44 protein-coding genes are annotated in these 48698 nt (G+C 54.5%); 18 read left to right on the forward strand and 26 right to left on the reverse strand.

Annotated features, from left to right (window positions below):
* Window positions 1-755, forward strand: a 755-nt coding sequence (locus tag PHC90_08105) for a hypothetical protein (protein MDD3846309.1), incomplete at its 5' end; no start/stop codon positions are given.
* A 233-nt stretch (window positions 756-988) separates the two neighbouring features.
* Window positions 989-4177, forward strand: coding sequence for a beta-phosphoglucomutase family hydrolase (locus PHC90_08110; GenBank protein MDD3846310.1), 3189 nt, complete (start codon window positions 989-991; stop codon window positions 4175-4177).
* Window positions 4178-4195: 18 nt separating this feature from the next.
* Here PHC90_08110 and glmS read toward each other — a convergent pair whose 3' ends face one another.
* The 4 genes from glmS to tatB are packed head-to-tail and all read right to left on the reverse strand — an operon-like array spanning window position 4196 to window position 8298.
* Window positions 4196-6016 (reverse strand): glutamine--fructose-6-phosphate transaminase (isomerizing), encoded by a 1821-nt coding sequence (glmS, locus tag PHC90_08115; GenBank protein ID MDD3846311.1) that lies wholly within the window; start codon window positions 6014-6016, stop codon window positions 4196-4198.
* A gap of 40 nt (window positions 6017-6056) precedes the next feature.
* Window positions 6057-7097, reverse strand: coding sequence for an NTP transferase domain-containing protein (locus PHC90_08120; GenBank protein MDD3846312.1), 1041 nt, complete (start codon window positions 7095-7097; stop codon window positions 6057-6059).
* Window positions 7084-7836 (reverse strand): twin-arginine translocase subunit TatC, encoded by a 753-nt coding sequence (gene tatC / locus PHC90_08125; protein MDD3846313.1) that lies wholly within the window; start codon window positions 7834-7836, stop codon window positions 7084-7086. The genes PHC90_08120 and tatC overlap by 14 nt, the downstream gene beginning before the upstream one ends.
* A 48-nt stretch (window positions 7837-7884) precedes the next feature.
* Complete coding sequence (gene tatB / locus PHC90_08130) at window positions 7885-8298, reverse strand: Sec-independent protein translocase protein TatB (GenBank protein MDD3846314.1); 414 nt, start codon at window positions 8296-8298, stop codon at window positions 7885-7887.
* 199 nt (window positions 8299-8497) lie between these two features.
* Here tatB and PHC90_08135 point away from each other — a divergent pair, with 199 nt between their 5' ends.
* From PHC90_08135 to PHC90_08170, 8 genes are all read left to right on the forward strand, one after another.
* The gene (locus PHC90_08135; protein ID MDD3846315.1) at window positions 8498-8872 is read left to right on the forward strand and encodes a desulfoferrodoxin; all 375 of its coding nucleotides are present in this window, start codon (window positions 8498-8500) and stop codon (window positions 8870-8872) included.
* A gap of 13 nt (window positions 8873-8885) precedes the next feature.
* Window positions 8886-9461, forward strand: coding sequence for a rubrerythrin family protein (locus PHC90_08140; GenBank protein ID MDD3846316.1), 576 nt, complete (start codon window positions 8886-8888; stop codon window positions 9459-9461).
* Window positions 9462-9717: 256 nt separating this feature from the next.
* A complete protein-coding gene (locus PHC90_08145) occupies window positions 9718-10533 on the forward strand; it encodes a hypothetical protein (GenBank protein MDD3846317.1) in 816 nt (271 codons plus the stop codon).
* Window positions 10534-10665: 132 nt separating this feature from the next.
* Window positions 10666-12324, forward strand: coding sequence for an arginine--tRNA ligase (gene argS / locus PHC90_08150; GenBank protein ID MDD3846318.1), 1659 nt, complete (start codon window positions 10666-10668; stop codon window positions 12322-12324).
* 57 nt (window positions 12325-12381) lie between these two features.
* Window positions 12382-13011 (forward strand): signal peptidase I, encoded by a 630-nt coding sequence (gene lepB, locus PHC90_08155; protein MDD3846319.1) that lies wholly within the window; start codon window positions 12382-12384, stop codon window positions 13009-13011.
* A 40-nt stretch (window positions 13012-13051) separates the two neighbouring features.
* Window positions 13052-14731, forward strand: a complete 1680-nt coding sequence (locus PHC90_08160; GenBank protein MDD3846320.1) for a tetratricopeptide repeat protein — start codon at window positions 13052-13054, stop codon at window positions 14729-14731.
* Complete coding sequence (locus PHC90_08165) at window positions 14731-15282, forward strand: hypothetical protein (GenBank protein MDD3846321.1); 552 nt, start codon at window positions 14731-14733, stop codon at window positions 15280-15282. Before PHC90_08160 ends, PHC90_08165 begins: the two co-directional genes overlap by 1 nt.
* A complete protein-coding gene (locus PHC90_08170) occupies window positions 15263-16318 on the forward strand; it encodes a DUF362 domain-containing protein (protein ID MDD3846322.1) in 1056 nt (351 codons plus the stop codon). Before PHC90_08165 ends, PHC90_08170 begins: the two co-directional genes overlap by 20 nt.
* A 29-nt stretch (window positions 16319-16347) precedes the next feature.
* On the opposite strand, the gene PHC90_08175 is transcribed toward PHC90_08170, so the two are convergent.
* From PHC90_08175 to PHC90_08215, 9 genes are all read right to left on the reverse strand, one after another.
* A complete protein-coding gene (locus PHC90_08175) occupies window positions 16348-16773 on the reverse strand; it encodes an Hsp20/alpha crystallin family protein (GenBank protein MDD3846323.1) in 426 nt (141 codons plus the stop codon).
* Window positions 16764-17210 carry an Hsp20/alpha crystallin family protein gene (locus tag PHC90_08180; GenBank protein ID MDD3846324.1) on the reverse strand — a complete coding sequence of 149 codons (447 nt, stop codon included), beginning with the start codon at window positions 17208-17210 and terminating at the stop codon, window positions 16764-16766. The genes PHC90_08175 and PHC90_08180 overlap by 10 nt, the downstream gene beginning before the upstream one ends.
* 212 nt (window positions 17211-17422) lie before the next feature.
* A complete protein-coding gene (locus PHC90_08185) occupies window positions 17423-17671 on the reverse strand; it encodes a DUF3343 domain-containing protein (protein ID MDD3846325.1) in 249 nt (82 codons plus the stop codon).
* Window positions 17658-18797: an aminotransferase class V-fold PLP-dependent enzyme gene (locus PHC90_08190; GenBank protein MDD3846326.1), complete on the reverse strand. Its 1140-nt coding sequence runs from the start codon at window positions 18795-18797 to the stop codon at window positions 17658-17660. The genes PHC90_08185 and PHC90_08190 overlap by 14 nt, the downstream gene beginning before the upstream one ends.
* Window positions 18798-18826: 29 nt before the next feature.
* Entirely contained in the window at window positions 18827-19402 is a 576-nt protein-coding gene (gene yedF, locus PHC90_08195; protein MDD3846327.1) for a sulfurtransferase-like selenium metabolism protein YedF, read from the reverse strand.
* 149 nt (window positions 19403-19551) lie between these two features.
* Window positions 19552-20538 (reverse strand): electron transfer flavoprotein subunit alpha/FixB family protein, encoded by a 987-nt coding sequence (locus PHC90_08200; GenBank protein MDD3846328.1) that lies wholly within the window; start codon window positions 20536-20538, stop codon window positions 19552-19554.
* A gap of 20 nt (window positions 20539-20558) precedes the next feature.
* On the reverse strand, window positions 20559-21356 hold the full coding sequence (locus PHC90_08205; GenBank protein MDD3846329.1) for an electron transfer flavoprotein subunit beta/FixA family protein: 798 nt from the start codon (window positions 21354-21356) through the stop codon (window positions 20559-20561).
* A 19-nt stretch (window positions 21357-21375) separates the two neighbouring features.
* Window positions 21376-22158 carry an enoyl-CoA hydratase-related protein gene (locus PHC90_08210; GenBank protein ID MDD3846330.1) on the reverse strand — a complete coding sequence of 261 codons (783 nt, stop codon included), beginning with the start codon at window positions 22156-22158 and terminating at the stop codon, window positions 21376-21378.
* Window positions 22158-23444 carry an acetyl-CoA C-acetyltransferase gene (locus PHC90_08215; GenBank protein MDD3846331.1) on the reverse strand — a complete coding sequence of 429 codons (1287 nt, stop codon included), beginning with the start codon at window positions 23442-23444 and terminating at the stop codon, window positions 22158-22160. The genes PHC90_08210 and PHC90_08215 overlap by 1 nt, the downstream gene beginning before the upstream one ends.
* A gap of 282 nt (window positions 23445-23726) precedes the next feature.
* Here PHC90_08215 and PHC90_08220 point away from each other — a divergent pair, with 282 nt between their 5' ends.
* Entirely contained in the window at window positions 23727-24833 is a 1107-nt protein-coding gene (locus PHC90_08220) for a DegT/DnrJ/EryC1/StrS family aminotransferase (GenBank protein MDD3846332.1), read from the forward strand.
* Between the two features lie 67 nt (window positions 24834-24900).
* On the opposite strand, the gene PHC90_08225 is transcribed toward PHC90_08220, so the two are convergent.
* The 8 genes from PHC90_08225 to PHC90_08260 form a co-directional block, all read right to left on the reverse strand.
* The gene (locus tag PHC90_08225; GenBank protein MDD3846333.1) at window positions 24901-27369 is read right to left on the reverse strand and encodes a pitrilysin family protein; all 2469 of its coding nucleotides are present in this window, start codon (window positions 27367-27369) and stop codon (window positions 24901-24903) included.
* Window positions 27370-27483: 114 nt separating this feature from the next.
* Entirely contained in the window at window positions 27484-28077 is a 594-nt protein-coding gene (locus PHC90_08230; protein ID MDD3846334.1) for an indolepyruvate oxidoreductase subunit beta, read from the reverse strand.
* Between the two features lie 10 nt (window positions 28078-28087).
* Window positions 28088-29884 carry an indolepyruvate ferredoxin oxidoreductase subunit alpha gene (gene iorA / locus PHC90_08235; protein MDD3846335.1) on the reverse strand — a complete coding sequence of 599 codons (1797 nt, stop codon included), beginning with the start codon at window positions 29882-29884 and terminating at the stop codon, window positions 28088-28090.
* A 165-nt stretch (window positions 29885-30049) separates the two neighbouring features.
* Complete coding sequence (locus PHC90_08240) at window positions 30050-31363, reverse strand: M20/M25/M40 family metallo-hydrolase (GenBank protein MDD3846336.1); 1314 nt, start codon at window positions 31361-31363, stop codon at window positions 30050-30052.
* Window positions 31350-32711, reverse strand: a complete 1362-nt coding sequence (locus tag PHC90_08245; GenBank protein MDD3846337.1) for a diguanylate cyclase — start codon at window positions 32709-32711, stop codon at window positions 31350-31352. The genes PHC90_08240 and PHC90_08245 overlap by 14 nt, the downstream gene beginning before the upstream one ends.
* A 55-nt stretch (window positions 32712-32766) precedes the next feature.
* Entirely contained in the window at window positions 32767-32985 is a 219-nt protein-coding gene (locus PHC90_08250) for a NifU family protein (protein MDD3846338.1), read from the reverse strand.
* On the reverse strand, window positions 32975-33487 hold the full coding sequence (locus tag PHC90_08255) for an Hsp20/alpha crystallin family protein (GenBank protein MDD3846339.1): 513 nt from the start codon (window positions 33485-33487) through the stop codon (window positions 32975-32977). The genes PHC90_08250 and PHC90_08255 overlap by 11 nt, the downstream gene beginning before the upstream one ends.
* A gap of 15 nt (window positions 33488-33502) precedes the next feature.
* Window positions 33503-33775 (reverse strand): hypothetical protein, encoded by a 273-nt coding sequence (locus tag PHC90_08260; GenBank protein MDD3846340.1) that lies wholly within the window; start codon window positions 33773-33775, stop codon window positions 33503-33505.
* A gap of 69 nt (window positions 33776-33844) precedes the next feature.
* On the opposite strand from PHC90_08260, the gene PHC90_08265 reads away from it, so the two are divergent.
* A complete protein-coding gene (locus tag PHC90_08265) occupies window positions 33845-34786 on the forward strand; it encodes a hypothetical protein (protein ID MDD3846341.1) in 942 nt (313 codons plus the stop codon).
* Here PHC90_08265 and PHC90_08270 read toward each other — a convergent pair.
* A complete protein-coding gene (locus tag PHC90_08270; protein ID MDD3846342.1) occupies window positions 34734-35027 on the reverse strand; it encodes a hypothetical protein in 294 nt (97 codons plus the stop codon). The genes PHC90_08265 and PHC90_08270 overlap by 53 nt on opposite strands.
* A gap of 156 nt (window positions 35028-35183) precedes the next feature.
* Here PHC90_08270 and PHC90_08275 point away from each other — a divergent pair, with 156 nt between their 5' ends.
* The 6 genes from PHC90_08275 to PHC90_08300 all read left to right on the forward strand — a co-directional run bounded on the left by PHC90_08275 (window position 35184) and on the right by PHC90_08300 (window position 44172).
* A complete protein-coding gene (locus PHC90_08275; GenBank protein ID MDD3846343.1) occupies window positions 35184-35627 on the forward strand; it encodes a peptide chain release factor-like protein in 444 nt (147 codons plus the stop codon).
* A gap of 55 nt (window positions 35628-35682) precedes the next feature.
* Window positions 35683-38370: an adenylate/guanylate cyclase domain-containing protein gene (locus tag PHC90_08280; GenBank protein MDD3846344.1), complete on the forward strand. Its 2688-nt coding sequence runs from the start codon at window positions 35683-35685 to the stop codon at window positions 38368-38370.
* A 119-nt stretch (window positions 38371-38489) separates the two neighbouring features.
* Window positions 38490-39113, forward strand: coding sequence for a hypothetical protein (locus PHC90_08285; protein MDD3846345.1), 624 nt, complete (start codon window positions 38490-38492; stop codon window positions 39111-39113).
* A gap of 129 nt (window positions 39114-39242) precedes the next feature.
* Window positions 39243-40631 carry a sigma-54 dependent transcriptional regulator gene (locus PHC90_08290; protein MDD3846346.1) on the forward strand — a complete coding sequence of 463 codons (1389 nt, stop codon included), beginning with the start codon at window positions 39243-39245 and terminating at the stop codon, window positions 40629-40631.
* A gap of 552 nt (window positions 40632-41183) precedes the next feature.
* Window positions 41184-41873 (forward strand): response regulator, encoded by a 690-nt coding sequence (locus tag PHC90_08295; protein ID MDD3846347.1) that lies wholly within the window; start codon window positions 41184-41186, stop codon window positions 41871-41873.
* Window positions 41860-44172, forward strand: coding sequence for a PAS domain S-box protein (locus PHC90_08300; GenBank protein ID MDD3846348.1), 2313 nt, complete (start codon window positions 41860-41862; stop codon window positions 44170-44172). The genes PHC90_08295 and PHC90_08300 overlap by 14 nt, the downstream gene beginning before the upstream one ends.
* Before the next feature lie 108 nt (window positions 44173-44280).
* Here the strand turns inward: PHC90_08300 and PHC90_08305 are convergent, their stop codons facing one another.
* From PHC90_08305 to PHC90_08320, 4 genes are read right to left on the reverse strand one after another with little or no spacing between them, the layout of a single operon-like run.
* On the reverse strand, window positions 44281-45351 hold the full coding sequence (locus PHC90_08305) for a chemotaxis response regulator protein-glutamate methylesterase (protein ID MDD3846349.1): 1071 nt from the start codon (window positions 45349-45351) through the stop codon (window positions 44281-44283).
* A 23-nt stretch (window positions 45352-45374) separates the two neighbouring features.
* Window positions 45375-46289, reverse strand: a complete 915-nt coding sequence (locus PHC90_08310) for a hypothetical protein (protein ID MDD3846350.1) — start codon at window positions 46287-46289, stop codon at window positions 45375-45377.
* An 8-nt stretch (window positions 46290-46297) separates the two neighbouring features.
* On the reverse strand, window positions 46298-46663 hold the full coding sequence (locus PHC90_08315; GenBank protein MDD3846351.1) for a response regulator: 366 nt from the start codon (window positions 46661-46663) through the stop codon (window positions 46298-46300).
* Window positions 46664-46720: 57 nt separating this feature from the next.
* Window positions 46721-48532 (reverse strand): methyl-accepting chemotaxis protein, encoded by a 1812-nt coding sequence (locus PHC90_08320; GenBank protein MDD3846352.1) that lies wholly within the window; start codon window positions 48530-48532, stop codon window positions 46721-46723.
* Between the last annotated feature and the right edge of the window lie 166 nt (window positions 48533-48698).

Below are 48698 nucleotides of genomic sequence, written 5' to 3' on the forward strand. Positions count from 1 at the left end.
ACGAGGCAGCGGACAGGATTGCCCGGGCGGCGGGGTTCAGAAAGATCTTTATCGAAACGAAGGATTTTGTTCTCACCGCATACCTGCGAGCCTCCGAGCCCGGTGGGGATCTCACCGTATACATCGAAGGGGACGGGGCTGCGTGGCTGACCAGAAGGCAGCTCTCAGCCGACCCCACGCCCGGAAAACCTCTCGTGCTGGAGCTTGCGGCAATGGACCCCGCCGCCAACGTGGCTTATCTGGCACGTCCCGGACAATACACAGCAGGCCCCTTTCCCGTCTGCGATCCGATCTACTGGTCGGCCAGGCGCTTCTCAAACGAGGTTGTCAAGGCCATGAACGAGGCGGTGGACCGGCTTCGCGCCGATGCAGGGTCGCGTCGGCTCAATCTCATCGGGTATTCCGGCGGAGCTGCCATCGCCGTGCTGATAGCATCGGGCCGCAGCGATGTCGTCAGCTTGAGAACGGTGGCAGGAAATCTTGATACAGAGGCGGTGAATCGCTATCACGGCGTCAGTCCCCTCGAGGGATCCTTGAACCCAATTCATCGGGCGCGGAAGCTGAAGTACCTGCCGCAGCATCATTTCGCCGGCTCGGCAGACACCGTGGTTCCTCCATTCATCACCGAGTCTTTCGCGAAGCAAACGGGCGATGAAGTACGCGGCAAGATGACGATCATTGAAGGCGCCACCCATGGTGAGGGCTGGAAGGCAAGGTGGAGGTCGCTTCTGGCCGTTCCATTTCAAGAGCCGTGAGCCGGGAGTTGAATAGATACAACGATGCGCACCAGCTTCCCCGACTTATTTTTCGTTGACACAAAATAGCGTTTCCCTTAGACTTTCCACAGAAAAACAAATCTTGTCAGTGCGCACTTCCCGCAGTTAGATCCCTGCAGAGATAGAAGATCTGCGAAACTGCTGTTTCCGAGGTCAGCGCGTATTCCGGGTTTACCTGGCCCAGCCAGCAGCCAGAATCCAATGGAGTCTATATGAGCAGTATGGGGTCTATCGTATCTATCTCACCACGCGATTTTGACGCGGTTTTGTTTGATCTCGATGGCGTGCTGACCAAGACAGCGAGCGTCCATGCCGTGGCCTGGAAGCGGCTATTCGATGCGTTTCTGCAAGAACGCGCCCACAGGACAGGAGAACCCTTTACGCCCTTTGATATCGAAGCGGACTATCGGCGCTATGTCGACGGCAAGCCGCGATACGACGGTGTCGCATCTTTTCTTGAATCCCGCGGGATCACGTTGCCTGCTGGTAACCCCGGGGACGAGGGAGGCACGCAGAGTATACGCGCACTTGGCAAGCTCAAAGACCGGTACTTCATGGAGCATCTGAACAAACACGGCGTCGAGCCCTACGAACCGGCGATCGAGCTGGTAAAGGCCTTGCGCTCCCAGGAGATCAAGACGGCCGTCGTGTCGTCCAGCAACAATTGCGCTGCAGTGCTCGAGGCCGCCGGCATCTCGCATCTCTTCGATGCACGTGTGGACGGGCGTGAGATCGAACGTATGGATCTCAGAGGGAAACCCGCACCTGATGCTTTTCTGGAGGCGGCACAACGCATGAGGGTCGAGACCTCGCGGGCCGTTGTCGTAGAGGATGCAATCGCAGGGGTTGCCGCGGGCCGCGCAGGCCAATTCTACCTTGTCATAGGCGTTGACCGGGTTGGACAGTCCCAGGCCCTGCGTGAGGCAGGCGCCGATGTCGTCGTCACCGACCTCTCATACGTGCAAGTAGCGATTGAGCCGCCTTCCGTCTGGTCCCTCGTCTATGACGATTTCGACCCACAACGCGAGGGTATACGGGAATCCCTGTGTACTCTGGGAAACGGGTACTTCGCCACGCGCGGGGCCGCGCCGTGGGCGAAGGCGGATGGCGTGCACTACCCCGGATCGTATCTGGCAGGCGGGTATAATCGGCTTCGCAGCGATGTCGCAGGCCGATGTGTTGAAAACGAGGACCTCGTCAATTTCCCGAACTGGCTGACCATCGGGTTGCGCTTTGCCGACGACGACTGGTTTGACGAAGGAACGGTGAACATTCTTTCCTACCGGCAAGAGCTTGATCTCCGGCGCGGGATGCTGCACCGGACCATCAGCTTTGAACACGGCCAGGGACGGCGCACCACCTTGACGGAGGAGCGCCTGGTCTCGATGGCGGATATGCACCTGGGAGCGATGGAACTGACCCTCAGGGCCGAGAACTGGTCCGGGTCTGTAACCATCCGCTCGGGCATCGACGGCCGGGTCGTCAACGCAGGAGCGAAGCTCTACGAAAGATTCAACAACCAGCATTTGGAGCCGGTGTCGGGAGAGGTCATCTCCGATGATGGTGTTCATCTCCTTGTGCGTACGTGTCAGTCGAACATCCACCTGGCCCAGGCAGCGCGAACGCGCGCATTTGTACAGGGCGAGTTGCGTTCCGTTTCGCGACGGGTCATCGACGAGCGAGGCTTCATCGGGCAGGAGTTCAGCATCGAACTGACGCAAGGCGAGACACTCTCCCTCGAGAAGATCGCGGCTCACTATACCTCGCGTGACTTCGCCATTTCGGAGTGCAGTCTGGCAGCTCGCGCGGCGATCGGTGGCGCCGGGCGTTTCACCGCGCTTATGAACGCTCACGTCCTGGCGTGGAAACACCTGTGGGACCGATTCGACGTGCATTTGCTGCCAGGCCCGGAGCCGATCAAGCTCAACGCTCCCATGCTGCTGCGTCTGAACATATTCCACTTGCTGCAAGCGGTTTCACTCAATTCGATCGGGCTCGACATCGGCGTGCCCGCGCGCGGCTGGACTGGTGAGGCCTACCAGGGACACATCTTCTGGGATGAGTTGTTCATCTTCCCTACCCTCAATTATCGCACTCCTGAGATCACGCGGTCCCTGCTCATGTACCGGTACCGCCGTCTCGATCAGGCCCGCACTGCGGCCAGAAATGCGGGCTTTGCCGGCGCCATGTTCCCGTGGCAAAGCGGCAGCGACGGACGTGAGGAAACCCAGGAAGTCAATCTGAATCCCCGTTCGAAACGTTGGAAACCGGATAGCTCCTATCTGCAGCGCCATGTGGGCAGTGCGGTCGCGTGGAACGTGTGGCAGTACTTCCAGGTGACGCACGACCACGAGTTCCTGCAGTTCTACGGCGCGGAACTGATCATAGAGATCGCGCGCTTTTGGTCCAGCATGGCGACATTCAACGAAGAGCGGGCACGTTACGAACTGCGGGGAGTCGTCGGGCCCGATGAGTTTCACGAAGGGTATCCGGATTCATCGACACCCGGTCTCAATAATAACGCCTACACGAACATCATGGCTGCCTGGGTGCTGCGCAGGGCGCTCGACGTGCTCGATCTTATCCCCGACATTCGGCGCACTGAACTCGTTGCAAGGCTCGGCGTGACTGCGCAGGATACCGCCCTCTGGGACGATGTCAGCCGCCGCATGTTCGTACCCTTTCACGAGGACGGCATCATCAGTCAGTTCGAGGGCTATGAGTCACTGGCCGAGCTCGACTGGGACGACTATCGCAAGCGCTACGGCAACATACAGCGCCTGGATCTTATCCTTGAAGCGGAGAACGACAGTCCAAACCGATACAAGGTCTCGAAGCAGGCGGATGTCCTCATGCTGTTCTATCTGTTCTCTGCGGATGAGTTGCGGGAGTTATTCGTCCACCTTGGTTATTCCTTCAAGCACGAAACGATCCCGCGCAACATCGAGTACTACGATTCGCACTCATCTCATGGATCGACGCTATCCCGGGTTGTGCACGCATGGGTCCTGGCACGGTCGGATCGCGCGCGCGCGATGATGTATTTTGCCGAGGCGCTGCAAAGCGACGTGAGCGACATCCAGCAGGGTACAACGGCGGAGGGTGTCCACCTTGGCGCCATGGCGGGCACAGTCGACCTTATCCAGCGCGTCCTGACAGGTGCGGAGATCACGGGTGACGTCCTGCGGTTCAGCCCGCAGCTTCCTGAAAAACTTGAACGCCTTGATCTCAGCATGCGGTATCGGGGGCATTCATTGGACCTCAGGCTTACCCGTGAAACGTTCACTGTGCGCGGACGCGAGGCCCCGGGCGTCCAGCCGATCTCGCTTGCCGTGAATGATGTTCAGGTCGAGTTTCCTGCCGGCAGCACGCACGTTTTCCGTCACGATCAAACGAATTAGATATTGAACTTCAGGCCGTCACTCGACGGTTACGCTCTTTGCGAGGTTGCGCGGCTGGTCGACGTCGGTGCCGAGAAAGTTCGCCATGTAGTAGGCCATGAGCTGGAGGGGCACTATGGAAAGGATGGGTTGCAGTTCGTAGATGGTTTCGGGAATGATGAAGACCTCATCGACCCTGTCGGCCATGTCATGCGCCGCGTCGTCGGTGAAAAGAAACACCTTGCCTCTGCGCGTCAGAACCTCTTCCATATTGGAGCACGTTTTCTTGTACGTCTGGTCTCTGGGCGACACGAAGACTATGGGCATGTTTTCGTCGATAAGGGCGATCGGGCCGTGTTTCATCTCCCCGGCTGCGTAAGCCTCGGCGTGGATATAAGAGATCTCTTTCAGTTTCAGGGCCCCTTCGAGGACCGTTGGAAAATTGATACCCCGCCCAAGGTACAGAAAATGCTGGTAATGCATGTTCCTTCGGGCATGTTCCTCAACAGCCGCGTTGGAATCGAGTATCGTCTGGATCTTGTGGGGGAGCTTCTTCAGCTCGCCGACAAGGCGTCTTACGTCATCATTGTCGAAGGTGCCCAGGTGTCTGCCGAGGTAAAGCATGAGCATGAAAAAGACAGAGATCTGGGTGGTGAAGGCCTTCGTTGAAGCCACCCCGATCTCGGGCCCCGCGTGGGTATAAATGACACTCCGACATTCCCTGGAGAGGGTACTGCCCAGAACATTGCATATCGCCAGGGTGTAAAGGCCCCTCCTTCCCACCTCTTTCATTGCCGCTATGGTATCGGCCGTCTCGCCCGATTGCGAAACGAGTATGACGAGATCGTTCTCGTCGAGGATCGGGTCGCGATAACGGAACTCCGAAGCGATGTCGGTCTCCACGGGTATCCTCAGGTTTGCCTCAAAAATATGCTTTCCGATGAGACAGGCATGGTAGGAAGTGCCGCAGGCGACCATCCATATCTTCTTCACCTTCCCGATATCAGGAAGGTTCAGCTCTTCAAAGAAGACCTCGCCCTCCTCTTCCTGTATCCTTCCTATCAAAGTGTCTGATATGGCCCTCGGCTGTTCGAATATCTCCTTGAGCATGAAATGCCGGTACCCGCCTTTCTCGGCCATGGCACCAGACCACTGAACGGTCCGGACCTCCCGCTTCACCTCGGAGCCGTCAAGGTCCGTTATCTTCAGAACACCCTTCTGTATGACCGCGATATCGTCATCCTCGAGAAAGATGAACCTGTTCGTCCTGTTGATTATGGCCGGCGCATCGCTGGCGATGATGAACTCTCCGTCACCGATCCCGATGAGGAGGGGACTCTCTTTCTTTGCGGCGATAAGGGTTTCTTCCCCCTCCCTGATGACACCTACCGCATAGGAGCCCTTGAGCCTCTTCAACGAAAGCCGGACGGCCTCCTCAAAGCCTGTTCCCTTCGCGAGGGCGCCCGCGATGAGATGGGGGATGACCTCGGTATCTGTGTCGGACACAAAGGTATGCCCTTCCCTTTTCAGGGATTCCTTTAACTCGAGATAGTTCTCTATGATGCCGTTGTGCACGACGGTGACATCGCCGGCCTTGTGGGGATGAGCATTGCGCTCGGAGGGGACGCCGTGAGTAGCCCATCTCGTGTGGGCCAATCCCATGGACCCATCGAAATTGCCGTCACGGATGGCATCGGAAAGCTCGCTCACCTTTCCCTGCCTGCGGGCAAGCCTGACGGCGCCATTATCCCATATGGCGATCCCCGCCGAGTCGTAGCCCCTGTACTCCAGTCGCTTCAGAGCATCAATGAGAATATCCCGTGCCCCTTCCCTGCCCTGATACCCTACGATACCGCACATTGCTATTTCCTCCTGTGCTGCTCGACCAGCTTCACGTCTTTCACTTCTGTGAGAGACTATCTGTCGTGACGCCTTCTTCAAGGACCGCATTTTTACTGAGCCTCGAGAACGAACCTATCCTGGCGCCCTCTTTTGCCTCCACGCCGTCCATCACAACGAACCCCTCGATGGTCACACCGTTGTGTATCCTGCAGTTTCTAACGATCGAGGAGGGCCCGATAACGACCCCTTCCCCGATGACCGTGGTTCCCGTGATGTAACAGTGGGGAGCGATCACCGTGTCGCGCCCTATAACAACATCATTCTCGATATAGATGTCGGTGTCAAGAAAGGTAACGCCCTTTGCCATATGCCCGTCGTTGATCCGTTGCCTCATCACGACATTCGCCTCCAAAAGCCCCTTGAGAGTATTGACGCCAAGGACTTCTTGCGGCCGGGGACAAAAGTATCCTTTTGCATGTCCTCCCCTGTCTTTCGCGACCCTGCAGATATCCGTCAGGTAAAGTTCACCTTTCTTGTTGCCGCTGTCAATAAGGTCGACAAGCCCGAGATCACCGAACGGAATGTAGCAGATTCCCGTGTTTATCCTCTTTATTCGTTTCTCTTCCGCAGTCGCATCGGAATCCTCCCGGATATCGGTGATGACATCACCCTCCATCACTACCCGGCCATACCCCGATGGATCGGCAACGTCCGTCGTCAGGAATACGATAGACCTCGAAAGACGGCAGAATTCCAGAAATTCGACAAGGGTGGCTCTCCTCATAAGGGGCACATCACCCAGGAGAACAAGGATGTCGTTTCCCTGGAAGAACTCGCGGGCCGATGCCAGGGCATGGGCGGTCCCCTTCTGCGCCGCTTGAAACGCAGTTGTCACGTTCCTGCCTTCAAGGTAGGCCTCGACAGTCTCACGCCCATAACCGGTGACGACGATGACCCGTGCGGGCCCGAGGCTGTGCGCGGCCTCGACTACATATCCGAGAAGGGGCTTGCCCATAATCTCGTGCATGACCTTGGGTTTTCGCGAGACCATCCGCTCACCCTTGCCCGCGGCAAGTATGACGATATCAAGCTTCTTCATCTGCAGGCTCCTTCTTTCCAAAAAACCGGGCGATGACGACACTCAATTCATAAAGGCCCCACAGGGGCAGGGCGACCAGTATCTGGCTGATAGGATCGGGCGGGGTGATTATGGCGCTCAGAACAAATGCTCCCAGGATCGCGTATCTGCGTTTCTTTGCCAGGAAACGATAGTTGAGTATTCCTACCCTTGCGAGAAAATAGGCGACAAGAGGCAGTTCGAAGATGAACCCGAAGATGACGAGGAGTTTTAGCGTGAGACTGACATACCCTTTGAGGTCGGGCATGGGGATAACGAAGTCCGAGGCGTAGCTCACAAAAAACCTGTACAGATTGGGCATGACGACGGTGTAGCAGAAGGTCACCCCCACGGCAAAAAAGAAGGTGCCCCAGAAAAGGAGGGGATACACGTATTTCCTTTCCTTCTCATAGAGACCCGGGGAGACGAACATCCACATCTGGTGGATGATGACGGGTGATGAAATGGTGACGGCCGTGAGGATCCATATTTTGAAATACGTGAGAAAAGCCTCAGTAACGCCCGTAAAGATGAAACTGCTCCCCGGCGGCATCACCTTCTTGAAGGGCTGAAGGAGAAACACATTGACCCTCTCCCGAAAAAAATAGGTCACGATGAATGCAAAGCAGACGGCCAGAAGACATATCATTAAACGCTGACGCAGTTCTTTGAGGTGGGATACAAAGGGTTGTTTTTCGTCTGTTTGAATTTTCTTGGCCATAGGATGGCTGACATCGTCTTTCGCCGCGGAAGGCGATCAGGTCTGCAGTTACCCCCTCAACTTGCCATGGCCGCCCGCCTGGGCTGCGTTCGATGGGTCCCCTGGATCGTCCTTAAGTCCATCGTCCGCCCCGGATGCCTCCGCGGCCTTATCCTGATCGGGCGTCTCCTCGATGGGGGATTCGACGAGCTCGGGTTCACCCACACCAGCCGATCCGATAAGGTCCAGCCCGCCATTCCCTGCTGCTTCGGCCATTCCCGCCTCTTCCGTATCCCCGGGGTCCCGGGTATCGTCCGCGGCAAAATCCTCTTCGAATGTCTGCTTTACGTCATCGGTCACGCTCTTGACCTGATGAAGGGCTTTTCCAATGGACCTGGCCAGATCGGGCAGTTTTTTCGGTCCTACCACCAGTAACGCCACGATCATTATGAGGATGAGTTCAGGGAGACCAATGCCAAACATTGTGGATAAACTATCATAAAAACCACAGTCTTAAAAGAGAATTATGCCCGTGCAGCCTGAGTGATCGTGGCTTCCATGCGCCCTGACGACCTCTTCATACCATGAGGGAACAGGGCATTGACATCATTACCGGCGTGTATTAACCTCAATCCATCATCGTCGTGATTTGTTGCTGAATTCATTGAGAAAGGAGACGTGCATGACTGAAAGACTTCAGGTATTCAAGTGTGAGATCTGCGGAAACATAGTTGAAGTGCTCCATGGTGGAAAGGGTGCCCTCGTCTGTTGCAATGAACCGATGAAGATCCTTACCGAAAACACCGTTGATGCTTCTCTGGAGAAACATGTGCCGGTGATCGAAGAAAAGGCCAACGGGATTATGATAAAGGTCGGGACCGTCGCACACCCAATGGAAGAGAAGCATTATATAGAATGGATCGAGGCCATTGTCGACGGCGCTGTCTATCGCCGGTTCCTGAAGCCGGCGGAATCGCCAGAGGCATTCTTTCCTATTAAAGGCGATTCCGTCATGGCGCGGGAATTCTGTAACGTCCACGGCCTGTGGAAGAGTTGAAACGGAGGAGGTCATGAAGAGTATAAAGGGAACAGAAACAGAAAAGAACCTCCTGGCGAGTTTTGCCGGTGAGTCGCAGGCGCGAATGAGATACACCTATTTCTCGTCCCAGGCGAAGAAAGAAGGTTTCGAACAGATATCCTTCTTATTTGCCGATACGGCAGACAACGAAAAAGAACATGCGAAGCGCTTCTTCAAGTTCCTTGAGGGCGGCGAGGTCGAGATAACGGCTGCCTACCCCGCCGGCGTTATAGGGAAAACGGCCGAGAACCTCAAGGCCGCCGCCGCCGGGGAAAACCTGGAACACACCCTTCTCTATCCGGAGGCCGCAAGGGTTGCCGAAGAGGAAGGTTTTGACGAGATCGCCGGTATCTTCCGCGAGATAGCGAAGGTGGAGAAGGAGCACGAGAAGCGCTACCTCATGCTGCTCAGAAGAGTGGAGGCGGGAACGGTCTTCAAGAGACCAACCGCCGTCAAGTGGCGCTGCAGGAATTGCGGCTACGTTCACGAAGGAACCGACGCGCCCGAACTCTGCCCGGCCTGTGCTCACCCCCAGGCGTATTACGAGGTCCTGGCGGAGAATTACTGATCGCAAACCTGTGCGTACGGAAAGAAGACCCTGTCTGCCTTTTTCCGTACGCACGCCCTTTTTCCCTTAATTTTCCTTGACATGCAACATTTTCATCTGGTACCTTTCTTTGCATTGAAACAAATCCAAAGAAATCAAGGAGATTTACGGCACAAACCCCGCATTTTGTGATATTATCTTTCTGCCCGGCGCACTGGAGTTATGGCTCGAAATAAGGCTGCCGGAGGAAACGAGGGGATGTCGTCATAGTAGGTGTATGAAGATAGCCGGAATACAATTTGCCTGTACCAAAGACAAGGACAAGAACGTCAACACCGCAGTGAAGCTTCTTAATGTCGCCCTCAACGAAAAGGCCGGGATCATCTGCTTCCAGGAGCTCTTCAATCAGTCCTGGTTCCCGAAGGATCGGGACGAAGGCGCCTTCAGCCTCGCGGAAGATGCCGACGGTGATACGGTCCGGCTCTTCAAGTCACTCGTGAAGGGTACCGATACGGTCGTCATCCTTCCCATCTTCGAAAAAGCAGATGGCTGCTACTACAATTCCGTGGTGGTCATAGAAGGGGACAGGACGCTCGGAATATATCGTAAGCTCAACATCACCGATATCCCTTTGTGGGAGGAGAAATTCTATTTCCAGCAGGGAAACGCCGGGCTCCCCGTCTTCGAGACAGGCCACGGCAAATTCGGTATCCAGTCTTCGTGGGACAATTTCTTCCAGGAAGGAACGCGTATCCTGGCCCTCAAGGGTGCCGATATCGTATTTGCCCCCACGTCATGCGCATTCAAGTCGCAACACATCTGGCAGACCGTTGTCTCCTGCAACGCCATAACCAACGGCGTATATGTCATGCGCGTGAATCGGGCCGGCAGCGAAGAGGCTCAGGATTTCTACGGCATGAGCTTTTGCGTGGATCCCGAGGGAGAGTTGATCGGCGGACCCACGGGGAGGTCCGATACTGTGCTTCTCGCTGACGTCGACCTCGACCGATTGAAGCTCATACGGCGGGAATGGCCCATCCTGAAAGAAATGAAGCCCGGATTGTACGGGGACATTCTCGGAGGGAACCTGTGAGTGACGAGCCCACCCTCTGTGTGGTTTGCGCCTGGCGCGAGGAATGCAAGAAAAAATACCTTCATGGAAAAGATGTGTCCCTGCGATGCCCTGACTTCACGAAGGACCTTCAGGTAAAAAAGGACAGAGCAGATGCTCAAACCGATAGCGGCAAAGATAATAAATAATGGTATAGAGGACGCACAACGATCCGGTTCGATACCCCCCGACGCCAGGCTGAACTTCATTATTGAGACGCCGCGCGAGGAAGGGTTCGGCGACTATTCCACGAACGCGGCCTTCATTTTGGCCCCCCAACTGAGAAAAAAACCCCTCGATATTGCGAATATGCTCGTGGAAGGCATGAAGGGCAGCGATCTTTGCGAATCCATCAGCGTAGCCGGGGCGGGTTTCATCAATTTTTCCCTTAAGAACGTTCTGTGGCAGCAACTCCTCAAGGATACCGCATCGAAGGGGATCGAGAGCCTCTATCCCGATGTGGGGGGAGGAAAGAAAGTTCTCATCGAATTCGTCAGTGCCAATCCCACGGGGCCTCTGCATATCGGTCACGGCAGAGGTGCGGTGGTCGGCGACGTCCTGGCCAACCTTCTTGAGAAGACGGGGCATACCGTCGGCAGGGAGTATTATATCAACGATGCCGGACGGCAGATCAGGACCCTTGGGCGCTCCACATTCCTCAGGCTGAAGGAGCTCAGGGGCGAGACGGTTGAATATCCCCAGGATCTCTATCAGGGCGATTACGTGCGTGAACTGGCGCGCAGGGTCATTGACGAAGAACTCCCCATACCGGCTGGCGACGACCAGGCTGTCGACTTTCTGGCAGGCTATGCGAGTTCCCATATAATGAACGGGATCAAGAACGATCTGAGTGAGTTCGGGGTCAATTTCGACAATTTCTTTCTCGAATCTTCTCTCTACGCCTCGGGTGTTGTTGATGAAACACTGGCCATCCTCAAGGAGCGCGGCATCGCCTATGAGCGGGACGGGGCGCTGTGGTTCAAGACCAGCCTTTATGAGAAGGACGAGGACAGGGTCCTCATCAAGTCCGACGGAGAGAATACCTACTTTACGTCCGACATCGCCTATCATCTGGACAAGTTTAAACGTTCCAACGATGTCCTCGTCGACATATGGGGTTCCGACCATCACGGGTATATCCCCCGGTTGAGGGCATCCGTTCAGGCGTTGGGCAGGAGCAAGGAAGATCTGAAGTTTCTCCTCATCCAGTTCGTTACCCTCATCAAAGAGGGCAAGCCGGTCGGCATGTCGACGCGTTCTGGTGAGTTCACCACGCTCAGAGAGGTCCTCGACGAGGTCGGCCGAGATGCCTGCCGCTTTTTCTTTCTCATGCGCAAAAGCGATGCCCACCTCGAGTTCGATCTCGACCTTGCAAAGAAAACATCCAATGAGAACCCCGTCTATTATGTCCAGTACGCACATGCAAGGATAGAGAGTATCTTTCGCAATGCACGCGATGCGGGCGTTGACACGAACAGCCTGGCCGATGCAGACTGCACCCTTCTCGCTCTCAAGGAAGAACTGGACCTCATACGATGGATAACCCGCTACCACAGCGTTCTCGAGGGCAGCTCCAGAAGTCTCGAGCCCCATCGTGTCACGTTCTACCTCATGGAACTTGTAGGCCGCTTTCACAGCTACTATAACAAGACGAGGGTTCTGGGCAACGACGCTGAGGTGACCCGTGCCCGCCTTCTCTTATTATCCACCCTTCGGGGGGTGATAAGGGACGGCCTTCGTCTCGTCGGCGTGTCCGCTCCCGAGAAAATGTAGGGAGCTCCTCCCGGGGTCTACGCTTTCCAGCCGGCGGATACAGTAAAAGGAGTATTAATGGAGAGAAAGAAGAGCAAGACCAGAGAATATATCGAATCCATCCTCATCGCCGCCCTTATCGCGCTTCTCGTGAGAAGCTTTGTCATTCAGGCGTATAAGATCCCCTCGGGCTCGATGGAACCCACTTTGCTCGTTGGGGACCATCTGCTTGTCAACAGGATGAGCTACGTCGTCAAGGTGCCTTTTGTCGACTCCATTCTTTTCACCACCGGGAAACCCGAGCGGGGAGACATTATCGTCTTCCGTTATCCTGAAGACCCCACGAAGGATTACATCAAACGTGTCATGGCAACCGAAGGCGAGACTGTGGAGATCAGGAACAAGGCCGTATTCATCAATGGAAAGAAAATAAAGGATACCTGGGGACACTTCAGGACGGACTTTGCCGCGCGTGGTTTTCTCCCTTTTATCGACAAGGACAACATCCCTCCCGTGAAGGTGCCGAAAGACAGTTATTTCGTTATGGGCGACAACAGGGACAACAGCCTCGACAGCCGGTACTGGGGTTTCGTGGAAAAACGGCATCTCGTCGGTAAGGCGCTGATCATCTACTTCTCCTGGGATGGCAATGCGATGAGCGCCCCGCAATACGTTCGTTGGTCGCGCATAGGCTGGCTCATAAAATAGCCATCCACACCATCCTATGATTAGATTTGGCAGGGATTCTGTGCTATTATTCAAGGTAATGAAGATATCGGCATTCCTTATTGCGCTCCTGCTTGTCTTTTTCACACAGCTTCATGCGGCACCCTACTCGGATTCCGTCTACTTCTTTCTCCGTGGGTATTTCAGCGAGTCTCGGGGGGCCTACGATGACGCCCAGGATCATTATCGCAGGGCCCTGAAGGATAATCCTCGTTCGTCGGAGATAAGGACATCTCTCGCCTCTCTCCTCGTCAAGAAAGGGGAACTGGCAAAAGCCGAGGAACTCCTCAACGAGGCCGTAGCCCTGAACCCGGAGAACCGGATCGCGCTCATGTTCCTCGCCGGGATCCATGCATCGAAGGGTGTTACATACAAGGCCAAGGCCCTTTATGAAAAATGCATAGAACTCAACCCGGAAGATACCGAGGCATACATGTACCTCGGCTCCATCTATATCGGCGAAAAAAAGTACAATGACGCAATATCCATATACGAGAAGATCCTTGCCTATGACGATCACAACATTATAGCCCTCTATTATATCGGCCGGCTCCACGGCGAGGCGAAGGATTATGAGAAGGCCAGAGCATACCTGACGAAGGCCCTGGAGGTAAAGCCGACTTTTACCCCTGCCCTCCTTGATCTCGCAACGATATATGAGATCGAGGGCAATATCGAGAAGGCCGTCGAGCACTATCAGGGCGTCATCGTCCACGACCCGAACGACAAGAAGGCGCGTTCGAGGCTTGCCACCATATTCATAAGACAGAAGGAGTACGACAAGGCCATAGGCAAGTTCGAGGAGCTCTCGAACCTCGACCGACATGACCTGTCCCTCAGGATCCGCATTGGTCTGCTCCATTATGAGAAGGCTCGATACGATGAGGCCATCAGGGAATTCAACATAGTGCTCGCCAGCAAACCCGACAACTACACCGTAAGGATATATCTGGCGATGTCGTGGCGGGAAAAGGGAGATATCAAGAAAGCCCTTGAAGAGCTCAACAAGATCGACCCGAAGGCGGAGGAGTTCCTCACCGCCTTGAAACAGATGACCTTGATCTACATCAAGTCGGGCACCGTCGACGAAGGGATCAGGACGATAACGAACTATCTGCCCGAAATGGGCAGGAGACCCGAACTCTACATCCTTCTCTCCATGCTCTATGAGGAAAAGAACGATTTCGACGGCGGTATCAAGGCCCTCGAGGAGGCGCGAAGAGTAGACCCGGGGAACCTCGAAGTCCTCTACCAGATCGGCATGCTTTACGAGAGAAAGGGTGACCCCGGGAAGGCCCTTGCAGTCATGGACGAAGTTCTGGCTATCGATCCCGATTATCCCAACGCTCTCAACTTTGTGGGCTATTCCCTGGCGGATAAGGGTATCCGCCTTGACGAAGCGGAAACAATGATCCGGAGGGCCCTGGCAAAGCGCCCCGATGACGGGTACATCATCGATAGTCTCGGCTGGGTCTTTTACAAGAAGGGTGACCTGAAAGCCGCCCTTCAGGAGATACACAAGGCGAGCAACCTCATGCCGGAGGACCCCACCATCCACGAACACCTGGGGGATGTCTACTCGGCACTGAAAGACTACGACAAGGCCCTTGTTCACTACGAAAGATCGATGGCTCTCGAGAAGGACCCTTCAAAAAAGATCTCCGTCGAGAATAAGCTCAAGATGATCAAAGAGAAGAAGTGATGCGAAAGACTGTCGTCCTTCTGATCGTTCTGCCCTTCCTGTTTCTTGCCTGTTCGCACACGGGGAAAAGACCTGTGTCCATATCCTGGCCGGAACATTTCGACTACCTCGAGGCCCTTTGCGAGATAGATGTAATGCTTAAGACCCAGCGGTACTCGGGAGATATGTCCCTCAAGGCGTTGTATCCAAACAGGCTGTTTCTTGAGGTCTACGGGCCGTTCGGCAACACCATCCTGTCCGTTGACCGTTCCGAGGAACACTTCGTCATGAGGACCGACGGTGAGGAACTCACCGATGAGAATCAATTCTACAGGCTTTTTCGCATACGGATCGGGGACATAATCGAAGACATTACCCTCAAAGGACCCCTTGATACCCGTGATGGGGTCCCCTTCAAGCAGCGTTCCGAGTACCAGGTCTATTATCACCTGAACGGCGGGGATGACAGGATCTGTTGGAAGGTGCATGAAGGGGACTTTTGCATAAAGTTCCTTGAGGTCAGTTTCGCCCGGGAGAGATCGCTTGGAAAAAGTGATAGCGGGAGGGATTGACTCCTATGACACAATAAAGTTAAAGAGTCTTCTTGAAAAAGGGTTTCGCGAGATAGGTCTCGACGTCAACAGACGGAAAATACTCGTTAAACCCAACCTCCTGGCGGGCAAGCCTCCCAACAGGGCTGTCACGACCCATCCTCTGTTCCTTCGCGCCCTCATTGAATTGCTGAACGAACGCTCCTGTACGGTCTGTCTCGGAGACAGTCCCGGATACGAACCGCTGGAGCGAGTCCTCAGGAAGGGCGGCTATCTTGACATGCTTCGCGAACTTGGCGTTCATGTAATTCCCTTCACCCGTGAAGTCGCAAAAAAAGGGGGCGGCATATCTCCCTACCGGGATTTCCTTTTCGGTGAAGACCCGGATGCCTACGACCTCGTTATCAACGTCCCAAAGCTTAAAACCCACGGCATGATGGGGATGACTCTGGGGGTCAAGAACACCTTCGGTTTTGTTCGGGGGTTCGCAAAAGGACGCTGGCATCTTCGCGCCGGCAGAGACAGGGACCTCTTTGCCTCCATCATTGTCGACATCCATCGCATTGTGTCCCCGTCGGTGACGATCCTCGACGGAATCCTTGGGATGTGCGGCGACGGGCCGTCGAGCGGTAATGCGGTCACCTGCGGCATAGTCGCCCTTTCACGGAGTGCCTTCGCCCTCGATGCCTTCATCCAGAGCCGCATGTGCCCGGGCGTCTCGCTCCCCCTGAGTGCCTGCGCCGAGAGGCATCGTCTTCTTCCGCAATACACGGTGATCGATCTCGGTCTGCCCCCTCCCCCCTCCTCTTTTGCCATGCCTCGCGCCTGCGACGCAGACTGGAGCCTTCCTCCCCCGCTCAAGATACTCCTGCGCAATGTTTTTTTAAAGAAGCCCAGAGCGGATCTAAAGGCCTGCCGGCTATGCGGCATATGCGCAAAGATCTGTCCCGCCGGAGCCATACGTCTCGGTGAAAAGGCCCCCCTTTTCAGCTATTCGGCATGTATCAGGTGCTATTGCTGTCAGGAGATGTGCCCTCACGAAGCGATAAGAGTGTAGGATCTGCCGCCTGATGGGTTTCACTGCGCTCATCCCGCCGTGACAGCGATCTTCCTCATCTCAGGCGTACTATTCTTGGGCATGATCAATCTCAGAACGCCGTTTTTCACGTTCGCCTGGATCTTTTCCCTGTTGATCTCGCCTGATATGGTAAATATCCTCTGATAATCACCCACTCCGTATTCCGCGTGGGTAAGCTTCATCCTTTCCGGCAGTTTCCAATCGACCCTTCCGTAGATCGTAAGGACGTTGTCATCGAGCGTAACCTCCACGGAACTCTCGTCGACCCCAGGCACATCGGCGATGACCACGATCCTATCCTTGCCCTCGATGATGTCTACATCGGGGTTATATATCTTCGCCGCCCTGGTTCGTTCCACGACATCGGCGTCCCCCACCTCTTTTTTCTGTATTTCCTTCGTCTTGTCAGTCATGTACCACCTCCCTAAACCGATTTGATAGCTATCTTTTTCGGCTTTTCCTCTTCCGACCTGGGCAGTCTGATGGTGAGAATACCGTTTGAGAAACTGGCCGCCACCTTATCCGCGTTGATCGTAAAGGGAAGCTCGATGGCCTTGGTGAACTGCCCATACCAGCGCTCCCGGCGATGATAGGAGTTGCCTTCCTCCAGCTGATCAGGTTCCCTGGAGCCCTTGAGTATAAGGGTCTTGCCGATGACCGAGATGTCTATCGCACCGGCATCGATGCCTGGAATTTCCGTTGTTACCTGGGTCTCCTCGCCATCGGTCCAGATATTGACCGCGGGAAAGTCACCCGTCGACGGCGAGACAAATCTGGATAGGACCCGGTTCATTTCATTCTCGATCCGCTGAAATTCGGACCACGGGTCGAGGCCTTTGCCAAACATGCCAAAACCATCTGTCCACAACATGATCTCAACCTCCTTGATAAGACTTTAATCTTTGTGAAATGAATTTGTTCATTGGGAGATTTTTTGTCAAGAGGGGCGATTAGGTTATAACTGAATGAATCTAATGAGATTGAATCTGCCTGCACATACACACTTGCAAGGGATCACAGGGAAAGAATTCCTCGGCGCAGGTATCCAGGGTGACCCGGGGGCGCCACCGGTCCCCGGTTTCATCACGGTTCCAGTTGCTCATAGGTCTCTCCATCGAAGGAGAATCCCCTCTCGATCTCGATATCACCCAGGCACTGCCGTATATCCGTCGCGCCATCATCGAGCCTGATGCACATCCCGCAGTCGGAACTCAGATTCCTTGGTACCGGAACAAGTTCGTGCCGTCTGCCCCGCTTCTTCAGCATCTTCTCCGCCCGCAAGACGTCGTGGATGGTATTAAACAGCAGGAAGATGGTTCTATCCCTCGGCAATTTCCCTGACCGCCTCGACAAATGTCAGTATGTCATCCTCCCCGGTGAAATATCCCGGCGATGCCCGAAGCGTCCCGTTCGGGAAGGTACCGATGGTTTGATGTGAGACCGGAGAACAGTGGAGGCCTATGCGAACATACATTGACCTCCTGTTCAGTTCGTAACCCACTTCCGAAGGCAGCTTGCCCTGGATATTGAACGCAACGATCGCCAGGTAGGATTGAGGTCCAATGCCCTGGTGGCCATAAACGACCACGCCCTCAACGGAGCGCAACCCCTCGACCAGCAAGCGGCGAAGTGCCTGTTTCCTCTGGACGATCCTCTGAAGGCCCTCCTTCCCGATAAAGGTGAGACCCCCCAGAAGCGATGCGATCCCAGGCGTGTTCGGTGTGCCGCACTCATACCTGTCAGGCAGAAAGACCGGATGCTCGATTGATTCCGACTTGCTGCCTGTTCCTCCGAACTTCAGGGGTGTAAGCTCAATACCTGACCTCACGTAAAAAGCTCCGACTCCCTGAACCGAATAGAGTGATTTGTGACCCGAAAAGCACAGGATATCCGCCTTCATCTCTTCCATGTCGATAGGCACGGACCCCATCGTCTGGCAGGCGTCCACAATGAGAAGCGCCTGGCCGATCGCATCCTTGATACCGTCGAGAGGCTGTACGGTGCCCGTGACATTCGAACCATGGCTGATTATGACAGCCTTCGTATTCCCCCGCAAAGCCCGGCGGATGTCATCGATATCAAGAAACCCCTCGGGAGAACAGGGTACGGCCGTGAACGAGACGCCCCTTTCCCCCCTTAGAAATTGAAGAGGTCTCATGACGGAATTGTGCTCCATCATCGTCGTCACGACATGGTCGCCTTCCCCAAGCAAACCAAGAACGGCCATATTCAGGGATTCTGTCCCGTTCTGCGTAAAGACAAGTCGTTCGGAATTCGTCATCCCGATAAAGGCGGCGAGTTTTTCGCGGGCTTCGAAGATGACCCTGGCGGCTTCCAGAGAGAGCGTGTGGCCGCTTCTGCCAGGATTCCCGCCGACATTCTTTACGAACTCGTTGAGATATTCGATCGTTTCCGGTGGTTTGGGAAATGATGTCGCTGCGTTATCCAAATAGATCATCGATGGGTCCTGTCCGGGGCACACGCCAGCTAAGGCCTGATCACGTTCGTGGCTTCGTTGAATGAGGTCAGGATCTCGAACATGTTGCTTACCCTTCCCACCGCAACCTTATCCTTGAGATGGAAGTAATCGAGGCAGGTGCCGCATGAAATGATCTCGATGCTCAGATCCGCGATGTCCTTCAGAATCCCTATGAATTCTGAATCCGACGTGACGAGCCTGACCCCTGTGTTCAGGAATATGATCCTCCATGGGCGGACCTCCAGTTCTTTAAGGGTGTTCAGGAACGATCTCATCAAGACCTTCCCCAGATCATCGTCGCCTCTTCCCATGGTCTCACCGTCAACAAAGACCAGTGATCTCTTTGCAGTCGTCTGGTCTGTGATGAAACCTTCCTCCAGACAGCCTTCAACCCGGTAGACATCGTCTTCCTGCACCACCGTTGTCGAATAGCCCCTGGATCCAAGGAAGCGCCGCACATTCTCGCTGGCAGTGGGATCATCGACAATAACCTCAATTTCGCTTACCCGCCGGCCCTCGAGAAATTTCTTTGTCTCGATCACAGGCACCGGGCAGGTCTTTCCTTTCAAATCAAGTTTTTCCATAGCGCTATTCTAATAAAAAAGCGCCCTCAGGGCAAATGAATAAAAGGCATGAAAAACCGAAGACTAATAGGAGAAAGGCTTCAAGGCTTGCGTTGTTCTGACCTGAAACTTGAAACAAAAAAGGGAGGGCTTTCGCCCTCCCTTCGGCCTTATCTGCTCAGTTTGCTCTTAAACTTCTCTATAATCTTGGGAACGATCTCTTTGTAGTCGCCTATGATGCCAAACGATGCCGCCTTGAAGATCGGGGCATCGGGGTCTTTATTGATGGCAACAATACAATCGGAGGTTCTCATACCGGCGAGGTGCTGAATGGCGCCGGAGATGCCGCATGCTATGTAGATCTTCGGCTTCACCGTCTTGCCCGTCTGTCCAACCTGATGCTCGTAAGGGATCCATTCGGAGTCGACAGCTGCACGTGATGCACCAACTGCTCCGCCGAGGAGGTCAGCCAGTTCCTGCAGCATGGTAAAACCCGCGTCGTTTCCCAGGCCACGGCCGCCGGAAACGATGATGTCAGCTTCGACGAGGTTGACGGCTGTTGCTGATTGAATGAACTCAACGACCTTGGTTGCAAGATCGGCATCGGCAAGCGCAAAGGATTCTTTTACGACTTCTGCGCTCTTGGATGCATCCTTTTCGCCCATTGCGAAGGCCTTCGGCCTTACCGTGGCGATCTGGGGTGCTGCCTTTTCATTGACAACCGATACTGAATAGTTGCCGCCGAATGCCGCGCGCGTCATCTTGGCCTTCCCGCCGTCCACTGCGAGCCCGATGGTGTCGGTGCACAGACCGAAACCGAGCTGCGCTGCCGCTGCCGCGGCGACGTCGGTACCCATGCTCGTTGCCCTGAAGAGAGCCAGTTCAGGTTTGTACTTGTCGAGGAGGAAAGCCGCCGCCTTCGCATATGCCTCGCCCCTGAAGCCTTTGAAAACATCACCTTCCACGGCGTAGACCTTGGCCGCGCCATAGGCCCCTGCCTCTTTTGCCAGGTCGTCGACCTTGTCGCCGATGACGAAGGCGCAAACACTGGAGCCGAAAGTGTCGGCCAGCTGCTTGCCTATGCCAAGAAGCTCAAAAGACATCGGTGCAACGGCACCGTCTTTATGTTCTATATAAACCCATACATCGTTAGCCATTGTTTTTTCCCTCCTCCAAGTTATTTTATAACTTTCAAGTCAATGAGCTTGTCGGTGATCGTGTTGGCAATCTCTTCGATCTCGCCTTTGAGGATCTCGCCTGCGCCGCGGGGAGGCGGTACAGCAATCTCGACCACTTTTGTGCTGGCGCCTGCGGCACCCACCTTGCCGGCGTCCACGCCGAGGTCGCCCGCGCTCCACTGCGGGATCTCGATCTTGGATGCTTTCCTGATCCCCATAAGGTTGGGAAGCCGGGGCTCATTGATTCCCTTGATGACGGAGACAACAGCCGGAAGCTTTGCTTCGATAACTTCGGTACCGCCCTCGATGGCCCTCTCAACAACGATCTTCTTGCCTGCCGCATCGACCGAACGGACCTTTGAAACGTATGTAAGCGGGCTGAAACCAAGAATTGCGGCCAGTTCTGCCGCGACAACACCGGTATTGCCATCAGTGGACTGTTTGCCTGCGAAGACAACATCCACGTCACCCACTTTCTTGATGGCCGCTGCAAGGACATATGCCGTCGAGTATGTGTCGGAGCCAGCGAAAGCACCATCGGTGCACAGGGCGACCTGATCGACCGTCAATGCAAGGGCGTTCCGCAACACGTCGGTTGCACCCTCGGGGCCCATGGAAATGGCCACGATCTCGCCATCATAGTTTTCCTTCGTAAGCAGTGCTTCTTCAAGCGCGAATTCATCGAAGGGGTTCGTGATGGAATCCATTCCGTCCCTGCTCAGGGTCCCCTTCGGGATATCCCATTTGATCTCTGCTTCGGTATCAGGAACCTGTTTCAAACAAACCGCTATCTTCACAGTGTCCTCCTTATATGTTTTATTCACCCGTAAAGGTGGCTTTTCTTTTTTCCACGAATGCTGTCATACCCTCTTTCTGGTCCTTCGTAGCGAAACAAAGCCCGAAGTCCTTCGCTTCGAGGGTGAGACCTTCTTTGTTGTCGAGGGAAAGGCTCTTGTTGACACATTCCTTGGCCAATCTTACCGCAAATGGGCCGTTTGCACCTATTTTGGCGGCAAGCGCCATGACCTCGGTCATTAGCTGATCATCGGCCACCACTTTATTGAGAAGGCCCATCTCGTAGGCCTCCGCCGCGCCAATGGTTTTGCCCGTAAAGATCAGTTCTTTCGCCTTTGCAAGGCCGACGAGCTTTGCTGTCCGCTGCGTTCCCCCAAATCCAGGGTGTATTCCGAGGGTCGTCTCGGGGAAGCCCACCTTTGCCTTATCCGAAGCATAGATAATATCACAGGCGAGGGCCACCTCAAATCCGCCTCCCAGGGCGAATCCATTAACCGCGGCTATCACCGGCTTGTTCATGTTCTCCAGAGTGGCGAATGCCTCGTGCCCTCTTGCAGAGAACTCCATGCCTTCCAGAGCGGTCAGGTCCTTCATCTCGAGGATGTCGGCCCCTGCCACGAAGGCCTTGCCTTCGCCGGTCACTACGACGACCCTGACCTCGCTGTCCGCGTTCAGGGCCTTGCCTGCCGCCTTCAGTTCCACAAGCGTCTCTGAATTGAGTGCGTTCAGAGCCTTGGGCCTGTTGAACTTCAATATCGCGATACCGTCCTTCTTTTCGACGATAAGGTTTTTAAATTCCATCATCACGCCTCGCATTCGATTACCGCGGCGAGACCCATACCGCCGCCGATGCACATTGATACGAGACCATACTTGAGCCCCAACCGTTTCATCTGGTACAGAGCGGTGGTAACAAGGCGGGCGCCGGTGCAGCCGATGGGATGCCCGAGGGAGATGCCGCCGCCGAACATATTGCATTTATCCATATTGATGCCCAGTTCCCTGATACAGCCGATGGACTGCGAAGCAAACGCTTCGTTGAGCTCGATGCAGTCGATCTGGTCAATCGTCAGGTTGGCCTTCTTGAGGGCCTTCTTGATGGCGGGGATGGGACCCAGGCCCATGTACGCCGGGTCGAGGCCGCCGTTGGCCCAGGAGATCACCCTGCCCATGGGTTTTATGCCGAGTTCCTTCGCCTTATCCCGCGACATCATGACGACGGCGGACGCGGCGTCATTCAAACCGGAGGCGTTGCCTGCGGTCACGGTTCCGCCATTCTTCTTGAAAGCCGGTGCCAGGGACAGCATCTTCTCAAGGGTCGTATCCATCGGTCTTTCGTCGGTGTCGAAAATAATGGGGTTGCCCTTTCTCTGGGGGATGGCCACGGGAACGATCTCATTCTTGAAATAACCCGCCTTTATCGCTGCCCTTGCCCTCTGGTGGCTCAAGAGACCGAACTTGTCCTGCTCTTCCCTGGAGATGCCGTATTTTTCTGCGATATTCTCCGCGGTGAATCCCATGTGGTAGCCATAGAAGATTTCCCACACACCGTCGAGGACCATAAGGTCGACGGCTTTCGTATCGAACATGCGCGCCCCCCACCTCAGTCCGGGAAGCGTGAAGGGAGCCTGGCTCATATTCTCCATGCCGCCTGCCACAACAACTTCGCTGTCTCCGACCATAATCGACTGGTTGGCGTTAATGATCGCCCTTAATCCTGATGAACATACCTTATTAATGGTATAAGCAGCTGTTTCCTTCGGCACGCCGCCGTGAATGCTGGCCTGACGCCCCGAGTTCTGACCGAGTCCCGCCTGAAGAACATTACCCATGATAACTTCGTCGATCACGACCTCTTTGAGACTGCTGTCGTAATCATAGTACTTTGCTTCAAGTTCGGTGTCCGTCTTTCCTTCGAAGATGGCAGGGGCAAATTCCTTGTCCTTGTTCTTCGAAGGCCTGATCCCCGCCCTCTTGATGGCTTCCTTGATCGCTGTTCCACCCAGCGTGACAACGGGCACATCCTTCAGTGACTGTCCGAACTGGCCGATTGCAGTTCTGGCGCACGAAACAATAACAGCTTCTTTCATACAGGTCTCCTTTCATTTCAGTTGAAAAAAATTTCACAACCTTTTTATCGCAATTCCGGATATTTGTCAACGATTTTAATGACTGGGAGGGCGTTAGCGCCCGCCCTTTCCAGGCACTCATGACCGGCCTCTACACTGCGGCTGGACGTAAGGATACGGCAAAGACAGGCGGGCGCGTCCATCACCTCAAAAGCAATGAAATGTTGAGTTGCCGGGAATTAATGTGTTAACATAATCCGAATCTCAGAAAATCAAATCAATCAGCGAAAGGATGCCGTATATATGAACATCCCCCCAATCAACCTGAAGGCCCAGTTCAAGGGTGTCAAGAAAGACATTCTCAGGGGCATACGGGAAACGCTCGACGACCAGAAACTGATCCTCGGTCAGTATTGTCTGAAACTTGAGGAACAGATATCCTCCATGACGGGGGCGGCCCATGCCGTTTCCTGCGCCAACGGCACCGACGCGCTCATCCTTTCTCTCATGGCCCTCGGCATCGGCCACGGGGACGAGGTCGTCACCACGCCCTACACCTTCTTTTCAACGGCAAGTTCCATTGCGCTTGTGGGCGCCCGGCCTGTCTTTGCCGACATACAGGAAAGCGATATGAACATCGACCCGTCCCTGATCGAGCAGGCCATTACTCCGAAAACAAAAGCCATTCTCGTCGTCCATCTCTTTGGAAAGATTTGCGACATGAAAAGAATCCTCTCCATCGCCGGAAAACGGGGGATCCCCGTTATTGAGGACATGGCGCAGGCGCTTGGCGCCCGCCGGGGCGGCCTTGCCGCAGGCACATTCGGCGATATTGCAGCCACCAGTTTCTACCCCACAAAGAATCTCGGAGGCATCGGCGAGGGCGGCATGGTCTTGACCCGGCGTTCCGACCTTGGTGACAAAACACGCAAGCTTCGCGTGCACGGGATGGGGGAGAAACAATACATTCACGAAATGATCGGATTCAACAGCCGTCTCGACGAGATCAAGGCGCTTGCCCTCTCCGTAAAGTTCACGAAACTCGCCTCCTGGAACAAGACGCGGCTGGAGACCGCCGGCTACTACAACATGCATATGAGGAACCTTCCCCTCACCCTTCCCACTATCGATGACGAAACGTCCCACATCTTCCATCACTATGTGGTCCGAACAGACAGGCGCGATGCCCTCCAGCTCCATCTTAGGGAAAGAGGGATAATAACGGGCATCTACTATCCCCTGCCTCTTCATATGCAACCCTGTTTCTCATACCTGGGCGTCAAAGAGGGCGACTTTCCCGTCGCTGAAAGGGCGGCGAAAACAAGTCTTGCCATTCCTGTTTTCCCTGAACTAAAGAAGAAGGAAAAAGATTATATAATCGAAAGCATACGGTCATTCTTTGATAAATAACATTATAGATAATGCGCGAAGAAGCTCTTCGGCATCTTTATGGTCTTGTTCAGGAATTGTGATTTAGCTATTGGTCATTATCTTTTGCGTTTCCTACCACCAGCCTGACCATGGAATCCAGGTTAAGGTATTTCCGAGCTACCCGGTCCACATCCTCCCTAGTCACCTTCTCGATCAATGAAGGCCAGGTCTTGAACATACCCGGATCGAGGCCGTAGAGGGTATCGAAGCACATTGAAGACGTGATGGCGCTGTTCGACTGTGTCCTGATGTAATGGTTACCGATCAGGTAGTTCTTTCCGTCCTGCACCTCTTTCTCTGAGAAGCCCTTCTCACGGATCCTCTCTATCTCTTCGCGCGTTATGCGAATGACATCCTCCACAAAGGCCTCGCTCGTTCCTATATAGATGCCCATCGCGCCCGTCTCATAGGCCATCTGGTTGAAGAAGGTGACCGCATATGCATAGGGGTTCTCCTCCCTGAGCACCCTGTGTATCCTGCCACCCATGCCGCTGAGGACTGCATCGAGGACCTCGGCTGCATAGCGATCCTTGTCCGTCAGCCCCGGACCGGTAAAACCGAATACCATGTGTGTCTGCTGAATACCCTTTTCAACAGTCAGCTCTTTGCTGAAACGTCTGACGTATGCTTTGCGAAGTTCGTTCTTCTTGCCCTTCCAGCCGCGGAAGAGTTCCTCAAAGAACGGGAAGAACTCCTTTTCGTCGATATCGCCTGAGAAGGCAAAAACAGCACCCCGCGGTGTGACGAACTGCCGGTATGCGCCGTCGATGTCCTGAAGCGACAGGGCTTCGACATCCTTCTCGCTGCCCATGGGGTCGCGGCTGTAAGGATGGTCCGCAAACAGGGTCTCGTTGAACCGTAAGAAAGTGAAGGTCACCGGATCGTCATCCCTCTGGCGTATCTCTGACAACACCTCTCTTTTTACCCGCACGAGTTCCCCGTCCGGCATGGAGGTTTCCATGAGGAGCTCTTTGAGGAGTCTGAGGACCTGTTTTACATCCTTGCTCAGGAACCTGCCGGAAAGGCCGAAAAGATTTCGTCCATTGTAGGGTGCCAGCACACCGGCAAGCAGATCGATCTCTCTGGCTATCTCTGAAGCACTCTTCTTCTTCGTCCCTTTCAGGAGCATCCGCGCAAGAACGTTGAACTCACCGTTCTTTCCCGGTTCTTCGGCCTTGACGCCTCCTATGAAACCTATCCTGAATGAGAACGTCGGAGATGACACGTTCTTGTTCACGAGGCATGTCACACCATTTTCCAGGGTCTTTCGGTAGGGGTTTTTAACCATGCTCTTCGGTCCCATGACTACAGTGCGTCTATCCTTCGATTGCAGGTATTTGCCCGCCATCTCCCGAACGTCATCCGCCGTGACGCCGTCGACATCCTTGAGGTACTTCTCTATAAAATGGGGATCACCTGTCATCGTCTTCGAATCCCCTATTTCGCGGGCCCTTCCCTGGGCAGTTTCCGCATCGTACACATAGTACGCCTTGAGCATGTTCTTTGCCTTGGTGAGCTCCCAGTCTTCTATCCGTTCCTTTTGTAATCTTTTTATCTCCCCGTCTATCTCCCGCAGCACCCTGTCCCTGTCGTCACCCGAATAGTTGGCATAAACGACGAAGAGCCCCTCTTCTTTAGGAGTGAACACATATGTGGCAATCCCGTTCACAACACCCTTCCTGTTCTTAAGGACCTCCTGGAGCCTGGAACTCTCGCCGTCCCCCAGGATAACCCCCAGCACATCGAGGGCCGGGACATCAGGACTTGTCCTCCTCGGGATGGTATAGGCAAGGGCAATATACTTTTCGCGCAACTCCCTCTCGAGGACCTTCTGCTTCTCTCCGTTCGAGGCGCCCTTCACGATATGCCGTTCGGGCGGCGGCGCGACTGCCGGATCCCGGGACAGGTATTCGGCCATCAGCTTATGCGCCATGGTCTTGTCAAAGTCCCCTGTTATGACGACAGTGTGATTGGAAGGAACATAGTGAGACCGAAAGTATTCGACGATGTCCTGTCTTGAGATCTTCTCAACGGTATTGGTGAAGCCGATGACCGGTTTGCCGTAGGCTTGGCCGTGATAGCTCAGTGAGAACAGTTCCTTGAAGAGCTTGCGCTGGGGATCGTCCTCTCCCATTTTTATCTCTTCGAGGATGACCTTGCGCTCCTTGGCAATCTCCTCTTCGGGAAAAGCCGGGTTCTTGACGGATTCCATGAGAAGTTCAAAACCCTCACGAAAGGCCCGGGAGGGGACGATGATATGATAGACCGTGTTGTCGAAGGAGGTAAAGGCATTGACGCTCCCTCCCATGGCCTCGATCCTGGAAGCCAATGCATTGCCTTTGAGCTTCTGCGTTCCTTTAAATATGAGGTGTTCGATGAAATGAGTTATGCCCGCAACCCGGTCTTCTTCATCCTTACTGCCCACATTCACCCAGACCTGGACAGCGACGACACCGGTATTCTTGCGCTCCTCGAAAATGTAATTGAGACCGTTCTTAAGAGAGTGGACTTCCATTGCCGCCATCCTTCCTGGAAATAGGAAAATTATCACGAAAAACAACAGGAATAAGAAAGGCCCCCGAGAGGGCCTTTCTTCCTGTCTGAAACGTTTAAACCTAAAGGCCATGTATTACAGGGCCTTTCTTCCTGTCTGGAATGCCTTGACGTTGAGATCGTGGAGCTTCGGTGCGAGGAGCTTCTTGATCGCATCGATGAAGTAGACTTCCTTGATCTTCGGAAAGAAATTGGAGAACGCCCCGACGAGAACAACATTCTGTGCCTGAAGATTGCCGAGTTCCTTCGCAATCCCGAGGCCATCTATTACATGCACGTTTTCCTTGAAATATTTCTTGAATGTTGCCTCAACACCCGTCGGGTATGCCATCTGGCCCAGGCTTACCGACGGGGGAAGGATCTCCTGGGTGTTGATGATGATCTTGCCGTCCGGTTTTACCCAGTTGATGTAGCGAAGGGCCTCGAGCAGCTCGAAGGAAAGGAGATAGTCCACATCGCCGTATTTGATGATCGGCGAATGGACCTTCTTACCAAAACGGAAATGGGTCGTGACGTCACCGCCCCTCTGGGCCATACCGTGAACTTCCGCTTTCTTGACATCATATCCGGCCCTGATAAAAACCTCGCCGAGAATGTTGCTCGCAAGAATGGCACCCTGCCCGCCTACACCGGAAAGAAATATGTTTGTAGTCTTCTCATCTTTTTTCATATCTGCCTCCTCACTTCTTAGCCGGTTCTATGGCGTCGAATTTACATACCTGTACACATACCTCGCATCCAACACACTGATCGGGGTTGATATAGACCGTGCCTTTCCTCTTCTGCCCGTCTTTCGTCTGGCCCGCGCCTTCTCTCCAGCTTATGGCGGGGCAGTTGATCTCGAGACACATCTTGCAGCCGCGGCACTTGTCCATGTTGATGACGTAAAGAGGATTCTTGAACTTGCTCAGAGGTTTCGCCCTGCGAAGAAGCATACAGGGGCTGTCCTTGCAGAGGATGAGAGATGCTTCATCCCTGTTCAGCTCTTCCTTGACTATTTCCATTGTCTCTTTGATATTGTAAGGATCGACGTAGCGGATGTTCTTGATGCCCACGGCCTTGCCTATTTCCGCATAGTCGACCTGGTTCGCCAGTTCGCCGCGGACCGTAAAACCCGTCCCTGCGTGTTCCTGGTGACCGGTCATACCGGTGATCCTGTTGTCAAGAACGATCGTGGTCGAACTCCCCTTATTGTAGCCGGCGTTCATGAGCGGTGCGATCCCGGAATGGAGGAATGTGGAGTCGCCGAGGACGGCGCACATCTTTCCGAGAGCTTCCTTGCCCATTGCCTTCATGGCGCCATGCACCATGCCGCCGCCGGAACCCATACAGATCGTCGTATGGAGGGCGGAGATCGGCGGGGCGACTGCCAGTGTATAGCAGCCGATATCGCCGAATACGAAGGCGCCGAGTTTCTTCAGTGCATAGAACAACGGCCTGTGGGAGCAGCCGGCACAAAGGTTGGGCGGTCTTCTCGGAAGATCCTCCGGTTTTACCCTGACCTTGGGGGCCTTGTAGGCCTTGCCCTTTATCGCCTGCTCGACGATCTCGGGTGAAAGTTCGTACATGTTGGGGATGATGTCCTTGCCGTGGAAGAGTTTATAGCCCATCGCCCTGATCTCTGTTTCAAAGAAGGGGTCGAGTTCTTCGATGACCATGACCTTCTTCACCTGCTTGAAGAAGTCGGCAATCATCTTTTTCGGAAGCGGCCAAACCATGCCGAGCTTCAGAAAAGAATATTCGGGAAAAACTTCCTTTGCGTACATGTAGGCGGCGCCGCTTGCGATGATACCGACGCTCTTGCTGTTGATCTCCATCTTGTTCAGCTTGGTCTTGTCCGCGAAGGCTTCCAGTTTTCTCATACGTTCTTCGATGATCTTCCTTCTCGGGCGAACGTTGGCGGGGACCATAACGTACTTTGTGGCTTCTTTCGGGTCGAGGCCAAGGGGCATCTTCGATTCTACCCTTTTGCCCGTCTGGACCAGTGAATCAGCGTGAGCAATCCTGGTCACCGTTCTCAGGAGCACCGGGGTGTCAAACTTTTCACTGATGTCGAAGGCCGCCTTCGTAAAATCATAACATTCCTGCGCATCGCCTGGTTCGATCATGGGCACTTTTCCAAAACGGGCCCAGTTCCTGCTGTCCTGCTCGTTCTGAGAGCTGTGGACGTTGGGGTCATCGGCAACGACGATCATGAGGCCGCCCTTGATGCCTGTATAGGCAAGGGTCATCAAGGAGTCGGACGCCACGTTCATGCCGACGTGTTTCATGGATGCCATAGCTCTTGTGCCGGCAATCGCTGCACCGCTGGCTACCTGAACCGCCACCATTTCATTGGGTGACCATTCAGCATAGATCTCCGGGTAATTGTCGGCAACGTCTTTGAGGATCTCACTGCTCGGTGTTCCGGGATATGCGGCAGCGACTTTCACACCAGCTTCCCAGGCACCTCTTGCAATTGCTGCGTTTCCTTGCATTATTTCTTTCATACTACCCCCATAATGGCATATCGCCTGGATTTTGAGTGATTAATTGCTTCACCTCCTTCAGAACACAAATTTTTTTTATATTTTTACTAAGGCTTGTTAATGAATTCACGCATTATTTTCAACAGATTAACCATTCTTTGTCAAGAAATATCGTTATGGAATACGCTCGGATGCCAGGAAATCCACGATACGGCGGCAACCCTCCAGCCCTTCCTCTATATTCTTAAGGGATATCCTCTCATCCTTTCCGTGCATTCTCATATGTTCTTCTTTTGTAAGCGTGATCGGGAAGAAACCATAGGAGGGGACGCCGAGGTCCCTGAAGTACCTGAGATCCGTCGCCCCCGTTGTCACGAACGGAAGTACCGGGATACTCCCCTTCAAGGAGACGACGCAGTTCTCAATGCCCTGAAAATAGACCGTGTTGTACCGAGAAGGCCCGGGCTCGCTTATCTTTTCCCCTATGCGCTCTATTTCGACATCTTTCCCGGCAAGCTGCCGCACCTTCCTGAAGAACCTCTCATGGGTCTCCGTGGGGAGAAGCCTGGAGTCGAAGTATACCGAGGACTGGGCCGGTATGACGTTGACCTTTTCGCCACCCTTGAGTATCGTCACCGTCACAGTGTTCCTCAATATCGCGTTATAGATCTCATTACCTTCGAGGAACCTTTTCCATTTCGGTATCCTCAGGGCCTCCTTCAAGGGAGGGAATTTTGCGCCGCCGATCCTCCTGCCTCCCAGCACGCCGTCAAGATATGCAGATGTCACCGGCGTCATCTTGAGAGGCCACTTGTGGGAGAGTATCCTGTGCGCGGCCTCAACGACCTTCTCGTTGGCATTGTCCCCGTGGGGCATCGATCCATGTCCGCCCCTGCCCTGTGCCTTCACGATGAACTGGCTCAGCTTCTTTTCCGTCACCGACACCTGGGCATGCACGAGCCCATCCTCCTCGATGAGGCACCCCCCCTCACTGAGTACGAACGACGCGTCCTTAAGCTCCGGCATCCTGTTGAGCATGAATTCCATCCCATTGGCACCCCCGACCTCTTCGTCACAGGTGGCGAGAAAGATAACGTCTCTTTTGGGGACGACGCCCCTGTGCGCGAGATCTATGAAGGCAAGGAGCTGGCATATCACCTGGGCCTTCATGTCGATCGCTCCCCTGCCGTAAACGTACCCGTCCCTTACCTCGCCGCCGAAGGGATGGGCCGTCCATTCTTCCTCCCTGGCAGGAACCACATCGATGTGGCCGAGGAGAATGACGGGTTTGCCCCTTTTCGCTCCCCTTATCCGGGAGATGATGTTCGCCCGTTTCGGCGCACCCGCATATATCTCGGCACCCAATCCTTCGCGTTTAAGGATGTCCTCGAGGAAGAGGGCCGCAGACTCCTCATTTCCCGGGGGGTTCGTCGTGTCTATTCGCAGAAAATCTCTTATGAGTGAAACAGCATTGTCAAGGGTGTTCATAATGTATCCTGTTCTTTCCCTCCTCTTTTGCGCGATAGAGGTTGTCGTCGGCCTCCTTGATGAGTTCCTTATACTGCCTGCCGGGGGTATAGGACGCCAATCCCCCGCTGACCGTGGCATAGACCTGATGGTTCTCGGCCTCCACGAAGCTGTCGCCGATGGCGCGCCTGAGGCGCTCCGCAACTACCATGGCCTTTTCGGAGCTCGTTTCGGGAAGTATGACAAGAAATTCCTCTCCGCCATACCTTCCGACCTTGTCTATGCTTCTCAGGTTCTCCTTCACGATCCGCGATATGTTCTTCAAAACCTGGTCACCGGCGAGATGCCCGTACCTGTCGTTTACAAGTTTGAAATCGTCCACATCGAGGAGAAGGACAGAAAAAGGGTACTCATACCGCCTTGAGCGCTCGATCTCCGTCGCAAGCTCACCCACTATGCACCCATGGTTGAAAACGCCGGTCAAGCCGTCATGCCGCGAGAGGGTCCTGATCTCTGCAAAGAGGCTGATCTTCTCAAGGGTAAGGGCAATATGTGAACAAAAACGGGTGAATATCGACCTTTCCTCTTCATTGAACGGCTCCGGTCTGTATAGTGCGGCGTATCCGTATAGACGATTGGTGGTCTTGAGCTCCGAAAGCACCGACGCTGTGCCGCCTGAGTCAGTCCGGGATTCATTATTACCCCATCCGGCAAGCACGGAAACCATGAAGCGCTGAAGCTCCGGGGCACGCTCGGACTCGGGCAGGATATGGATGTCCGCCTCCTGCCCGCCCATCAGCATTGTCCCGAAGAACTCAAAGTCGAGAAAGCCTTTAAGCAGCTTATAGGCATTCCTCAAAAGAAAGGCGGGATCCTCGGTCTCACCGATCATGTGGTGAAGGCTCTTGAGGAATTCGAGTTCGAGGATGTTAACCTTTTCCCGCCGAAAGCGCTCCTCGACCTGGGCTGTCAGCTCCTCGGTCCTGAGCACCTCTCTGTAGTGGTCCATACTGTTGTTGACAATGTGAAAAAGTTCCTCGAAGCTCTTGAAGGGCTTGGTCAGCAGGGCATAGGCCCCGTTGCTCAATGATTCCAGCCTCTCCCCTTCGTCGGCATAACCGGTCATCATTATGACCGGTATACGGCGGTCGATCTTCTTGATCTCCTTAAGGATCTCTATTCCCGAGATGCCGGGCAGGACAATGTCGCAAAGAACAGCGTGAGGCTTCTTGTCCCTCAACTCTTTTGGAAGGTCGGGCATCGTCTCGTATGCAAAGACCGTAAGACCGAACTGCTGCAGGAACTCTCGCAGGACAGCCAGCAGAGTAACTTCGTCATCGATGATGAATAAACGCTTTTCAGGAGACATTCTTAGCCGGCACTCTGGCCCGGTCGCCCACCCCTGGTCCGATATTGTCTGTCTCTCAAACGGAGACGACCTCTTTGACCTCGGGAATCTCCTGTTTGAGCTGTTTCTCCACGCCCATCTTCAGGGTCATCATGCTCATGGGGCAGCTCCCGCACGCGCCCTGCAGCTTGACCTTAACAACACCGTCGACGACATCGATAAGCTGAATGTCTCCCCCATCCCTTTGCAGGAGAGGCCTGATCTTCTCGAGCACCTGCTGGACTTTATCCTTCATTTTTTTTCCTCCGTTGTTTTACGGGCCGTGCCGGGACTTCGGCGCGGCGCGGCTCCTGTACGCTGACCTTGATCTCCCACGACACCGGCTTTTGCGATTTGGGGACCGCGATCTTCAGCACCCCTTCTCTGTATGTGGCTGAGGCCTTTTCTCCCACGACACCGGCTGGAAGCTGAATGCACCTCAGAAAGGATCCATGCACCCTCTCGGAACGGCAACAGTTTTCTTCCCTGAACTCTTCATCCCGTTTGCGCTCACCCTCTACGGTCAGCTTGTCCTCGAGGATGGTTATCTTCACTTCTTTCGGGTCGATCGCCGGTATGTCCATAGCCACGACGATGTCCCCCTCTCTCTCGACTACGTCAACCGCGGGAAGCCAGTCCGCCTCGCGCAGGGTCGGGAACCCGGCCTCGCCAAAGAATTCCTCGAAGACCCGGTCCATCTCTTCGCGTAAAGAGGGAAACTTGGTTTCCCACATAGATTTCCACGGCGTCAAAGGCATGTGTGATACCTCCTGTTATGCCCCTTGCGGTGCGGCGACCAGCCTCTTCCAGAAACTTACGATGCCTGACTGGTGGAAGACAAGCTCCACGAGTTCCCACCCGGATGCCCCCATTTCATTGAGCAAGCCGGAAAGATTATCGAGCTGTTCCACTCCGACGTTATGGACTTCGCATTCGCCGCCAGGCCTGCAGGCGTAGACGATACTATTTTCTTCCTCAATATCGACACCGCCTTTCTTCAGCTCATCCATCGAATAGATCTTAACGGTATACTCGAATTTCTTCATCGGTCAACCTCGCCTCCCGGACTCTTTATGGTACAATGATAAACCATTGTATGATATTTTTAAAGTGTCATGTCCGATTTCCCATCCTACATGAGACTGTTTTCCGAAGGCGTGCTCGAGGACAGATTGACGGCCCTTCTTTCCCTCGCCTCCCCCTGCGTGCTCTGCCCCAGGCAATGCATGGCTGACAGGATGGGGGGCGAGAGGGGTTACTGTCAGGCCCCGTATGGTCTCTACATCTCCTCCGCTTCACCTCATTTTGGAGAGGAAACGCCCCTCGTGGGGACCTGGGGTTCCGGAACGATCTTCATGACACACTGCAGTCTCAGGTGTGCTTTCTGCCAGAATCCCCATATCAGCATTCGCGGAGAGGGCATAAGCTGCTCGGCTGCCGCCCTTGCCGACGTCATGGTGGACCTTCAGGGAAAAGGATGTCACAATATAAATTTCGTCACCCCTACCCATTACGTCCACCAGATAGTCAGGGCCCTTCCTCTCGCGATAGAGAAAGGCCTCACTGTTCCTCTCGTTTATAATAGCGGAGGTTACGATTCTCTTGAGGTCCTCAGGCTCCTCGACGGTGTTTTCGATATCTACATGCCGGATATAAAGTTTCTCAACCCTGCCCTGGCATCGCGGTACTGCCAGGCGGAAGACTATCCCGTCGTCGTATGGGCAGCGGTAAGGGAGATGTTCAGGCAGGTGGGGGACCTCGTTACCGACCCTGGCGGCATAGCAAAACGGGGACTCATCATCAGGCATCTGGTCATGCCCGGCGCCGCGGACGATACACGAAAGGTCCTTGACCGCATAGCCTCCGAGCTTTCCGGGAATACATATCTCAACATCATGTCCCAGTATTACCCTTGCCACCGGGCCGACGAATTTCCGGAGATCTCACGGAGGATCACCCTTGAGGAACACGAAAACGCACTCCGGTATGCCCTCTCCATCGGCCTCACTCCTGCTTCCCGTGATCGATCTTCTTGCTCAGAGCATTGTTCGCCCTGATGATCTCCTCCGGGCTTTTGCCCGCGATCTCCCAGGAATAGGCGCCCTTCCCGTCCCTCCTCAGCTTTATCTTGATGTCGCCCCTGAGGTCTTTCCTGATCTCCTCCAGTTCCTTCCCGTAGCGCACATCGGACGAGGCACGCAACTCCTCGCCCTCTTTTACCGGCAATTCCCGGCCGCATCCAGGAATGGCGGTACAGAACAGGATCAAAAGCAGAAGGCCCTTTTCAACTCCCTTCATTGTCTCACTCCTCGTATCAGGATCATGTACGGGTCCGGTGGATCCAGTGGATATTACTTTTTTCGAAAAGAAATTGTCTCCCTTCCCCGGCAAAAGTGCATTTTACCGTTTTGAAAAGGGAACCCGATGTTGTATCCTCTTGACGGAGGTTATCTGATGACCGTGCCTTTCAAATTCTCCGTCAGTCCCGAAAAGGATAGGTCCCTTCGGGAGAGGATGGAGAGACTGGGGATCGATGAGAAGGACATCACGGAACGATTCGTTCGCTCCCGGGGCCATGGGGGTCAAAATGTCAACAAGACCTCCACCTGCGTCTATCTGAAGCACATTCCCACCGGGGTTGAGGTGAAGTGCCAGAGGGAGCGCTCGCAGGCCCTGAACAGGTTCCTCGCAAGGCGGATCCTGGTTGACAAGATCGAGGGGATCGCGCTGGGAAAGGAAAGCAGCCGGCAGCAGGCACGGGAGAAGATAAAACGGCAGAAAAGAAGGCGCTCGAGGAGGGCAAAGGAAAAGGTCCTCCATTTCAAGCATCTCACGGGAGAGAAGAAAAAGGACCGTTCCTTCCGGCCCGGGAACTCGGATTATCCAGACGACAGCTGAGAAGCCGTCCCGCCTAAAGTTTGCTTTCATCCTGCCGATAAATAACCCGTACGCCATGAGCCTCTATGCCGCCTCTAAAGAAAAGCCCGTAGACAACTTCCTGACCTCCCTCATAGAGGCATACCCTGATGCGTCCATGCGGGACATCGCCGTATTGTTCACTGATGTGGTCGGTTCGACAAGTTTTTTCAAGACCCATGGTGACATCCGCGGCAGGGAAATGCTCAGAACCCACCATCATATGGCCACGTCCGTAGTCGAAGAGTACGGCGGCGCACTCATAAAGGAAGTGGGCGACTCCATCCTTGCCTATTTTCCCGATCCCGTGGAAGCGCTCAAGGCCGCGATAAAGATGCAGCACGAATTCCGACTCCACAATAACGAGAACAGCGCCGAGGAAGCAATCCACGTCAGGATCGGTTTGCACCACGGCAGAGTCATAGTCGAGGAAAAGGATATCTACGGAGACGTGGTGAACGTTGCCGCCAAGCTGACAAACCTTGCCGGCGGAGATCAGATTTTCATTTCCCACGAGGTTTATGAAACGACAAAGGACGCTCCCCTGATCCAATTCGAACGCATCGACTTCTGGAACATGAAGAATGTTCCAGACGGCCTGAGCATATACAGGGTCATATGGGAGAACGCCGATGCCCGCGCGCCGTCGAGGAAGATCCTCATGGTTCTCGTGCCCGATCCCCTTCATCCTGAGATCCGGAGCATTGTGGACGCCGCCGACCTGTCCCGAGGCCAGGAGGACGACCCCCCCGGCGACGAGTGCCTTTCCGTAACCAGATCGCAGGACGACAAACCGGTCTTCGTCTACGCCACAACACCTGCCGCGATCCAGGCATCGAGAAGAATACTCTCGAGGCTCGCAGAAAAAGGAACGCCGCCGGGCACCGTCCTGCCCGTGAAGATCTATATAACCGGCGCCTCTGCCCGGGACGAAGAAGCTCTCCTGACCAATGGCCCGGGAACCGATCTCGATGACCTTCCATACGGCGGTATCTACGTATCCCTCGACGTGTGCCAGCAAATGCGAAGCCACCAACGCGTCGCCGGCGAGACCCCCCTTCTTTTCGAACCCGCGGGCCCTCTCTTCAAGATATCAGGGCAGCAAGGGAGGAAGGCAACACCCGAGAGCCCTCTTCCCGAAACGATAGCCCCGGCGGCACAGGGTGCCTATTCCCCCTGTTTCTATTGCGGAAGCACGAGACACAAGATGTCCAATTGCCCATCCAGGACGCTTACCGAAACGGGCAAGTCCATCCATCATCTCGGATATTTCCCCATGCAGGCGATCGAAGACCTGGCCTTGTCCATCGAAAGATCGCCTGTTGACATAGAACTCGGGGGAAATCTTTCTTCGACAGGAACGGCTCCCACCGGAAAGGAGCTTATCGCCCACGCCTTTTACGACATCAGATCCGTCTTTCAGCTTCGTTTTTCTCAGATACTCTGGAACAGCAAGGCGGATTCCTGGGACTCGCTCAGCCTTGCCCTCACAGAAAACCAGGGGGGCTTCGCCTGGCTGGCACAGGATTCGCTGCGCGTATCTAATTACGATAAGGCACGGTCTTTCCTAAAACTTGCGCTGGAGAGAAAACCTCAGGATTACAGCGCATTCTGCGTATCTGGATTCCTCAATATGGAGGTCGGGGACATACCGGCCGCGATCTCGGATCTCAAGAAGGCGCTTGAGTTCGCCCACTCGACCATCCGCAAGGTCTATGCTTCTCTGATCCTTGCCCGGCTGTACAAACTGTCCGGAGACCTCAACAGGTTCAGGGTCAGACTCAGCGCAACACTTCTTCTCGACCGAAGCTGCCGCCAGGCCATCTACGAGGATGTTATCAACAGATTCGAGGAAAAAGACGAAAAGTCGGCCATCAAGAAGCTTGTAAAGCTCATCAGGGACGACGACGACTTCTTTGTCATCGCGCTGATCGATCCCGCCCTCGCACCGTACAGGAACACCATCTACGCGCATCTGACAGAGCTGCTGACGGAGGCAAAGAAGGACGCCCTTTCCCACTTCGAAGACGCCAGGAAGGACTTCGGCAGGTGCCGTTCCCTGCTGCCGCCCTCGGCATTGAAGACCATTGAGCCCGTACTTCGGGACATCGAGGGGCTGGTACGGTCCGAGAGCTATTTCGGCTGTCTCGAGGTCCCCCACCGCTGCGGCGCCATTGGAACCATGTGCAGGAACGCCATCAATGAACAGTCCCAGACCATAGCAGAGACGATGAAGGGTCTGCGGGCCCGTTTCGAGAGCGCCGATGCCTTCTTGAAGGCCTATCGCTACTCCCACCTTGCGGAAAAGCACAGGAGACGGCTTTCCTATCTCAAGCGGTCTCTTGAAAAGACGGGCGACGTGCGCTATTTCGAATCATCCGGAGAATTCGAAAGCTGCTACCACATGTGTCAGGACATATCCAGTCAGCTCGCCTCTCTGGAAAGCAGGCTGGAGGTTCTCGATCTTTCCGCCCATATAATCCGCATGTGCCTCAAATTCCTCAAATACACCGCCGTTTTCTTCTCCATCGTGTTCTTCATAGAAATATTCATGTTTCCCCTCATGTCAGACCAGATCAACACGGCCCTGGCCAGAATGGACATTTCACTCTTTCCCAATGCCTGGTCACTGCAGAAGGCATTCCTCATCTTCGGCGGAATTACAAGCCTCATCGCCGCCTTCCTGATGACCGTGAGGGAGGTGTTCACGGGGGATGCACGCTGAGAGAGGACCATAGAGCGTCAGGTGCGCGAGGCATCAGTGGTCAAGCATCCAGACCTCGCGAAAAAAACGCTCTTTACTGTTCACCGCCACAATTGCTATACTGGTGCCCGATGGAAACAATGGGTATAAACGAGCTTGCCGAGTTGCTCCTTGCAGCTTTCTTTGAAGAGACGGAGACCCTCGGACGGAGCAATTATTTTCTCTTCGTTGATGAGATAGCCGCCAACCTGGGCGTTCAGGACCGCCAGCAGGTTATCGACGCCTGCCATCTTCTCGAGGAGAAAGGGTTCATACTGCTGGCCTATGACCATGTCAGCTCGCTGAGCGCCTTCATCACTCTCGCTGGTGAAACCCACGTGCGCGCGGGGGGAGAAACAGGAATAATCGGTGAATACCAGCGTTATCGTGCTTCGGCGGCGGGCAATTCCCCGGATTCCGTACAGGATGCGCCAGTGTTGTCGTCCTTTCAGCCTCCACCTGCGGCCCAGACCGAACAGGAATCCGCACTCAATGAAGGAATAAGAAATATCATCGCCAGCATGGAACTCCTCGTCGGCAACGATCCGGCGCTGCCGGAAAACGCCAGAAAGGATCTTACAACGGATATCAGGACGCTGGAAGTCCAGTTGTCGGGGGGCTCACCGAAAAGGTCCATCGTGGATACTATCGCCGCTGAGTTGAGAGCAGTACCCGGTCTCATACCTCTCGTTGACCTGCTGCTGTCAATGAAAGAAATGGATTGAGCATCCCCCGGTTTGCTTAAGACGGGTCCCCGCCGGCAGTCTGCGATGGTCACCATCGTCGGGCATGCCCGCCCGGGGGTTCTTGATTGACATCCCTTTATCTTGTACTGTATCATCAATAAAACATTTATGTTTTCCGGGACGACATCAGCTCAGAAGATCCTCATAATCGATGACGACAGGTCGGTCAGGCTCGTCCTGTCCACCCTGCTGAAGAAGAATGGGTTTGTGCCCGTGCAGGCCTCAGGCGGTCAGGAAGGTATAGCCGCCCTCAAGAATGAACGGCCCCAGTGCATTCTCCTTGACCTCAAGATGCCGGGGATGGACGGCATAGAAACGCTCTACGCCCTCAAGAAAACAGACCAGTTCGTACCGGTCATTATCGTAACGGGCTACGCCGACATCCCGACAGCGGTTCAAACCATCAAGCTCGGCGCCTATGATTTCCTTACAAAACCACCACAGGTCGACAAACTCATTCTTACGATCAAGCGCGCCGTCGAGACCTATTCCCTCCAGGTGGCCCTCAACCAGCTCGACGACACGATGCTCGGCTCCCTGGAATCGCTCTTCGGCAGAAGCGACGCCATAAAGAACGTGATCCACCAAATACGCCAGGTAGCCGGGACCGACTTCTCTGTCATAATACAGGGGGAAACAGGGACCGGGAAATCCCTGGTCGCCCAGACCATACATGATCTGAGCAAAAGGGCCCGGAACCCTTTCCAGTCCGTCGATGTCGGCGTTATACCGGAAAATCTCATAGAGAGCGAGCTCTTCGGGCATGGAAAGGGAGCCTTCACGGGGGCCGACAGGAAGAGGATAGGCTTCTTCGAGATAGCCCACAAGGGAACGCTCTTCATCGACGAATTGGAGAATACGCCCCCCCTGCTGCAAAACAAGCTTCTAAGGGCCGTCGAGGAGAAGAGGATATACCCCATTGGGAGTACAAAACCCGTCGACGTCGATGTCCGCATCATCGCGGCATCGAATGCGGATATCAAGAAGGCCGTCCGCGAAAAGAGATTCCGCGAAGACCTCTTCTTCCGGCTCAGCGAGTATATGATCACCATGCCGAGATTGCGCGACAGGCCGTCGGATATACCCTTTCTTGCCATGAAACTCATGACTGCCGCTTCAATGGAATTGGAGAAACAGATGCGCGAGCTATCGCCCGAAGCCGCCGAGCTTCTCATGGCATATTCATGGCCCGGTAATATCCGCGAGCTCAAGAACGTTATCCGCAGGGCAGTGCTCGCCTGCGATGATGGTATCATCCGACCCGAGCATATTGAATTCATCGTCGGTGATACCGCGGCGCATCAGGACGACAACTCTTTCCTCATGCCCCTAAAACAGGTTGCCCTAACGGCCACCCGCGATGCCGAGAGAGAGGTCATCAAAAGGGCGCTCACTATCACAGGCGGCAACAAGTCCCGCGCCGCAAAGCTCCTGGAGATCGATTACAAGACCCTGCTTACCAAGATAAGGGATTACAAGATAACGGCGTCGAGATAATTGCCAATTACCAAATTCCAATAACCACTCTAAAAGAACAACCACCAATCGACCAAACAAAAGAGCGTCGCGGGTCATATTGCGCGGGTCTCGGCGCTTTCCAAGGCTCGGTCATTGATTCGTTTTTGTGATGAGTGCTATGGAATTGATTCCATAATTATGGTGCCCATTCCACAATATTGACTGTCACAATTCCTGCATCGTTAATTATATCAAGGCCTTTGTCATTGGCACAGATATTGCTTGGTTTAATGATATGATTGGCTTTCGCACCACATGCGCATCAACAATGACCTCCACCGGCGAAGCCTCTTGCGCGCAGGGATTGGGAAGCATCCCCGTTTCCCACGTAAAACTCGCCATCAGCACCGGAAAACAGGTAGATCATGCCCCCCAATACATCTACCACATTTTCCCCCTGCCACAGAGGCTTCGCCACCCCCCAATAGATCTTAACGGCACAGGCGACAGACACCCGGCTATTCAAGAGGAGGATGTTTTCAGCCCGAACATCCTTGATCTAACAACGAACATCCTCCTCTCCCTTTCTGCATGATCATCCCGGAAAAGAGAAATGGAACCTCTCTGTCGGGGCGGAACTGCCCCGATATTCGTGATCAGGCACGGCATAGCCATGCGGCCAGGGTCGTCATTGCCGCCAATAACCGTCTTACGCTGCAGGTGCTCGAATCGACCATCGAAGGCTGGGGCTACGAAACCATGGTCGTCTTCGATCACAGGGAACTTGCTGATCACATGGAACGAGAGGTGCGCCCTCCCCTCGTTATACTTGACGGCGCGATGCCGGATATGGACATCCTGCCCATCTGCCGCCGTATTCGCCTGTCATCTCAGGCGGCACGGCCTTACATCATCCTCCTTACACCGGCCGCCGACGGACAGATGCTGGTTGACCCGTCCCGCGGTCCCGACGATCTTCTTGGAAGTCCTTTCACGAAAAAAGAGCTTCGTGCACACATCAGCACGGGCATGCGTATTCTGGATCTTGAAACCGAGTTGTCGGAGCTTGTCGTCGATCTTGAGCACGCGGCGAGCAGGATCGAGAGGCTAAGGGGACTTCTTCCCATATGCTCCCACTGTAAGAAGATACGTGATGACAGGGGGTATTGGAACGAATTGGAGAGATACATCAGCGATCATTCCGACGCCGAGTTCAGCCACGCCATCTGTCCCGACTGTTTCTCCACATACTATCCGGATGTAAAAGATGAGTGTCTCTAAGGTTCTCAAGAACGAAGATACGCCCCGCACCCCCATAGCCGCGGAACTTCTTGGCGAAACAGCACGTGTGCTTATAAATGCAACCGACGAGCTGGTGGTCCTTACAGGCGAGGCCGGCAATATCATCGCTCTCAACAACAAATTTGCCCGGAGGTATGAATCTGACAGGGATACCCTGATCGGTACAAGCGTTTATGACATCATGTCCTCAGACTTTGCTGAAAAGACACGGGAGACGGTTCGCCGGGTAATCGCGGAAGGAAAGGCCGCGCGATTCGAGGGAAAGACCGATGCCTTTCTGGTTGAGGTAGATATGTACCCTATCCCCGACAATCAGGACAAGACCCCCAGAGTGGCCATCTTCATGAAGGACATTACCGATGAACGCCGATATGAAGAAGCCCTTATCGAAAGCGAAAAGAAGTACAGGCAGATAGTCGACACGGCAAACGAGGGTATATGCGTCGCCGACGAGGACTTCAGGATCACTCTCATCAACAGGCAGGCACAGATAATGTTCGGCTACTCCGAGGAAGAGATGATCGGCAGGTCCCTTGATGAATTCATATTCAAAGAGGATCTGGAGGACCACCTTCACAAGAGACATCGCAGGCAGAGAGGGATTTCGGACCAGTACGAACGGCGCTTCAGGAGGAAAAACGGTCGGACCCTATGGGCCATCGTCTCCGCAAGCCCCATTCTCGACAGTAAGAACCGTTTCGCCGGTTCCATATCCCTCTTTACGGACATCACCCATCGCAAGAACGTGGAGAAGGCCGTACGGGAGTCGGAGGAAAGATACAGGACGGCCATCGAGCATTCAAACGACGGTGTCGCCATGCTCCACGGCGATGTCTTCATCTATGTCAACCAGAGATTCGTTGACATGTTCGGTTATGGCTCTCCCGATGAGATCATAGGGCACAGCCAGGCAGCGACCGTTCACCCTGACGAGATTGAACTCGTCACGGCGATGAACGCAAAGAGACAGGCCGGCGAGGATGTGCCCGAGCGTTACGAGTTCAAGGGCATACGAAAGGATGGCGTTCTCCTCCACATCGAGGTTTCTGCCACAAAAACCCGGTATAACGGCGAGACGGTCACCCTCGCATATCTCAGGGACATAACGACGCGCAAACAGATGGAGGATGAACTCCTTAATTTTAGAAAGCTTGAGTCGATCGGCATCCTTGCCGGAGGCATCGCGCATGATTTCAATAATCTCCTCATGTCCATACTGGGATATATCTCGCTTGCAAAGCTATACCTGCAGCCAACTGAATGGAAGGCCAGGGACAAGCTCACGGAGGCGGAAAAAACCGTCGACAGGGCAAAGGAGTTGACCGCTCAGCTTCTTACATTCTCGAAAGGGGGAAGCCCGCTCAAAAAAACCCTCCATCTCCCGCCGATCATCCGGGAAGTCTCCAGGATATCTCTTTCACGGTCGCGGATCAAGTGCAAGTATGTGTTCCAGGAAGACGTCTGGCCCGTAAAGGCGGACGAGACACAGATCCGGCAGGTTATCCATCAGCTCGTCCGTAATGCGCGGTCAGCCATGCCCGAACACGGTTCGATCTCGATATCTGTCCGGAACAGGTCCCGTCAGTCCGAGCAGGGAGCGTTCCTGCCCGCAGGCGATTATGTTGAGGTCTGCATCTCCGACACAGGGAAAGGAATATCGAAGGAACATCTTTCGCAGGTCTTCGATCCCTATTTCACCACGAAGGACTTTAGTGCCCAGAAGGGCATGGGGCTCGGTCTTGCGGTGTGTTACTCCATCATCAAGAAACATGGCGGCCAGATCGAGGTGGAATCGGTCATCGACGAAGGAACGACTTTCAGGATATATCTTCCGGCCCACACAGCGGAATCATTGAAGGAGCCCGCGCCCGTCGAAACCGGATCTGAGAAGAAAGACCGTTTTAAGATACTCATCGCAGACGATGAGGAGTCCATACTGCAAACGACTTCGATGCTGCTGACCCACCTCGGCCATGATGTCACCGGCGTGGCTGATGGCACGAGAGCCATCGACCTTTATCGCAGGTCGATGGAATCTGGTTCTCCTTTCGATATCGTCATACTCGACCTTATCTCTCCCATCGGGCCCAACGGCGTGCAGATACTCCAGGAGCTCCGGCACATCAACCCCGCCGTCTGTGCCATCCTCTCGAGCGGCTACCCCAACGATCCCCAGATAATCAACCACAAGGACCACGGCTTCAAGGGTGTTCTCGTAAAACCATACAGGATAGAAGACCTCAGTGAAGTGTTGAAAAAGGTGATGGGTAACAGGTAACGGTTTATGGGCGCTGCTGTCCGGCATTCAGGAAGCAAGGAGAATAACCAATAACCAAAAAAATAATGATACCGGTGCCGGTTCTCCTTTGGTCATTGGTTATTATTTTTAGGTTATACTCTCTCTCATCACGACACCGGCTATATGTTCGAGGGGCGAGACGGTCTTTACGGCACCAAGTTTGATGGCCTCCTTCGGCATGCCGAAGACGACGCATGTTGCTTCGTCCTGCGCTATAGTGTACGCACCCGCTTCTTTCATCTCCAGCATCCCTTTCGCCCCATCGTCGCCCATTCCTGTCATGATGACGGCAACGGCATTCTTTCCCGCATACCGCGCGGCGGACCGGAAGAGGACATCAACGGAAGGCCTGTGGCGGGACACGAGCGGCCCCTCCTTTACCTCAACGTAGTACCGCGCGCCGCTTCTTTTGAGAAGGGTGTGCTTGTTTCCCGGTGCAATGAGGACACGTCCCCGGACCACGGTATCGTCGTTCTGTGCCTCTTTCACCGAAACGCGGCAGATCCCGTCAAGCCTCTTTGAGAAAGCCGCGGTGAAATGCTCAGGCATGTGCTGAACGATGACCATGCCAGGAGCGTCAAGCGGCAGGGCCTGAAGGAAGGACTTGAGGGCCTCCGTTCCACCTGTCGATGCGCCAACGACCACAACGCGCTCCGTGGTCTGGATCATGGCGCGCGTGGGTGCTTTCTCGATGACGGCGTCGGCCGTCAGCTTCGGTTCCACCTTTATAAGGCTCTTCTTCGCGCGCCCCAGCCGGGCCTCTGCCGCCGCCTTCACTGTATCACAGATGATGACTCTCGATTCCTCAAGGTACTGTTTTACGCCCATGCGCGGTTTCTCAATGATGTCCACCGCCCCGTACTCGAGGGCCTTCATCGCCGTCTCGGAATTCTTTTCTGTAAGGCTCGAGCACATGACGACGGGGATCGGCCTCTGTGTCATAACCTTATGAAGGAAGGTAATGCCATCCATCCGGGGCATTTCCACGTCGAGGGTTATGACGTCAGGAACGACGCGCCTCATGATGTCCGCGGCGACAAAGGGGTCTCTGGCTGAGCCGACCACTTCCAGCGTCTGGTCGGTTGCAAATATCTCTTCCAGAACCTGCCGCACCACTGCTGAATCATCAACGATCAAAACCTTGATCTTACCTGCCATGGAACCTCCACCGCCGCCCTCCCTCATCGGGGCTTTCTGAGGGTGCTGGTCATCGTTGTTTTCCTGTATACTGTCGGTGCAACCTGTTCGAGGGGAAGGTCCATGCCGAAGAGCGTCTCCGAATGACCCATAAAGATATATCCGCCCGGTTTCATGGACCGGCAGAACTTATTCAGAAGCTTTTCCTGAATGATCTTGTCAAAGTAGATGATCACGTTCCTGCAAAAGATCACGTCTATCATTTCCCGGAAGCCGAAGTCACCGTCCATGAAATTGAGTCTCCGGAAAGAGACGCAGGACCTTACTTCGGGGGCGAGCCTGACAAGGCCCGTTCCCGGGTTCTTGCTTCTCAACAGGAACTTCTTTTTAATTTCGAGAGGTACCGGGGCAACCCTCTCTTCTTCATATATCGCCCGCTGACCCTTTTCCAGAACGCGCTGGGAGATATCCGTCGCTATGATCTGAAAGGGAATCGCCCGCCCACCTGCGGCGTCCGTGAAGTTCTTGAGGACCATGGCGATGGTGTAGGGTTCTTCACCGCTCGAACAACCGGCGCTCCATATGGTGAGCTTATTTGCATGGGAGAACGTGCCCGTCCTCATAAGAGCGGGCAGCACCCGGGAGATGAGGAAATTGAAATGGGCCGGTTCACGAAAGAAATCCGTCTTGTTCGTTGTCACCTCGTCGATCATGTTCACCAGCTCGCCGCTGCGTCCCTCGTCGCTGAACAGATACGCACAGTATTCCTCGAAGGACGTCATGCCCAGCCTGCGCAATCTTTTCTGGAGTCTTCCTTCGAGCATGACCTTCTTGACGGGAGTGATCTTGATCCCCACCTCCCTGTGAATGAAAACGCTCAGTTCATCAAAAAGCTTGTTCGACAGTCTGACGGAGCCAGGATCGGCGGTACGGCCTGTTGAGTTACCGGGGCGGGCCATCACGGGTCCTATCCCAGGACCTTTTTCACTACCGCCAGGAGCTGCTCCGGCTTGAAGGGCTTGACTATCCAACCCGTGGCCCCGGCGCTCTTCCCCTCCTGTTTTCTGGTGTCCTGGGACTCCGTCGTGAGCATGATGATGGGTATGAATTTGTATGCGGCCTTGCCTCGGACCTCCTTTATCAAGCCGATCCCATCGAGGTTGGGCATATTGAGATCGGTGACGATCATATGGATCGCCGAACCGTTGAGCTTGGACAACGCGTCCTGTCCATCGCTAGCCTCGACCGTCTCATACCCCGCATTCTTGAGGGTGAAACTCACCATCTGGCGGACACTTACAGAATCATCGACAGTCATGATACATTTCGTCACCGTATTCTCCTCCTTGCGTCAAAAGATGCGGTTTCTTCACACTCACGGTGTTAATCATTAAAAGAGCTCCACGTTGTCGCCAAGATCATCACCGCAGGCAACATCATCGTTGTCTACGGTGGGCACGGCCGCACATTCCCTGTCCTTGCCGGCAAAAGGAATGACATTTGACGCCACGCTCTGATGGATGATCCTTTCTCTCTGCATCGTGTAATTGCTTTCGATATACTCCAGGGACCGGCCTCGCGCCCTCTCGAGCTCTTCCCGGGAAACGTTCCCTTTTGCCATATCAATGACCTCATCGAAGCGAATGGCAAGACCGGCGACTTCGCGGCCAAGGTTCTCGTGGACCGTTATCCTGTCAATGGTCTCTTCGATGAGGTCCGAAAGGCCGCGGCTGCCCCCTTCGATCTCCTTCACGAGAGCCACGACCCCGTCGTTCATGCCCTTGAGCTCACCGAGAAGATCCGAGAGCTCGCCGATGATACTGCGGCTGTCGGAGTCCTCTTCGGTCGTTTCCTTCTTCGCCACCATCTGCAGACCCTCCGTGGCGACAACAACTTTTTTCAGAAGGTCGGAGATGGTGGTCTTTTGTGAGGTCGCATCCATGGAAAGGTGCCATATGGCCTCTGCTATCACCCCCAGCGGCGCGCCTTCGGTGCCGGTATGGGCGGATTTGACGCGGGCATTGACCGCGATGAGCTCGATCTCCTCACCGATCTCCTCGATGTCGTCCACAAGGCCCGATATGGTCGATACGGCGGAAGAAAGCTCTCCCATGGCGTCCAGGAATTCTCCTTCCGCGCGGTTTGTGTCTTCCAGCCTGCCGATGACGGCGGTCGTTCCCGAATCTATATCAGAGAGAAAAGAGCTCGCTATAAGGTCCGTCCCTCCGGTGATCTTCTGGATATCATCGATTATTCTGAAAACATTTCGCACAACGCCCCGGAGGTTTTCGATAATGGTGTTCACTGCATGGACGAACTTGTTCTGGGCGTCGTTAAGCTGGGCCTTCTGCAGTTCGCAGGCAATGGCGGCTTCGGCCAGTACCCCCGGCGAAGGCCAGCGGGTATCGCCCTCGACCTCACGCCCCGTGCTCTCCAGCTTTTTCTCCATCGCTCCAAGAACATCTCTGATATGCTCCACCTGCTGACGGGTTATGTCATGGAATTGCATAGACATGACAACTTCGCCAACCTGTTTCGAGGCTGCATTGAAGCGGTTCAACATGGAATCCGCGGCGCTGAAGGAAAGGTCGTGCTTGTCCTCGAGAAGGGCAATGTTCGACCTTATATTCCCCAGGACTTCACTGACATAACCCCTGCTCTTTTCGTTTATGCTGACGATCTCGGACAGAGTGGCCCCTGTGAGAGACATGAGGGAGACCCGATTTCTTTCGATGCCGGCGGATTTATCGTGGATGAGCGCGGAGAGTTCCTCCACATCGGCCGCCAGGTTGATGAAATCACTTTCCATCCTCTTCAGCTGGGCACTCTCTATCTTTGTCGATATGGCGAGTATCTTCAAGGTCTTTACGATCTTCCGGAAATTGGCCAGGGGATCTCCAACGTGGGAGACGGCATTGAGGACATCCCTGAGGGCAACCATCCCCGATCCGAACCTGGTGTCGGACCTGCCGATGTGTCTGTCCATCTTCTCGAGGATGTCTCGAAAGCGGTTTATGGTTCCCTTCATGACGGAACTGTCGAGCATACCTACCAGGGACGACGCCTGCTGTGATATCTTTTCGACCTCGATGTGCACTTCGTTGAGACGAGAACCGATGAAGAGGAATTCCTCCTCCGTCCCGGGGATCAGTCCATCGACCAGAGTCGCCAGAGTCGCCATCTCCCTTCTGATGTCATCCATTTATCCAGACCTTCCTCTGCTTCACAGGTATTTGTTCCTTCGCGGAGGTAAATCTCTACCGCTCTTATACTGTTAATTGTCGCTATTTTGGGGGATAACTTAAGGAATAAAGGACGGTTTCACGTTTCAAGTATAAAGGACGAAGAACGGATGCCTGCCGGAGCTT

The sequence above is a fragment of the Syntrophorhabdaceae bacterium genome (genome assembly GCA_028698615.1).
In the GTDB taxonomy this organism is placed as follows: Bacteria; Desulfobacterota; Syntrophorhabdia; order Syntrophorhabdales; family Syntrophorhabdaceae; genus Delta-02.

What these genes read in the sequence shown, in the direction of transcription:
- PHC90_08200 (MDD3846328.1), bottom strand. Translation starts at nt 20,538, where the DNA reads ATGGCTAACGATGTATGGGTTTATATAGAACATAAAGACGGTGCCGTT.
- PHC90_08230 (MDD3846334.1), bottom strand. Translation starts at nt 28,077, where the DNA reads ATGAAAAAAGATGAGAAGACTACAAACATATTTCTTTCCGGTGTAGGC.
- PHC90_08215 (MDD3846331.1), bottom strand. Translation starts at nt 23,444, where the DNA reads ATGAAAGAAGCTGTTATTGTTTCGTGCGCCAGAACTGCAATCGGCCAG.
- PHC90_08255 (MDD3846339.1), bottom strand. Translation starts at nt 33,487, where the DNA reads ATGCCTTTGACGCCGTGGAAATCTATGTGGGAAACCAAGTTTCCCTCT.
- PHC90_08290 (MDD3846346.1), top strand. Translation starts at nt 39,243, where the DNA reads ATGTTTTCCGGGACGACATCAGCTCAGAAGATCCTCATAATCGATGAC.
- PHC90_08135 (MDD3846315.1), top strand. Translation starts at nt 8,498, where the DNA reads ATGACTGAAAGACTTCAGGTATTCAAGTGTGAGATCTGCGGAAACATA.
- PHC90_08165 (MDD3846321.1), top strand. Translation starts at nt 14,731, where the DNA reads ATGCGAAAGACTGTCGTCCTTCTGATCGTTCTGCCCTTCCTGTTTCTT.
- tatC (MDD3846313.1), bottom strand. Translation starts at nt 7,836, where the DNA reads ATGGCCAAGAAAATTCAAACAGACGAAAAACAACCCTTTGTATCCCAC.
- PHC90_08145 (MDD3846317.1), top strand. Translation starts at nt 9,718, where the DNA reads ATGAAGATAGCCGGAATACAATTTGCCTGTACCAAAGACAAGGACAAG.
- PHC90_08190 (MDD3846326.1), bottom strand. Translation starts at nt 18,797, where the DNA reads ATGATCTATTTGGATAACGCAGCGACATCATTTCCCAAACCACCGGAA.
- tatB (MDD3846314.1), bottom strand. Translation starts at nt 8,298, where the DNA reads ATGTTTGGCATTGGTCTCCCTGAACTCATCCTCATAATGATCGTGGCG.
- PHC90_08275 (MDD3846343.1), top strand. Translation starts at nt 35,184, where the DNA reads ATGACCGTGCCTTTCAAATTCTCCGTCAGTCCCGAAAAGGATAGGTCC.
- PHC90_08250 (MDD3846338.1), bottom strand. Translation starts at nt 32,985, where the DNA reads ATGAAGGATAAAGTCCAGCAGGTGCTCGAGAAGATCAGGCCTCTCCTG.
- PHC90_08265 (MDD3846341.1), top strand. Translation starts at nt 33,845, where the DNA reads ATGTCCGATTTCCCATCCTACATGAGACTGTTTTCCGAAGGCGTGCTC.
- PHC90_08180 (MDD3846324.1), bottom strand. Translation starts at nt 17,210, where the DNA reads ATGTTGTGGACAGATGGTTTTGGCATGTTTGGCAAAGGCCTCGACCCG.
- PHC90_08220 (MDD3846332.1), top strand. Translation starts at nt 23,727, where the DNA reads ATGAACATCCCCCCAATCAACCTGAAGGCCCAGTTCAAGGGTGTCAAG.
- argS (MDD3846318.1), top strand. Translation starts at nt 10,666, where the DNA reads ATGCTCAAACCGATAGCGGCAAAGATAATAAATAATGGTATAGAGGAC.
- PHC90_08280 (MDD3846344.1), top strand. Translation starts at nt 35,683, where the DNA reads ATGAGCCTCTATGCCGCCTCTAAAGAAAAGCCCGTAGACAACTTCCTG.
- lepB (MDD3846319.1), top strand. Translation starts at nt 12,382, where the DNA reads ATGGAGAGAAAGAAGAGCAAGACCAGAGAATATATCGAATCCATCCTC.
- yedF (MDD3846327.1), bottom strand. Translation starts at nt 19,402, where the DNA reads ATGGAAAAACTTGATTTGAAAGGAAAGACCTGCCCGGTGCCTGTGATC.
- PHC90_08305 (MDD3846349.1), bottom strand. Translation starts at nt 45,351, where the DNA reads ATGGCAGGTAAGATCAAGGTTTTGATCGTTGATGATTCAGCAGTGGTG.
- PHC90_08110 (MDD3846310.1), top strand. Translation starts at nt 989, where the DNA reads ATGAGCAGTATGGGGTCTATCGTATCTATCTCACCACGCGATTTTGAC.
- PHC90_08225 (MDD3846333.1), bottom strand. Translation starts at nt 27,369, where the DNA reads ATGGAAGTCCACTCTCTTAAGAACGGTCTCAATTACATTTTCGAGGAG.
- PHC90_08210 (MDD3846330.1), bottom strand. Translation starts at nt 22,158, where the DNA reads ATGATGGAATTTAAAAACCTTATCGTCGAAAAGAAGGACGGTATCGCG.
- glmS (MDD3846311.1), bottom strand. Translation starts at nt 6,016, where the DNA reads ATGTGCGGTATCGTAGGGTATCAGGGCAGGGAAGGGGCACGGGATATT.
- PHC90_08300 (MDD3846348.1), top strand. Translation starts at nt 41,860, where the DNA reads ATGAGTGTCTCTAAGGTTCTCAAGAACGAAGATACGCCCCGCACCCCC.
- PHC90_08120 (MDD3846312.1), bottom strand. Translation starts at nt 7,097, where the DNA reads ATGAAGAAGCTTGATATCGTCATACTTGCCGCGGGCAAGGGTGAGCGG.
- PHC90_08285 (MDD3846345.1), top strand. Translation starts at nt 38,490, where the DNA reads ATGGGTATAAACGAGCTTGCCGAGTTGCTCCTTGCAGCTTTCTTTGAA.
- PHC90_08240 (MDD3846336.1), bottom strand. Translation starts at nt 31,363, where the DNA reads ATGAACACCCTTGACAATGCTGTTTCACTCATAAGAGATTTTCTGCGA.
- PHC90_08260 (MDD3846340.1), bottom strand. Translation starts at nt 33,775, where the DNA reads ATGAAGAAATTCGAGTATACCGTTAAGATCTATTCGATGGATGAGCTG.
- PHC90_08140 (MDD3846316.1), top strand. Translation starts at nt 8,886, where the DNA reads ATGAAGAGTATAAAGGGAACAGAAACAGAAAAGAACCTCCTGGCGAGT.
- PHC90_08245 (MDD3846337.1), bottom strand. Translation starts at nt 32,711, where the DNA reads ATGTCTCCTGAAAAGCGTTTATTCATCATCGATGACGAAGTTACTCTG.
- PHC90_08295 (MDD3846347.1), top strand. Translation starts at nt 41,184, where the DNA reads ATGATCATCCCGGAAAAGAGAAATGGAACCTCTCTGTCGGGGCGGAAC.
- PHC90_08320 (MDD3846352.1), bottom strand. Translation starts at nt 48,532, where the DNA reads ATGGATGACATCAGAAGGGAGATGGCGACTCTGGCGACTCTGGTCGAT.
- iorA (MDD3846335.1), bottom strand. Translation starts at nt 29,884, where the DNA reads ATGCAAGGAAACGCAGCAATTGCAAGAGGTGCCTGGGAAGCTGGTGTG.
- PHC90_08310 (MDD3846350.1), bottom strand. Translation starts at nt 46,289, where the DNA reads ATGGCCCGCCCCGGTAACTCAACAGGCCGTACCGCCGATCCTGGCTCC.
- PHC90_08270 (MDD3846342.1), bottom strand. Translation starts at nt 35,027, where the DNA reads ATGAAGGGAGTTGAAAAGGGCCTTCTGCTTTTGATCCTGTTCTGTACC.